This is a genomic window from Algoriphagus yeomjeoni (assembly GCF_049821175.1).
GTDB classification, from domain to species: domain Bacteria; phylum Bacteroidota; class Bacteroidia; order Cytophagales; family Cyclobacteriaceae; genus Algoriphagus; species Algoriphagus yeomjeoni_A.
The window spans coordinates 519,042-576,712 of the sequence record NZ_CP187512.1; the positions used below are offsets into that span (position 1 = coordinate 519,042).

The following is a 57,671-nucleotide window of genomic DNA, read 5'->3' on the forward strand; positions in this document are numbered from 1 at the left end:
GATTTGCCACTAAGCGGATCTCCCACGACGGCAATAGACCGACTTTGGCCTTTCTTCCAATAAGTAATAGTTTTTTCCAGTGCTTCTTCCTGGACTGTCCGTTTTACCAGAAATAGATCTCCGATAAAATTTTTATTCAAAAACAAAGAATGGTAATGGTCTGGTATTTCCTTTTCGGTTCTAGTTTCCAGGATTTCAAGGGCAATCTCTAATTTCTGATGCGGGCTTTTTTCTTTCACCTCTTTCACCTGTTTTCCTACATTTCTAAAAAGCTGGGCTAATCTGGCTGAGAAATGCCGGATATTTCCAGATTTGTTGGAAGACAGTAGGGAGAAATTGGTCTGCAAAGGAACCTTGAGGTACTCACTATCCGCGTAAATAGCTGTTACTTTGAATTTTTGAGCAAGTTCCTTTTCTATGTAGGTTACTGCTTCTTCACTTTGTAAAATCGTATTTTTTTGTTCATTGTTAATAGACTTTAGAGAAGATAATTCACCGTGAAAACTATTAATTCGCTGTGTTTTTTTAGCGACCTGTAGACTGGTTTTGATTTGTGAAGCGACATTGAGAAGGTGTGAAAAATTGGCTTCCTGACCATCCCATAAATCTGAGAGGTAAGGAAGAATCTCATAATCCAACCACTTTTCAGCTGATTTCTTGAAGTCAATCTTTTTTAAAATCAAATACCCATCGCTGGTACCTACTGGAACTGAAAGTGAAGAAAGCTTATCAACAGCAGCTTCCAAATCACGGATCGTGGTTTCTGGCCGAATATTTTGGCTTATTCCTGAAGCTATCAAATCATCAAATAATTTGATCGTATCATTGAGTTGCTCTACTTCGCTGATTTTTTCTAAACCTTGCAGACAAAGATCGACCTTAGATGCAATAAGCCCACTTGTCCTTTGCACATCAGTTCTCATTTGCAGTACCATTTCGCTAACTAGTTTGAATTGCGCTATGGATTGCTCCAGTTTAGCATGAGTTAGGTCAATATCTTTGAATTGCCCTAAGATGGTTTCAAACTGTGAATGATAGGTCCTCCACGGATTTGAGTAATGCTTTACTGCTTCGATTTTACGCTTGAGAACTTCCGGCTTTTCGAAAAGACTTTTTCGCTCCAACTTGAAATAGTTAAGCGTTTTTTCTGTTTCCGTATGGAGTAACGATTTAGACTCTTCAAAATGGTTGCTGACTTTTTCTGCGGATGCAAGGTTTTCCTGAGAGCGAAGTTTAGCTATGCTAAGCTGTAGAAAAATATCCCTTACCAGTAGAATGATCGTCTTGAAACGATCTGGGTAGGAGAAGTGGAACAGGTAATGGTCAGGATCATTTACCTCTACATTTTTTCCAGACTTGGCCAGGCAAATATCTCCTGCTTTGCAATAAGCTTCAAGTAAATGACTTGAATGAGCGAGAAGATAGGAGTAGAGTTCGTCCGCTGAGTTTTGGAGAGCTATGCCAGCATTGAATTCTTGAAATTCCTTCAGCACAGAGACCATCAATTCACCTTCGGTCACTTCGGATTCTTGGATAGAAGGGCTGTTTTCGTTCATAGATGAAGACAATGGAAGTCAAAGAAAAAGAAAATTGAGTTGAAAAACCCTGATTAATTTCTGTTTTCTGAGAAAGTTTCAGTTACCTGATTTGATTAGGTAGTTAAGCTTTTGGAAAACGATAAATTATAAAAAAAATGACAGATAGTCATTACATCTTGAGCATTCCGATGCTTTTAATATCAGAATTAATGGTCCATATTCTTATTCTTTGGATTGGTTTTTCAAAAACTCCCGAAACTCATCCGTATTAAAATTGCTCATTCCTTCTTGATAAAAAACAATCTTTCCTTCAGGGTTTACCACCAGCGTCGTTGGGATAGACTGGCTTTGCAAGCTTTGATTTAGACCGAAACTGGCATGTGCAGTCGGAAAGGCCCAGCTTTTCCCTTCTAAAAAGCCAGCGCTTTTCTTGATGTCCTGATCAATCCCAATCATCAGGAATTCCAGATTAGGTTCCTCTTGAACTGACTTATACAATTCTGAAATATGTGGCATTTCGGCGCGGCAGGGCCCACACCAGGAAGCCCAAAGATTGATGAAAAGTGTTTTACCTCGGTAGCTTTCCAGGTCGATTTGCTCTCCATCAAATGTCAAAAACTTTCCTCGATAATCGAATTGTTGATCCGTGAGGTCAGGGATTTCGAGCTTTGGTTTTATCAAACCAGTGGAAAGAATCACGGATTGTAGACCGCCTATTATTACGGGCAAAAGCCCGGTGAAGTATAAAAATGCAACTACGCTGAGCATGATTCCCCAGCTTTTGATTTCTTTTTTCCAATCTATACTCATTTTTGAATTACAATTTATGATTTGCGAAGTATTCGAGAACATTTGAGGTTTTATTAACCTCGAAGAATCTGGCTATTGTAAAAGATTTTGAAAGGAAATAGGAACAGAGTTACTCATCTGCTTTTGAAAGCTGCAAAACACAAAGTTTTGAACAGATTTCGATGGTGTTAGGTGATCGACTGTAAGACAAAATAATTTTTCAAGATATTTACCTATTACATCGCTTAGCCTATTTTCAGAATACTGTTGTACTTGAATTCCGCTGCATTTGTTCGGACCATTTTGAGAAAAAGTCCCTACGACGAGGTAGCCATTTGGGTTAAGGTTTGCTTGGACGTTACTAAGATAACTACCCACCTCTTCTGGGCTGAGAAAATGAAAAACGGCTCTATCATGCCAGAAATCATATTTTTCCTCTGGTTGAAATGCAGTCACATCTGCGACTACCCATTTTACTTTATTAGCTTGATCACCAAGCCGTTGTTTGGCTTTTGAAATAGCTTTTTCTGATATGTCTAGTATAGTAATTTCTCGGTAACCTAAGGATAGTAAGTTGTCTACAAAATAACTGTCACCTCCTCCACAATCAATGATCTTAGCATCTAGAGGGACTTTAAGTTTAGTAAGAAATGCTAAAGAAGTTTCAGGTTTTTCCTGAAACCAACTGACTTCTTTGAAATTTTTGGTTTGGTAGATTTTCTCCCAATGATCCTTTTTATTTAGCTTTTCCATTTTTGAATAGTAAGTTGGGTTTTGCGGAATTTTAACTCAAAATTAGTCTCACATTCCCAGACGCTTAGTGACAAGTCTCACATTTCATTCTTTTTGTCTCCAAAATGACCATTACCTTGCATCCTAAATTAAGCATTGAATTTTCTTATTAATATGAATTACGAAGTACAAATAGCCGCTGAACTCCAAGTAAAACCTTCTCAGGTAGATGCTACTGTGAAACTATTGGACGAAGGTGGCACAGTCCCTTTTATTTCCCGATATCGAAAAGAAGCCACAGGCGAGTTGGATGAGGTGCAGGTAGCGGCGATTCGTGATCGAGTTCTACAACTTCGTGAGCTGGCGAAGCGAAAAGAAGCAGTGCTTAAGTCAATCGATGAGCAAGGGAAATTGACTGCTGAATTGAAAAGCAAAGTAGAAGCTGCTGAGACGATGTCAAAGCTGGAAGATATCTATTTACCGTACAAACCTAAGAGAAGAACCAAGGCGACTATAGCTAAAGAAAAAGGACTTGAGCCACTCGCAGAGCAGATTTTTAAGCAGAACTCTATAGATCTAGGAGCTGAAGCTGAGAAGTTTGTAGATGCAGATAAGGAAGTGAATTCCACCGAAGAAGCCCTTCAAGGTGCTCGGGATATCATAGCCGAATGGATCAATGAAAAGGCTGAATTGAGAGAAAAGATGCGAAAGCTATTTCTTGATGAAGGTGTTTTTTCCTCGAAAGTTTTGCCGGGGAAGGAAGAAGAAGCTATCAAATACAAAGACTATTTCGAATGGTCCGAACCAATAAAAACCGCTCCTTCGCACCGTGTTCTGGCGATGAGAAGAGGGGAAAAAGAACTTTTTTTGATGCTGGATTCGGTGCCTGAAGAAGCTTCTGCAATCTATCAGATGGAGAAAATGATCTTAGCCGATGCTGCAAATACTTCTGTGGAGCAAGTGCGTTTGGCGATCAAAGATTGCTACAGAAGATTGCTTAAGCCAAGTATGGAAACGGAAGTTCGTCTGCTTACCAAGCGCAAAGCCGACGAGGAAGCTATTAAAGTTTTTACTGAAAATCTCCGTCAACTTCTGTTAGGAGCGCCTTTGGGAGAGAAGTCGGTGATGGCAATTGACCCGGGATTCCGTACGGGCTGTAAGTTAGTTTGCCTTGGACCTCAAGGTCAATTTTTACATTACGAAGCTATTTTTCCCCATGAAGCCAACCGCAGAAGTCAGGAAGCTGCGATGAATGTGAAAGGTTTGGCGGAGAAGTTTAAAATCGAAGCTATCGCAATTGGAAATGGAACTGCAGGTCGGGAAACAGAAGCTTTTGTGAAAGGGCTTGGCTTACCAAAATCCGTGATCATAACTATGGTCAATGAATCTGGAGCTTCTATTTATTCTGCTTCAGATGTAGCTCGGGAAGAGTTCCCTGATCTGGACTTGACCGTGAGAGGAGCCGTTTCTATTGGCCGTAGATTAATGGATCCCTTGGCTGAACTGGTGAAAATCGATCCCAAGTCCATAGGTGTGGGTCAATACCAGCATGATGTGGATCAGAATGCTTTGAAAAACGCACTTGATGATACCGTGATGTCCGCAGTAAACGGAGTAGGTGTGGAAGTGAATCTTGCTTCCAAGCAATTGCTGACTTATGTGTCTGGCTTAGGACCAACTTTGGCTCAAAACATCATAGAATTCAGAAATGAAAATGGACCATTCAAGAGTCGAGCACAACTGAAAAAAGTGCCAAGGTTAGGCGATAAAGCATTTGAGCAAGCAGCTGGTTTCTTGAGAATCAGCAAGGCAAAACATCCACTTGATTCCTCCGCTGTTCACCCCGAACGCTATGCGTTGGTGGAGCAGATGGCGAAGGATGTGAATGCATCGGTTTCTGATTTGATGAGTTCGGAGGATTTGAGAAATAGAATTTCATTGAAGAACTATGTGTCAGAAACGGTGGGTTTACCTACGCTTCAGGATATTTTGGAAGAACTTGCCAAGCCGGGACGTGATCCTCGTGAGAGTTTCGAAGTTTTTGCATTTGAAGAATCAGTGAATAGTATGTCTGATCTGAAAGTAGGGATGAAGCTTCCAGGTGTGGTGACGAATATCACGGCTTTTGGAGCATTTGTGGACGTTGGAGTTCATCAGGATGGTTTGGTGCATTTGAGTCATCTGGCTGACCGATTTGTAAAAGACCCAAATGAGATTGTCTCTGTCAATCAAAAGGTGCAGGTGACAGTGATGGAAATTGACATCCCTCGCAAGCGGGTTGGGCTGAGCATGAAGTCAGATCCTTTTGCGGAGCGAGGAAAAAAGATGGAGAAGAAACCTGCAGCTAAATCCCAACCAAAAGAACCAGAAGGCTCGATGGCTGATAAACTGGCTGCATTGAAAGGGAAGTTTGGAGGGTGAGGTTTTTTTAGCCGCAAAGCTCGCTGAGGTAGAGCAGAGAAGGAGCGGAGGGATTTTAGAGCACAAAACCCAGAGATTTAAGTCTTTGGGTTTTGTGCTTATATATGCTAACGATCTGTCGATAGGGATTTAACCTAAAACTTCAGCTGTAATCTCCAAGGATCTCAATCGTTTATTAGGATCGTATATATTCGTAGAAACCATCAGCTCATCTACTTCCACTTGCTTGAAGAAGCTTTCAAATTGAGGTTTCAAACTTTCATTTGTGCCAATAAAGGTACAGGCCATCATATTCTGGATAGCTGCAGCTTCTTGCTCTGACCAGATTCCTACCATACTTTTTACTGGCTTTTTCATTGGATATGATTTTCCGCGAATGATTCCCAAAGCAGTTTGGTAAAATGAGGTGGCTAAAAAATGGGCTTCCTCATCAGTATCCGCAGCGATTACATTCACACAGGAAATGAAGTAGGGAGTTTGCAAGTTTTCAGAAGGCTGGAAATTATCCCGATAGTATTTCGAAGCATTGATCAAATAGCCTGGAGCGAAGTGACTGGCAAATGCATAAGGTAATCCCTTTTGCGAAGCTAGCACTGCACTGCTCATACTCGAGCCCAGGAGATAAATAGGGACATCTAATCCTTCGGCAGGGAAAGCACGAACTTTCGAATCGATATTTTCCTCTGAGAAATAACGCTGCAAATCATCCAGGTCGCTTGGAAATTCCTGCACAGACTCATGTCTTCCTCTTCGCAGAGCTGTTGCTGTAGTCTGATCAGTACCAGGCGCTCTACCTAATCCCAGATCAATTCGATTTGGGTAAAGCGTCGCTAGCGTTCCAAATTGCTCCGCGATGATCAGTGGGCTGTGATTTGGAAGCATGATGCCTCCAGATCCTAAGCGGATTTTGGAAGTTCCGTTTGCTAAGTAGCCTATCAATATTTGAGGAGAAGAGCTGCCGACATTTGCCATGTTGTGATGCTCAGCAAGCCACATTCGGGTATATCCGAGCTCTTCTGCTTTTTGGGCTACCTGCAGACTTCTGCCGTAGGCATCTTTGGCATCGTAATCCTCACGGATAATCGCAAGGTCGAGTATAGAATAGGGTAGATTTGTTTTCAAAACAGGTGATTGTTTATTAATTAATAAGCAAATTGAAATTCACTCAGAATAGTTTCTGAGATCCCTTTTTATTAACTGAAATTCCATGTACCAGACTTCACCAAACTGAGAACATTATACCTCAACTAGGATTCTTGTTCAATGATTTTAAATCAAATATCTCCTTTAGAAGCCTATTTAGTCTGTTTTTGTATGGCAGGTTTTTTGAAAAGTAGTTGGTATAAAACCAAACTGATTTGTTTAAGATTATACCCTTAAAAAGTAAATTGAAGCTAGTCTTCTGACTTAAATAAATCATTTCTTCAACCAAATGAGAATTCTTATGAACTCAGAAACGATGGTAAAAAATAATTTTATCATGACATTTGAAAGTTGTATAGAAGCCTGTACTAGGTGTATAGCATCATGTAGAAATCACGCTGGAATGCAGGATTGTATCAAAATGTGTGAAAGATGTATTGATGCCTGCAAGGATTGTATTGCTTCGTCCAAGAGAAGTCCTTTAGATAGAGCAATTCATATGCAGCAATGCATAGATGCATGTTATCATTGTGCAAAGGAATGCGAAAATCATGATCATGTAGCCTGCATTAAATGTGCAGAGGCATGTAGAGCATGTATAGCTGAATGTCAAACTATGCTAGAATAAGCAGAAAAAATTAATGGCTGATGGGTTATCCACCAGCCATTCTGTTAATTGTTATAGAGTTCGTTGTAGTCGTCCATATCCGTTCCTTTGTTGAAATGACGGATATTATATGTGAAGGAAAGCATAAAGTAGCGTTGCATCACATTGTTTTGCCCATCTTCTACAAAGGCATCAGTGACGTTTCTATATACACTTCTATTTTGGCCAAGTAAATCGTAAACGCTCAATGAGATTTCTCCACGTTGATTTGCAAATACTTTTTTACCTAAACTCATATTCATCAATACTACATTAGCATCGAAGCCTTCAGAGAGTCCAGAGTTTAATTGATGATTTACATCCAGTCTGTAAACAAAACCCTCCCAAATAATCCAGCTTAGGTTCAACCTAGAGCGTTGGTTGTAAAAGTTATTGTTTAGGCTTTCATTTAGCGTGTTTTCCACATTATTAAATGAAAAACGAGTGGAAATATTAAAGTCAACCTGATCTGAAATATTACTACTCAAAGAAATCCCTGTACTGATTCGTTGAGAGTTATTAAAACTTATCTGGTTGTTTACCATTCCAGGTCTTTTTGTATTGCTAAAACCCCCGTTGATGTTAAAGTTTGATTTGACAAAGTCAAGTGGAATACCATAACTCACCCAAGATCTAAAGTCTTTATACCCGTCTAAATTTACTGGTCTGAATAGTTGAGAGCCTTTTTCCAAAATAATCCCACCTGGCAATTCTGTTGCTTCTTCAGCGGTAAAGGTACTGTTTGATACAGCGTTTTCTGTCAGGTTGTACTGAGCAAAAACAAACCAAGAACGGTCATTCTCCGGGTTGTTGCTACGAAATCTAAATCTGATTCTGTTGGAATAGGACTGATCTAAATTTGGGTTACCAGTTCTTAATTGCAGAGGATTTGAGTTATCTATTACGTTTTGCAGTTGGCCCACCGAAGGTGCATCCACATCAGTATCGTAATCTATCTCGAAGTTAGTCGTAGGCGATATCGTATAATCAAATCTGATAGTAGGCATAAAGCTTTCGAAGGTTCTATCTATTGTGCCTACCGCAGGGAAAAGCTGATCATTATTAAGGTTAGCGTTCTGATACTGCAATTCTGCTTGAAACTTCAATTTCTCCAATTGATACTGATACCCAAGCTCTACTTCATGTCTGAGGTATTTACTTTCAAATGAATTACTTAACGCTGTGTCAAGCTCTAAATTTGGATTACTGATATCATCATTCAAAATATCAAAAGTCAATTGATCAGAATCGTTAAATCTATTGCCAACTTCGTATTCCAACTCCATCTGACCGTTTTTACCTAAAGGTTCGGTGTAAGAAATTCCTGTTTCCCAATCGTACCCATTGCGATCACGGGTAATGTTCTGGTTGATGATTTCGGAACGCTCATTGGGTTGGAAATAAATGTTAGTTGCAGTCCGCAGAGCGTTATCGTTGTTTCCATGACTGCCTGTATTTGCGCTGAGAGTTATTGTTCTCCCTTCCTTACTGAACTTATGGCTATAAAACAATCTATGAAACATGTCATAGTCCTCGTTTTCGGCTGTACGAATATTTTCAGTTTGGTTAAGAGGCCCTTCAGCATTTACACTCTCCCCAAAGAATCCTGAGTTTTCATTTTCAAAGCTTGCAGAAAAACGAGGACGGTATAAGATTCTATTGTTTTCATTGATGTTATATTCCAGCCTCATGTCAAATCGATGATCTTGTCTAGTTCGCGTCTCGCGGCTGTCTTCAGTATAGATTTGGCCGGAATTGGCACTTGTTACATATTCTCGGATTAGACTTGATTCATTCGTGTTTTTTCTGTGATTATACTGGTAGCTTCCACTGATTTTTATTTTTTCACCCCAATTGTCCGAGTAGTTGATCCCAAGGATATTGGTGTTTACTATGCCGTTTTGAGGTCGGTTATTGCTTTGGATATTTGCATCACTGGAGTAGTCCAAAACATTGATGTTATTACTAAGTCCTGTGACTGTGATTCGCTGGTCTTCATTAAACGAATTAATACTTGCCCCTGCTAAATAGCGATCGTCAGTTCCAAATCCTGCCGTAGCTTTCCCAAATATTCCTTTTCTACGATTTGGCTTTGTAATGATGTTTATGGTCTTCATTCGCTCACCATCATCAAAGCCACTCAATAATGCCTTATCACTTTTCTGATCAAATATTTCTACTCCCTGAATTACTTCTGCAGGAAGATTTTGTAGTGCGGTTCTCACATCACCTCCAAAAAATGGCTTTCCATCCACCAACACTTGTGTGATTGCTTCGCCTTGTGCTTGCAATGAACCGTCCTGAGAGATCACCCCGGGTAGTTTTTCAATTAGCGTCTGAGCACTCGCGTCTTTCATGGTTTTGAAAGCGTCAGCGTTATATAGCGTCGTATCTCCTTTTTGTTCACCCTGAGATCTTCTGGCGCTGATTGTTACTTCGTCTAATGCGGTAGCTTCTTCTTTCAGACCTAAAACACCTATATCCATATCCTGAGTGACATTGATAGATCTGTATAAGTTCTCATATCCTAAATATTGAATTTTTAGGAGGTACTCGCCATTTTTGACGTTAGTAATCTCAAACTCACCATCCAAATCCGAAATCATACCATCTACCTGAATTGAATCAGGTAAATTTTGAAGTAAAATGGTTGCGTTCGGAATAGTGATTTCTGTACCAGCTTGTTTTACTCTACCTTTTACGGAATAAGTTTGGGCCGAAAGGTTGGGTACAGCAAATAGAAAAAACAGGAATAGGTAGAGGTAAGATTTCATTGGTTTAGGTTAGTTGGATGCTTTTGAAAAAGCTGTTCTCCCATTCATAGAGAGATTTTATTGGTGGTTTGTTAGTCAAAGACTTAAGACAAATGAACGAACAATTGTTCAAGATAGAGAGCGATAATTGGCTAAGCGGTCAAATGATCTACTGAGTAGTAAATAAGGTATTTCTATACCTGGCTTTTCAAAGAAAAGGCTGATACAATCCAAGTGAATTTTTCATTTTAGTCATCTTCACAAACATATTTGACAATTTCCGTCATATTAAAATGTTTATTTTGCTATCATTTATATGTTTATAAAAGCAACATTTCTATCTTAGCTGATGTTAAAAGAATCAGTTATGGAAAATCAAGAAAAGATCAGTATCACTACAAAGACTTTGGCATCAGGGAATTGCCAAGTGAAATTTTTTATTGAAGATGAGGCAAAACCACAGTATGGCTACCTCCTAGTAAATGGTCCTAAGCCAGTCGGAGAAATCATCGATGAAATCAAACAACGGATGGAGAGAAGGAAAAATGCAACCCTGAATATGAATCCATTTTTCCCGGTTCCTGCCGCACCTGAAGACCACAACTTTTACTTGTATTCAGCATGAAATATCTCTCCTCTAACCTGCGTTTTTTGCGGAAGCAAAAAGGCATCACACAAAATGATTTGGCAGATCAATTAGATGTGCAGCGTACCATGATTTCTGCCTATGAAGACGGTAGATCCGAACCAAAGCTTTTGACGCTTGGTAAACTCTGCGACGTATTGGATGTAGGAATGGAGGAGCTCTTGAACCATGATATTGAGGGTTTGGGGAGGAAAGCAATTCAAAAGAGAGGAATCAATATTTTGACTATAGCATGTGATGAAAATGATCAGGAGAATATTACGCTAGTAGGGCAGAAGGCTTCCGCTGGTTATTTGAATGGATTTGCTGATACAGAATACATGGAGAGCTTGCCTCAGTTTCAGATTCCTACGCTTTCCAAGCAAGCTACCTACCGTGCATTTGAGCTTGCAGGAGATTCTATGCTTCCCTTGACTTCGGGCACAATCGTGATCGGGGCCTATGTGGATCAGATCAATGACATCAAAAGTGGCAAAACCTATGTGCTAGTTACGGATACTGAGGGCGTGGTGTATAAGCGGGTTTTTAATTACCTAAGTGATAATGGTAAGCTCTTCCTCGTCTCTGATAATGAGCATTACAAGCCTTATGAAGTCAAAGGAGAATCTGTCAGGGAAGTATGGGAAGCTAAAGCATTTATCAGTACTGATTTCCCTAATCCTGGGGATAAGAAAAAGCCATTAAGTCTGGAAGATCTAGGAGAAATGATCTCTGATATCCGGGCAGATCTGAGAACGCTAAAAGGATAAGCGCTAAATAAATATTCTAAAGTTTTGAAAGAAAATCTTGAAGAAACTAGTGAATGGATAAGTTAATAGCACAATTGCCTACTTCTGTTGTATTCCAACTTACATAGTAATTTCCATTAGGAATAATATCCAAATTCCCAGAGCCATTCGCAGTGCATGTTCCTTGATTTGGACAGCCAATTATTCCAGTTATAGAATAGGGTTGAGTGCCTTGTTTTAATCCTGAAATCAAATATTCATTTCCCACAGGAGTGAATATTTTGCCTCCAATATTTATTTTCAAATCTAATGCACAACCATAATCATCTCCAGTATATATCACATTTATACTGGTTAGTGATTCCTCTGGTTCATCCAAAAATTCATCATCATAAACAGTTTTTGAACCATTAAGTCCATCTTGATATCCTTCTTGAAACTCCTCACTGCTGATCATTACAATCATCAGCACTACAAAAATACCAAGCACCCAGAGGTAATTTCTTCCCCACCAGCTTTTCTGTGGTTTTGGTGTTGGATTAGGATTATAAGGGTTAGGGCGGGTAGGCTTCTTCTTTCGTGGAATTAGTTTGGCCAACGCTTCAACTAACACACCCAAATCATATTTCCACCTTGTAATTGATATTTCGAAGTTTTGTAAGTCGGCTAGTTCCTTCAGATCTTCTGGAAGTTGATCAGCAGTGGGTCTGCTGGCACCTTTGAGTAGTAAAGGGATGACTCGTGTATCAGGTCTACTCAGTGCCGCGCTCACTTCCCTATGTACCCAGTCTTTTTCCTGAAAAAGTCGCGTAACTCCATTTTCGTCCGGATCACCAAACCAATCCGGACCTATAGCGACTAGAACAACTTTACTTTCCTTTAAGGCCTTATCGATTGCGTCGGCGAAGCGAATTCCAGGCTCAAGGTTTTCTATATCGAGGAAGACTGCATCTTCACCGAATTCCTGTTCTAGTGTTTCTCTGATTCGATGACAATCACTTTGGGTATCAGAGTGTCTGTGACTGAGAAAAATTTTATTCTTTTCCATAAAAAAACCTGATTCGATCTAGCTAAAGTTAATAGAATCAGGCTCTTAATTGCAAAGCGAAGGGTGATTTTATTCTTCAATCAAATTTTCAAATCCATCTTTTATCCTACCAACTGCATCGAAAGAAGTGTCAATGTTCACTACGCCTTTCCCAAGTTCGTGCCAGTATCCATCCCCACATTCTATGTAAGAACCACGTTTGGTGCTTGCAGTTTCCTTGGCAATTTCATAATTATAGTCTGGTGAAAATACCAATTTCAGCAGCTGTACGGCATATTCCCAGTTGATCGTTCTAGATTCATTTTTCACTGTAAAAACTGCCTCGCGATTCGAAAAATTCATCGTGATTGAACAGTCAATATTTTCTTCGTTTGTTACTTGTCGGTAATTGACCGTGAGGGGAGCTTCCTTCTTCGAGGTTTCATAGATCGCCTGAATCACATCCTGAGCAAGCATTTGCCAAGCTTCCTGCCCAACAGGAGCTTTTGATGGACCAGGTTTACCATTTTCTAATGCTGAAAGAACGATCCCGCCTTCTTCTAGATGCCTTCCGCTCCACTTAGTTTTTTCGAATTCTATTGAAACTACCTTTTTCCAAACATAATCAAGTTTGCCCTTGAAGCTGAAATCATCATTAGCAGTAAATCCTTCATCTAGAATCTCGTCTTCTGTCAAGTCCTCTCTGTCTGTATAGTGAAGTTCTAGCTCCGCTTTTAACTCAGCAGTACTCCAGTCTAGTGACAATCTATACACATGGCTGTATGGCGGTGGAATAATCCCTGAATCAAATTCAATTACAACTCCGCTGGTTTGATCGTTACTCTTTTTCATGTGTTTGTAATTTGATTTTTATAGAGCAGATGGAATCTCGCAAGATTGGTAGGTCTACCTGACTGCGATTTTCTTCATAATGCTCGATTTCATCGCTGCAAAAGTAGGTCTTTTAGCTTGAAAAAGATTTAGCGTAGATCAATTTCGAACCGGGTGGTTTTTCCGGCAGTAACTTTCTGACTGCATTTTTCAAAAGAAGGAACTCCAAAAAGTAGGCTTGGATTGTTTGAGAAACCAAAGTTATCCACTGGGTAGCCGATCTTGTTTTTTCTGATTTGCCCATTTTCATCGTGATCATGAAATACTATGATGGCATATTTACCTGCAGGAACTTCAGTGAAAGTTTTCTTCGAACTTCCATTTACTATAGAAAGAGAGACTATTTTCCAAGCATCATCGAGAGATTCTGGCCAACCCTTTTCTTGGTCAAAAATAAGTAGTTGAATGACCCCCTGGTCACTTGAAGTTTCAGAAATTACTAATTCAATCTTACCATATTCCTCCTGGATCGGGATTAAATTAAATAGCAATAAAAGGCTTAAAATGGCCAATTTCATAGGTTTTCTATGGTTTTGGGTCTATTAACTTTACCAGTTTCTGTCCTAGGGAACGTTGGAACTAAGTAAATGTTTTTTGGAACTTCATATCTGGGTAATACCTTTTGTAAAGTTTCAGTGAGAGTAGCCACATACTTTTGGTCTTGCTCTTTGGTCTCAATCGCTAAGCATAATTTCGACCCCAATTTCTCATCACTTTTTCCAAAAAAGAAAAATGATGAGTTCGGAAATTGGTCTAGAATAGCTTGCTCAGCTTTGGTCTCCAAGATCTCTGGATGAAGTTTCACACCGCCAGAATTGACCACAAAATCTGCTCTGCCTAGCCAACGGAAGGAATTTCCATTGACTAACTCAACCAAGTCATTTGTTTGCACTAGCTCATTATTACTTGACGCACATTTCACCCAAAGCGCATTTCGCTCATCTATACCAAAATCAACTCCTGGAAGTACTTTATATATCAAATCACTTTCCACAATCTTGGCAAGCGCTATATGGGATACCGTTTCTGTCATTCCGTAAGTCTGGTAGGCGAGGATACCATTTTTGATGAGCTCCTTTTTCAATCGGGAACTCAGAGGTGCTCCCCCGATAATGAGATGTTTGATTTTTTTCAACTTCTCAAGAGTTGTTTTATCCTGAATACAAGCTTCAACTTGAATCGGAACCATTGCTACAAAATCAGGAATGTCTGAAATCTCCAAAAGTGGGTTGGACTTAGCTTCCACGAGTTCTATTGGGCAATTCCACACCATCGCCCGAACAAGCATCATTTTGCCTGCTATGTAACTTGGGTCGAGACAGCAAAGAAGTTTGGTGTTTTCATCAGTTTGAAAAAATGCCTGAGTACCTCTCGCACTGGCGATCATCTGAGCTCTTGAAATCTCAATTTTCTTTGGAACCCCAGTAGAACCGGAAGTCTGCTGTATAAAGCTTTCTTTCTCAGATAACCAGTCATGGCAGAAGGCTAATGCAGCTTTTACAAATCCTGGAATAGTTGAGGTCTCCAGCTGAAAGTCTTCTTTTCGCTGAACAATATGATTGCCGAACTTGAGTTGAAACATCTATTGTGTGCTTATGGGTACTTTTTCCGAAGGTAAACATCCTGACTTCAAAATTCGGGGAAGGCTGTTATCTTGCAAAGGAATTAGATTTTTACCCAAATCGAAAGATATGAACTGGATCACAGCTAAAGATTACGAAGATATTACCTATAAAAAGTGCGATGGCGTCGCAAGAATTGCCTTCAATCGCCCAGAAATAAGAAATGCTTTTCGCCCGAAAACTACTGCTGAATTGTATGATGCATTTTATGATGCGCAGGAAGATACTTCCATCGGCGTTGTTTTGTTGAGTGGAGAAGGGCCTTCGGCAAAAGATGGAGGCTGGGCTTTTTGCTCCGGAGGAGATCAAAAGGCGAGAGGAAAGCAAGGATATGTGGGCGAAGATGGATATCACCGTTTGAATATTTTGGAAGTGCAGCGCTTGATTCGTTTTATGCCAAAGGTGGTGATTGCAGTAGTTCCTGGTTGGGCTGTGGGCGGAGGACATTCACTGCATGTAGTTTGTGATTTGACTTTGGCGAGTAAGGAGCATGCAATCTTCAAACAGACAGATGCGGATGTGACCAGTTTTGATGGAGGGTATGGCTCGGCCTATTTGGCTAAAATGGTAGGGCAAAAGAAAGCTCGTGAAATCTTCTTTTTAGGAAGAAACTATTCCGCTCAGGAAGCTTATGAAATGGGAATGGTGAATGCAGTCATTCCTCACGCTGACCTAGAGTCAACAGCTTACGAGTGGGCTCAGGAGATTTTGGCGAAGTCGCCAACTTCAATCAAGATGCTAAAATTTGCTATGAACCTGACAGATGATGGCATGGTAGGACAGCAGGTTTTTGCTGGAGAAGCTACTAGATTGGCTTATGGAACGGAGGAAGCTAAAGAAGGGAGAAACGCCTTTTTGGAGAAGAGGAAGCCAGATTTTGGAAAGAATAAGTGGATTCCGTAAGGAAGACGTTAGTAGCAAGACCTAAGTAGCTAGATACTAAATTGAGAGAATAGGAGGTTGTGTGCAAAAACATAAAGGATTGTGGTTTACGAGACAAATACTAAGAAAGTAATCACTCTTGTTCTGACAGCCAAAATCTATTTTCTAAGGTCTTATATCTAACTACTAACGTCTTAATTCTTTTTCTATTCAATCGCTTGGTAAACCATTTGTCGCATTTTTTGCTCATAGAATCCACTGAAAGGAGCTGTCTGAGTCATCATTATAGAAATGAGTTTTTCCTTTGGATCTATGAAGAAGTAGGTACAATATGCACCACTCCAATAGTAGGTTCCTTCTGATCCTAAAGCATTGGAATCCGCCAAGTCTGTCATCACGGCAAATCCGAATCCAAAGCCTTGTCCCGGTGCTTTATAAAGTCCATCGATCTGGTCCATCGTCATGATTTCTATGGTTTTGGGACTTAGAATTTGCTGACCATTCCATTTTCCGCCATTAAGTAGCATTTGTGCAAATTTGGCATAATCAGAAGCGGTACTAAACAAGGCATTTGCTCCAGCAAAAACAGTATTACCAGAAGTTTGGGTTTGTCTTGGAGCTTTGACCAGTTTTCCTTCTTGATTGTAAGTATGAAGTGTAGCCATTCGACTGGCTTGCTCCTCATTCAAATTGTATCCCGTATCTGTCATTCCAAGCGGATCAAAAAGTCTATTTTGTAAAAATTCGGCTGTAGTCATTCCAGAAAAGTATTCGATCAATAAGGATAATACATCTGGTGAAGCTGAATAATACCACTGCTCACCAGGCTGTCCAACTAATGGCATGGTAACCATTGTTTTTATTCTACTTTCAATGGTTTGATGGGTAGGACTGTAGATCGCATTTCTTATTTCTTCCTCCAGCTTTCCGGCAGCAATCCCATGAGATAATCCTGAGGTATGACTCAAAAGCATGGTGATGGTAATTTTCGATTCAGCAGGAACAGTTCCTCCAGCTATACCTGAACTAGGATCAACAGCCACTTTCAAATCCTTAAACCAGGGCAAATACTTCTCTACAGGATCATTAAGTAAAAAATGCCCTTCTTCGTAGAGCATCATGAATGCAGTTGTTATTATAGGTTTGGTCATGGATTGGATATAGAAAATCTGATCCATATTCATTATTGACTTTGATTCAAGGTCAGCGTATCCTATCGATTTCTCATGTGATTTTTCTCCATTTTTATAGATCAGTGTTACCGCTCCCGCCAGTCTTCCTTGTTCTACTTCATTTTGTAGATAAGTATCATATCTGCCTATTCTTTCCTGGGATATGGCTGAGGTGGCATGGTGCTTTTCTGCCATAGTTTGGGCAAAAGCAGCAGAATTGAGTAGAAAGAGGGAAATAAATAAAAATTTGAGGTAGGTATTAGTCATGGTATTTGGGTTATTGATTGATCCAATAATATCAATGAGCTTGAATTTTAATTCCTTTTGTTTCTTTTTCCTAATTTCATATGTTTATAATTTGTCTTTTAAAGGCCATATGGAATCTCGCAGGGTGGTAATCATTCCTCTGTGTGTCGCTTGCGGCATGCTCGATTTCATGTGACTAAGGAGAAAAAATTAAATTCATGAAACATCTAGAAACTGCCTACAAAACACATGATGGTATTGAGCTATACCTCCAAGCCTGGATGGTTGATACTCCTAAAGCATCGTTATTGCTAGTCCACGGTTTGGGAGAGCATAGTTCGCGGTATTTGCATCTGGTTGAAAAACTGAATGCTGCAGGTATTTCGGTTTTTACTTTTGATGGGCGAGGTCATGGCAAATCCGCTACAGGAAAACCAGACGCTTACTTTGAATCTTATGAGGATTATTTGAAGGATATTGAAGCCCTTTTCGGAAAAGTCAAATCCTTCGTGCCTGGTTTACCTGCTTTCCTTTATGGGCATAGTATGGGAGGTGGTTTAGTAGCGTCTTATGTTTTGGATTATAAACCTGAAGCTGCTGGAGTAATCTTGAGTTCGCCTGCAATAAAAGAAGCAGAAGGAACCTCCAAGTTGCTGATAGTACTAGGAGGAATTATGAGTAAATATTTTCCAAAGTTCAAAGCGTTAAAGTTGGATGCTCAAAAAATATCTAGAATTCCCAGTGAAGTTGAGAAATACCTGAATGATCCATTGATCTACACAGAAGCAGTTCCTGCACGAACAGGGAACGAGCTATTGAAGATGATGCGAAGCATTCAAGTAAAGGCAAATGATTTTAACCTTCCTTTATTGTTGATTCATGGCTCTGAAGATGGTCTGACAAATCCAAAAGGATCGGAGATGTTAATGCAAGCTGCCAAATCAAAGGACAAGACATTCCGAGTTTTCAAAGGAGGATATCATGAACTGATAAATGATTCCGATCAAGAAGAAGTAATGGATACGATGATGAGATGGCTCAAAGAGAGAATCAAAATCTCTTAAATCTGTGATTTAGATTTCTTTCATTAACCCATTAATATCCAATTGCCTTGTGTACATCATGACGCTTCCGTCCGAATTCATAGGCCACTTTTCTCTTGGGCGATCCCAGTACAATTCCACACCATTTTCGTCTGGATCATCCAAATACAAAGCTTCAGAAACTCCATGATCTGCAGCACCAGTGAGAGGGTACTTTGCATCAATCAATCTTTTAAGCAACACGGCTAAATCACGTCGCGTTGGAAGCAAAATAGCGGTATGAAAAAGTCCAGCCGTATTCTTCGGAGCCGGCTTTCCGCCTTTACTCTGCCAGGTGTTCAATCCAATATGATGGTGATATCCTCCTGCAGAAATAAATGCCGCGTCCTGTCCGTACATAGTTACCAACTCAAAGCCGAGTAGTCCTTGATAGAAGTCTAGGGATTTCTGGAGGTCCGAAACTTTGAGGTGTACATGGCCGATTCGTGTGGCAGCGGGGATGGTGTAGTCATTCATGATTTTGAAGTTTGAGATTTGAAATTAACCGAACTGCAGATCGTTTAGTGCCAAATTCCACGAAAATTTCAAATCTCAAATCAACAATCTCAAATTCTATATCCCCGGAGCATTAGGGAACTGAAGGCTTTTGTAATACTCCAAATCTCCTTCTGGCTGCTCTATATCTTCCGGGAAAGGACGTTTTGAGAATGTTTGGAAATAGAGCAAGCAGGCATTTCTCCACCACTCTGCTTCTTCTTCCTGTACTTCAAGAAGTTGACGAACATGGTCAAACTCTGCTGGATCAATTTCGGATTCCAAACTCGCCCAAGTTTCCTGCATTTTCCTCACTTCTTTTACGCCCCGATCATAACGATAGGCTATCCCTTCCCAAAGCGTATTGCCATCTTTTAGTTTGTAATCCCAAGGCAGATGATGAAACCAAAGCAGGTATTTCTCGGGAATCTGATTTGGATCTGACCAAGCCTTAGCAACTTCAGGAGCATATTGATCTAGCGCTCCGCTGCCTTCAGTTGTTCTATCAAAGCCAATTCCCAAGCTATCTGCATTATGATAATACGGAGCAGTCCAGTCAGCTCTTCCACCCATCACCCAAGGTCCAGGGCCATAATGATGACTTCGACCCATGATATGATGCAGACCGAGCGGAGTCATGAAATCCACAGCAGCTTCGTGCGATTCGAGCATGATTTCTTCAACTTTACTCAATACCTCAGGATTGGTTCCGAAAGTCAATTTTATCCATTCTTCTGCTATTTGCTCAGATTCTAAGCTTGGATCCCATGCCTGTCGCCCAAAGGCATACCAGTTTGACTGACCAAATAAATGTCCAGTCCAGTTTTGATCTGTTCCTATATTGGAGACTCCAGCGATTAGTGTCAGTTTTTGGCCTGTCCCTTCACCTTGCAGTAGTGATGCTACTGTAGATTCAGGCGTAGGTCGGTAGATTTTCGTTTTCAAAACCTCCTCCCACATAGGAGCCAGATAAACTAAGTTAGTTGCCTGACCGAGATACTCCTGAGTGATCTGGAACTCCATGCCCACGTTGGTCTTGTTGATAGCCCCATAAAGTGGGTGAACAGGTTCCCGGGGTTGGAAGTCTATCGCTCCATTTTTAACCTGTATAATTACGTTGTCTTTGAACTTGCCATCTAGAGGCTCGAATTCACGATTTGCCTGCATATGGCGATCTACGTCATCTTCATGTGAATATACAAAAGCTCTCCAGATCAAAACCCCTTTATGAGGAGCCAATGCATCAGCCAACATATTCGCTCCCTCGGCATGATTCCTTCCATATTCATGCGGGCCGGGCTGTCCTTCGGAATTCGCTTTTACTAGGAACCCACCAAAATCCGGAATGAATGAGTAGATCTCATCCGTCTTCTTTTTCCAGAAAGCAACCACTTCAGGATCCAATGGATCAGCCGTCTTCAAACCATCGAGTTGAATCGGTGCAGAGAACCGTGCAGTTAGAAAAACCTTAATTCCATAAGGCCTAAAAACATCCGCCAGAACCTTCACTTTCTTCATGAAATCCGTAGTCAAAATCAGGGCATTTGCATTCACATTTGTCAGAGAAACGGCATTGATTCCTATAGATGCATTTGCACGGGCATAGTCTATGTAGCGTGGATCTACATAACCAGGAAGCTTATGCCAATCCCAAATGGAGAAACCCGCATAGCCTCTTTCGACAGTACGATCTAGGTTGTCCCAATGGTTTAACATTCTCAGTTTAATCTTCGGACTGTCAGATGATTCATTAGAACTATCAAAAGTGTTACTTTGGATAGAATTCAACCAATTGTATACTCCATAAAGTACCCCAACTGGTTGGTTACCTACAATTGTGTAGAAAGATTTTCCATCCAGTTCCACCATTCCTCTCCAATACCCATCTGTCCCAAGGGCTTTGATTTGCGCTTGCTGTTCGAGTGAAAGCACCTGCGAAAGTTGCTCTCTGGTACCGATCCAAAGTTTTGTGTTTTGAAGCCTCTCTTTAGTGTAAACTGGAGCTTTGCCAAGCATACTTTTGGAAGCTAGATTTAGCTCATTTCGTATGGCTACGTATGTCGGGTTTTCCCCGAAAAAATAAACCCCAGAGAGCAAAGGTTCGACTTGAGATTTTAATTGTGAATCGCTGATCTGCTGATAATCCAGCCAAAGTTTGTAGCCATCATTTGCTAAAGATGATGCAATGAAGCACAGCCAAAGTAAGGCAGTGAGGTAAATAGGTTTGTTCATAGGTTTATTATTTATGCAGGGTAAAATATCGGAAAATTGATGCTAAAACCAAGACTTTTCTATTTCTTAAGGTAGAATGTGCAGGAGTTTTAATCTGACAGTTTTCGTCAAACCTGACTTTTCTTTGTCTTTATATTACTTCACTCCCGTATCTTAGTTCTCTTACTTTTTCTTTATGGAGCAGAAACCTTTCATTATTTACAAATCTTCCGCTGGCTCGGGCAAGACTTACACGCTGACGCTGGAGTATCTCAAACTTGCCCTGCAAAGTCCGCATGCTTTCAAGCAAATTCTCGCTGTCACTTTCACCAACAAAGCGACTCAGGAAATGAAGGAACGGATAATCGAAGAGTTGAAAAGACTACGGCATCAAGTGAAGCCGGATGAAAAGATGGATGGAGAATTGATGCGTTCTCTCCATGTGGATGAGTCTGGGCTTAAGCTTTTGGCTCAGCAGACGCTAACTGCGATTCTCCATGATTACGGTAGGTTTTCTGTGAGCACTATAGATAGTTTCTTCCAAAAAGTAGTTCGAGCGTTTGCCAGAGAGATTGATTTGAATGCAAAGTTCGATGTAGAATTGGATCAATTGGCTGTATTGGAGCGGGTAGTGGATCGTGTAGTTATGCTGGTCATGGAAGATGAATTCCTGCATAAATGGCTGGTGGATTATGCGTATGAGCAAATTCAAAATGGAAAATCTTGGGATATTCGCCGGAATATCCGAGGTCTTGGGCAACAGATTTTTCAGGAAGATTTTAAGAAATACTCTCCTGAAATTAAGGAGTTTCTGAAGGATAAGGAAAACATCACTTTACTACAGTCATTTGTTCGAGAGCGTAAGAGTGAGATTGTCAAAATTTCAAAGGAATTAGGAAGTCAAGCTGATTCAATTCGCATTTCAAATGGATTGGAATGGACAGACTTTAATAGAGGATTTATCAAAGTACTTGACAAGCTTGGAGATCGAACAAATCCACTTCCTGAGCTTACCCCAGCGACAATAGCCAAAATTGATAACCCCGAAAGCTGGCATACCAAAACAAGTAAGCAAACCGATGCTATTCTATCTGCTTACGATCAAGGCTTAAATCAGATCTTGAATCAGATTCTGGCATTGACAGGCAAGTGGAATACGCTGCAAGCCATTGCTAAAAACAGTTATGTTTATGGGGTTTTCAGGAATCTTCTAGACGAACTTACTCTAATCAAAGACGAGGAAAATATATTGCTTATTTCCGATGCGAATGAATTTCTAAAGGAAATCACCAAAGGAAATGATACACCTTTCATCTATGAAAAAGTAGGGAATCAATACAAGAATTACCTGATTGATGAGTTTCAAGACACCTCAGGGTTTCAATGGGACAGTTTCAAGCCTCTGCTAGAAAATTCCCTTGGTCAAGGCCAGACCAATTTATTGGTAGGAGATGTAAAGCAATCGATCTATCGCTGGCGAGGTGGTGAGATGAAATTATTGCTTTCACAGGTGGAGGATGAAATTGGAAAGGAAAGCATACAATTGGAGAATTTGGATACCAATTTCCGTAGCCTTCCGAATATCATCAATTTCAATAACGCTGTGTTTAGGGCTTTGCCAGCGACGATGGAGGGTGTGCTGAGCTCATCATATGGGGTAGAAAACCCTCAAATTCTTTCCGAAGCCTATGCCGACTCTTTTCAGAAGATTTCTCCAAAAAAGGAAAAGTCTGAGTTTAGAGGTAAGGTGAAACTGGAATTTATTGACCCGAAAGATGAGGAAGATGATGCAAAATTTGATGAAATCGCGCTAGACAAACTGCCGGTTTTGGTCATGGAACTTCAGGATCACGGGTATGACTTGGAGGATATCTCATTTCTGGTTCGGAGAAAATCGGAGGGGGAAGCGATTGCTGATTGCCTGATGAGTTACGCTGCGGCAAATCCGGATTTGCCTTACAGTTTCGATGTGCTCTCTGATGAATCCATGTATCTAAACAAAGCGGCCTCGGTAAAAGCTTTAGTCTCTGGCTTCCATTACCTGCACAATCCCGCCGATAAAGTTCAGTACAAAACCATGTGGTATTATCTGGCCGTGCTGATGGATGCACCGGTGGATCACGAGCTATTTGCCTTGGATAAGATGCCAGCCTTTCTGGAAGAGCAGGTTAAGCTATTTAAAGAAAAGGAGATTTTGATGCTTCAACTACCTCTGATGGAGGCTCTGGAGGAGTTGATCAAAGTTCTTGGACTGATGGAATTGGGCTTGGAAAAGGCTTATATCTCAGGATTCAAAGAAGCAGTATATGATTTCACAGCTAACAATCGGGCAGACCTGAGCGGCTTTTTGGAATGGTGGGAAATTAATCAGACGAAACGGACGGTGAAAATACCGGAAGGGCATAATGCTATGCGGATTCTGACTATTCACAAATCCAAAGGTCTGCAGTTTAAAGTGGTTGTAATGCCTTTTCTCAAATGGACGATCTTCGATACGAATAAAGGAAATGTGATTTGGTCGCCGTTTGAAGACCGGGAAAAGGGTCTTTCTGCTATTATTCCGTTGACATTAAGCGGGGATTTGGCCAATTCTGATTTCAGCGCTACTTATGCTGAGGAAGCGACTATGGCATATCTAGACAGCTTAAATATGCTTTATGTGGCGCTAACAAGAGCTGAGGATGTCTTTTTTGGTTTTATCCCCTACAAAGAAAAAATCGGGTCACAGAATACGATGGAAATTCAGCTTCAGCAATTGGTACAATCCCATACAGATCCAGAATCTAATTTGAGCTTGATTTCTCATTATGACTCAGAGTCAAAAGTGTTTGAGTTTGGAGATTGGCCTGAAAGTCAAGTAAAAACCCTACAAACTAAGAAAGCTCCAGAACTTCGCTGGGCTTATAAAAATTGGTCGGAAGTCCTCACACTCAAGAAATATGCGGTTGATTTTTCTCTTGAAGGCATGGAGCAGCGGAAGAAGCAGAAGTTTGGCTTGATAGTACATGAGATTTTGGAATTGTCAGCCGACAAAGCTTCTGCACAACAGAATCTGCAGTCATTTTATTTTGAGGGAAGGTTGAATGAGGAGGAAAAGCAACTCGTGGAAAGTCAGCTGGAAAAACTGTTTACAGATCCACTTTTTGCCTCTTGGTTTGGGAAATCAGGTATTCTATTGGCTGAACAAGGAATACTTCTTCCTGGAGGTAAGCAGAAAAGGCCAGATCGAATTATTTTGAATGAGGAGGAGGCGATGATTGTGGATTTTAAAACTGGTGAGGCTCAAAGCCGCTACGCAAATCAAGTGAGGGAATATATGGATTTGGTCTCAAAACTTTCTCAAAAGCCCACCAAGGGCTATTTATGTTATTTAGAAACTGGAGTAATTGAGGAAGTATATGCATAGTTTTTTAAGAAATACTGCAAAAGAGATCCTCGAAAGTGGAGTTGATCTGCAAAAGTTAACAGTGGTTTTGCCAAATAGGAGGGCAGGCTTGTTTTTTACCCAACATCTGGGAAGTCTGATTAGCGAACCTACTTGGATGCCAGAGGTGAAAACAATCGAAGAGATATTCTACGATCTCGCTGGAAATCGCCCTGCAGATGATCTGACCATGATATTTGAGTTGTATCGAGTTTATCAGGATCTTAATCCTGAGGCGGAGACTTTCGATCGCTTCTATTTCTGGGGAGAGATGATTTTGAAGGATTTCAATGACCTAGATCAGTTTATGGCAAATGCAGATAAACTGTATCATCATTTGTCAGAAATCAAAGAATTGGAATCTGATTTAAGTTTTCTGAACGAAAGTCAAGTTGAGTTAATTAGGCAATTCTGGTCTTCTTTTGTACGTCAGGATAGAGATCATCAGGAGAAATTTTTGAAATTCTGGCAGTTGCTTAGCCCACTTTATACCAGTTTCCAGGCTTCGCTTGCCGTATCTGGTTTGGCATATTCGGGCATGCTGTATAGAAAAGTAGCAGATTCTCTGGAGAGTATTCCGCGTCCCGAGAAAGTACATCATTTTATAGGTTTCAATGCTTTTACGGGAACTGAAGAAGCCCTGATCAAGCATTACATTACAGACTTTGGGGCGAAAATTTACTGGGATATTGACGCCTATTATCTGGAAGATAAAGCGCAGGAAGCTGGTTTGTTTTTCCGTGATTATCAAAAGGACAAGATCTTTGGGCCGACTTTTCCTGAGGAGATTCCAACTTACATAGAAGATAGAAAGGCAAGTATCAAGACCTACGCTACGCCTCTGAAAACCAATCAGGCGAATCTGGTGGGATCGATTTTGGAAAAGATTCCTGCAGGTGAAGCTTGGGAAGAAACAGTCGTGATTTTGCCAGATGAGCAGATGCTTTTTCCTGTGCTACACACTTTGCCTGAGCATGTGGATAAAGTGAACGTAACCATGGGTTACCCGGTGAAAAATGCGCCAGTTTATTCCTTTTTGGAAGCGGTGCTGGAGATGCAACGCTTCATCAAAGAAGAGGATGGGAAAATATTGTTTTATCACACAGCGGTCAAAAACCTCCTAAGCTCAATCTATCTAAAAAGTGTCAATCCAGGCTTTGCAGAAGAGTTGATGGCAGAAATGCAGCTTTTGAATCAGATTCATGTTTCGACAGAAAAGCTGCATAAAGGAGGCAAGCTATATCAATTGATCTTCCAGAAACTCGAGAATGATTCCCTTTTTCCTTACCTAGCCGAACTTATGGAAGCACTGGCTGAACGCTTGTTAGATGAGCCTTTGCAACGTTCTTATTTGTATCAGTGCTTCAAGCAGCTGACAAGATTACGGGAGATTTTTGCCGGACAGGATATTCTTACGATTAATAGGGAATTCTTCATCCGGCTTTTCCGTCAGGTCTTCCGAGAAGTGAAATTACCATTTGAAGGGGAGCCACTTCAAGGACTTCAAATCATGGGTGTGCTGGAATCCCGAAATCTTGATTTCAAACGAGTGATCATTTGCAATATGAACGAGGATAGTTTTCCGCCTTCCGCAGGTCTGAATTCCATGATCCCATTCAATATCCGCAAAGCTTTCGGCTTGCCCGTGCAGGAGCAAAATGACTCGATTTATGCCTACACGTTTTATCGATTGTTGCATAGCGCTGAGGAAGTTCACATGATTTATACCACGGCTTCTGATCAAGGAAAAGCTGGTGAAAAAAGCCGTTACCTACAGCAGATGGGAGTGGAGCTTGGCAGAGCGGTGGAAGAGGAAGTTGTATTTATTCCAATTGATCAGAAATCTCCCGAAGCGATTACTATCCAAAAGAATGATGAAGTGCTCCACTTGCTGGATAAGTATTTGATCGATGAAAATGGACAATCCATGACTTCATTTTCACCGTCTGCGCTAAGTGTTTTTCTGGATTGCAGGCTTAAGTTTTACCTACAGTATCTGGCTAATATTCAGGAAAAGCAGGAGGTCAGTGAGGAGATTGATGCCGCTGTTTTTGGAAATCTGGCTCACCTGAGCATGGAGATATTGTACCAGGATTTTGCGAAGCGCAAAGGTAGATCTGTTCTTGAAAAGGAAGATTTTGAGGAACTGCATAAGGCTTGGATTTTTCCTGCTATTGAAAAAGCTATCCGCCAGTTTTATCACTTGGAAGGAGAAGCTGACACCAAGTTGAATGGGCAAATGGCGATAGCTCGAGATGTACTTCAGAAGTACCTGCAGCAAATTTTGAAGATCGATGAGGAATCCGCTCCTTTCAAACTGATTTCTCTGGAAAAAGAGAAAAAGTACAAAGCTGCTTTGAAAATCAACACGGTATCGGGTGAGGAGTTGGTTTCCTTAAAAGGTATCATTGATCGTGTGGATGAGCATCATGGATCGGTAAGATTGATCGATTACAAATCTGGGCAGGACAATAAGACCTTTCCTGATGTCGCTTCACTTTTTGATAGAGAGAATAAATCTAGAAATAAGGCTGCGATGCAAACGATGTTTTATGGTTTGATCTACCAGGCGACTGTTCCTGAAAACATCCTTCCACTTAAGCCGGCGATTTTTAATCTGCGGGAGATGTTTAACGATGATTTCAATCCTTACCTACAAGAGAAATTGCCTAGGAAAAACGGAGTAGAGGTCAATGATTATCGCGAGTATGCCGATGAGTATAGTGCGGGTTTGACGGAACTATTGGAAGATATTTATAACCCAGAATCACCTTTCGACCAAACAGATGATTTGAAAAAATGCGGATATTGTCCTTATAAAGAGATCTGTGGGAGGTAGTTAAAACATCAACCCTGCACGGAATACAAAACTTCTATATAAATGTTCGGTTTCGTTTAAAGAGCTAAATCCAGGAGGAAGTTGGTCGGAAACGATAGTTTGGGCACCAGGTCCAGTCAAAAATCCTTGGAAAAATGAAATGTCCTGCCGCTTGTATGCCACGCTTAGCGAAAGTGCGGAATTGCCTTTGAGTGCAGGAAAGCTGAATCCTACCGAAGGGCTAAACATCAATCCCCCTCGATACCAGCTTTTGCTCCACTCATCTTCTTCTCTTTTTTCCAGCATAGCCGAACCAAAGCCCAGATCTATGCCGCCAAAAATCTTCGGTTTACCATCTTTTCCCAGAAACCCTCGATAGCCAAAGGCAAATGGAAGAATAGGAACACCATCGTATTGATCCAAACCTACGGAAAAACCTACTACATGACTTCGGCTGATTTTCATACCGTGAAACGTTAGGAGTGTTAAATCTGTACGCTCTTCATGATTTCCATCCCATTGTTCTGCACTTCGTCCATATAGAATTCCAATTTCAGTTTGCCCAAAATATTTCCCCTCCTGAGCCATACTTTCAAAACTCAGGAGTAGTAAACCAATAAATAAGAGGTAAGTTTTTCTTTTCATCTACCTGTTAATAAAACTTGGTAGGATTGGTAACTTGGATACAGCTAAGTTTTTTCAGTTTAGCAGGATTGCTGTAATCAAATTGGCAAACACCGTCCGGACCAATGACGATCAGTGATTTAGGTCCAGGAATCAAATCAACAGACCTTTGATCGGTCAAGAATTCAAGTTGATTTTGATCTATGTTCATGACGTCACTAGCATTGAAGCTTTTTAAACCGTGCGCTCCTTCCGCTATGTAAAGAAAGTTACCAGCCAAACCTAAACCATGTGGATTAAGCATTGGGTAAGATTTTTTTAGTGTGGGGTTGTACAAGTCATTTATATCGATGACGTGCAGTTCATCCACGCCATTGCATGCAGTTCCATTTCTGAGCGTCACAAAGGCAAAATCTTCGTTCACTACCACGGGATCACAAGCTCGTACATGCTCATATACCGCCATTCGTGTAGGGGAATTAGGTGTGCTCGCATCGTAAATGTGCATGCCTACATTTGACCCTATAAATAATTTATCTTGAAAAGGGAAAATAGTTTCTATTCCCCAACCCAAATCGATTGGTTTTACAAAAGTGGGATCGGCAGCTGTTTTCACATCAAATACCCGTAAGGTAGATTCGTCAACTGCATACAGATGACCGTTGGAGAGCGTAAATCTAGCCATGGATCCACCTGTGCCATAGCTTTGAGACGCTGCGGAGTAGTTAGCAGAAAAGCTCATGCTGGAATTCATTAGCCAGAACCCATCTCCTCGCCAGTTTGGATTTTCTGAAGTGAGTACTGTGTCTTTAAAGGTGATGATTTCCCCGGTTTGGTGGTAGTACATGTGCGTAAAAACATCTTCTATCCGTTTGATAAGCTGGATGTTAGAAATATTGCTGATATCAAAAGCTAACAGATCGACGTAATTATCAGCATAAAGGATATTTCCATTTACTGCCAAATCTACGTTACCTGCAATGGGAATAAAGCTTAAATTGACAGGGTTGGCAGGATTTTCATTGTTTAGAATGTGAATTCCCTTCGTCGGCTCATTGATAAAAAGATAATCTTCATAAATGTAGATTTTGCCAGGATTGTCCAAAGGCTTCGCGGGCTCGGTAGTGATGACTCTCGCCCTGATATCGCTCATTTCATAATACACTGGCATCATGGTGCGATACGTGTAGGTGGAGGTCATTTCATCTTGGCAGGAAGTGAAAACCAGCACTGACAATAGGAAAATCGCGGAAGAGTAGAGGGATTTCATAAAGCTCAAGTTTAGTGTAATAAAAGTATGTATTTGATAGACGAACCCAAACAATAAAGTGCTACAAGGTAGGTGGATAAAAGATGATAATTTTTTTAACATTTAATTTTTAGAACTAAATGTATACACCGAAGCTCGTCTTCAGTAATTCCTTGCTATTTCGATTAAGGGTAAAAATAGTGGGACAATAACAATTAATTAAACATTAAAGGACCTCTTAGGTTTTTCTGGTGTAAGAGAAGCTTTCCTGTCTCAATTATAAACCTTTAATCATAATCTTGGCGCGTGTTTTTCAGGTTTTTATACCTTCACGCTTAAATAATGCCTGAATAAGCCCTATGAGAAAATACCTGATTCTGTTTGCAGTGTGTAGTTTGAGTTTTTGGAGTTGTGATAAAAAGCAAGAAGATCCATTTGCAACCGTAAAACCTGATGAATCGAGGTTTACTAAAATCCCATTGGCCGGCAATTTCAATGAACCAATGGAAATTGAAGTGCTGGACAATGGTGATGTGCTGATCATAGAGCGTCATGGCTTGCTTAAATTTTATCAAGAAGAATCTGGAGAAACAACTATAGTAGGTGAGCTGGATGTATTCCCAGAGCGGGAAGATGGCTTGATGGGGATGGCAAAGGATCCGAATTTTGAGGAGAACAATTGGTTGTATCTCTATTATGCTCCCGCAAATGAAGCTGCACTAAATAGAATTTCTCGATTTGATTTTGTGGACAATAAGCTGGATTTGGCTTCAGAAGTGAAAATTCTGGATGTAGAAATTTTCAGAGGTTGCTGCCATTCTGGAGGAGGATTGGAATTTGATTCAGAAGGAAATCTTTACTTAGGCATAGGAGATGATTCTACGCCTTTTGAATCAAGTAATTTTAATCCAATCGATGAGCGTCAAGATAAACCAAAGAATGTTGATGCGCAGCGTAGTTCAGGAAATACCAATGATTTACGTGGTGCGATTCTTCGAATCAAACCTAATCCAGAAGGAGGATATTCTATTCCAGAGGGTAATTTATTTCCTGTGGGAACCCCAATAACACGTCCTGAAATCTATGTGAAAGGAAACAGGAATCCATTTAGATTTTCTATCGATTCTCGAAACGGCAATTTATTTTGGGGAGAAGTGGGGCCTGATGGTGCTGAGGATAAGGAAGGCCGGGGACCTAGAGGCTACGATGAAATTAATGTGGCCACAGGTCCTGGCTACTACGGCTGGCCGTATTTTGTAGGAAATAATTATGCCTATTGGAAGTATGATTTTGCTACTGGAGAAAGCTTGTACCAGTTTGATCCTAAAGCTCCAAAAAACACATCTCCCAATAATACCGGGATGGAAATCCTTCCAGAAGCACATCCAGCTCTGATTTACTACCCCTATGCCGAGTCCGAAGAATTCCCTATGCTTGGTCAGGGTGGAAGAAATGCAATGGCTGGTCAGGTTTACTACCGGGAGGATTACGAAGCTTCAGAAGTTAGATTTCCTGGATATTACAATGAAAAGCTTTTCATCTATGATTGGATGAGAAACTGGATTTTCACGGTCAGTCTGACGGAGAATTTCGAATACGATACCATGGAGCGCTTCATGCCGGAAACTCACTTTGAGAAGCCGATGGACATGCAGTTTGCAAAAGATGGTTCCTTATATGTGTTGGAATATGGTACTTTTTGGAGAGCTAACAACGATGATTCAGGTTTGTACAGAATTGTTTTTTCCGAAGGCAATAGAAAGCCAAGTGTGAAAATCTCCGCAGATCAGACTCAAGGCGCAACTCCTTTGGCAGTGAATTTTTCATCAGCTGGAACTCAAGATCCAGATACTGATGATAAGATCACCTATCAGTGGGAATTCGGGGAAAATGGGCCAACATCCACTGAAGAGAACCCATCATATACTTTCGAATCAGCTGGTGTTTATAAAGTGACTTTGACAGCGACTGATCAACAAGGGGAGGCTGCAACATCCTTTTTAGAGATAAAAGTTGGTAATGAAGCACCTGTAGTTTCCATTGATTGGAAAGGAAATCGGAGTTTCTATTTTGGAAAGGAAACAATCAATTATGAGGTAACTGCCACAGATAAGGAAGATGGGGATATTGAACCATCTAAAATAAATGTGTCCGTCGACTATTTGGAAAGCGGATACGATATCATTGAAATGGGGCATCAGGAAGAGGTGCTGAGCATCGGTGAAACTTACATCAATGAAGCGGGCTGCAAGGCTTGCCATGGCATCAGCAATGAATCTGTGGGACCTGATTATACTTCAGTTTCGGAGAAATATAAAAATGATCCAAATGCAAAAGCCTATCTGATCAAAAAGGTCAGAAATGGAGGCGCAGGCGTATGGGGTGATCAAGTTATGCCAGGACATTCCCATTTGGATGAGAATAAAGTGGCTCAAATGGTTGATTTCGTTTTAGGGATTGCCAATCCAAACGCAGTTTCAGGACTGCCAGCTTCTGGCACATATGAGATTGAAAATACGGAAGATCCAGAAGGCTTTTATTTGGTTCAGGCTTCATACGAAGATCAAGGTGCAAATGGAATACCTGCAATCAAGTCGACTAAGCAGCTGAAATTGAGGAATACATCTGTTTCTGCTTACAGCGCTGATGGTTTGGAAGGAGCGGCTAGGGCTAATCCTGAAGATGAGTACTACGTGCAATTCACTGAATCCGGATCTTGGTTGCTGTTTAGAGCTATTGATTTGAGCGAGATCAACAAAATCACACTTTCCATTATGCCCGGAAATACCGTTGGTAAAATTCAGGTTCGGGCGGGCTCACCTGAGGGTGAAATTTTGGCAGAATCCGATATTCTGACCAAAGATTCCCGGCCGAAGACAGGACCGAAAGTTGGGTGGTTTGAAGTTCCGTTTACTGTTCCAAGTACAGATTATTATGGGGATCTGTATTTAGTTTATGTGACGGAAAGTCCAATTACGATCTGGAGTACTTTCAATCTGAATACGATAAAGTTTCATAGATAAGAAATTATTACCGATTAGTTTGAAGTATTATATTTCAAACTAATCGGTTAAATTAGATTAAACTTTTTAGCGTATGGCAATCGAGAAAAAATACTGTTTGAACTGTAATGCGGTGATTCAAGGCAGAATCGATAAGAAATTCTGTGATGACCAGTGTAGAAATGCATATAACAATCAGCAAAATGCGCATACCACCAATTACATCCGAAGAGTCAACCACAGCCTTAAGAAAAACAGAAATATTTTGGAAGGAATCATTCCTGCAGGAGAGGAGATGGGCAAAACAACCCGCGCGCGACTGCTGAGTGATGGCTTTCAATTTAGGTATTTTACGCATCTATACGAAACCAAGAAAGGGAACGTCTATCATTATTGCTATGATTTTGGCTATTTGGAACTGGAAGGTGATTGGTTTTTGGTGGTGAAAGGAAAGGAAGTTTAGTGCCAAGCAAGGAATAGAATACTTAGCTCAGTAGAATTGGGTACTTTTGTGTGTGTCCGAAAAACAACAAAATTCCACCGCCCAATATCTCAAAAGCCTTTCGATTGATAGTCTCAACGAAATGCAAACCGAGTTTATCTCCAGAGCTGCCAAAAACCCTCACCTCGTACTTTTATCACCGACTGGCTCGGGTAAGACTGTCGCATTTTTGATTCCTCTTCTCAATTCTCTGAAAGAAAATGTAAGAGAAGTGCAGGCCTTGATAATTGTGCCTTCCCGGGAATTGGCAATTCAGATCGAACAGGTTTTCAAAGGAATGAAAACTCCTTTCCGTGTGAGTACCGTTTATGGCGGACATTCTTCCAAATTGGAATCCAACAGTTTAGGAGAATCACCAGACGTGATTATTGGTACTCCCGGAAGATTGGCTGACCATATAGAACGAGGTTCTTTCGATCCGAAAAATATCCAAACAGTAGTTTTAGATGAATTTGATAAATCACTGCAAATGGGCTTTCATGAGCAGTTGAAAGTGATATTCGGAGCATTGAATGGACAACAAAGACATTTGCTAACCTCTGCGACGATCCTGAAAAGATTACCTGATTTTCTTCCTTTTATAGATCATCGGACAGTGAATTTCCTGAAAGATGTGGTGGAGTCCAAACTTGAGCTGAAGATCGTACACAGTTCCAGCAAGGAAAAAGGAGAAACGCTAATGAGATTGGTGGCTGAATTTCAGGATGAGTCCTGCATTGTTTTTTGCAATCACCGGGATGCGGTGGATCGATTGAGCACTTTATTGAATGACTACAATTATTTCCACTCTGTTCTTCATGGTGGCTTGGAGCAGATTGATCGGGAGAAGAATTTGATCAGATTCCGAAGCAAAGTCACGAATCTGCTAATCGCGACGGATCTTGCTTCCAGAGGTCTTGATATCCCGGAGATCAAGCATGTGGTACATTACCAATTGCCACCGAAGGAAGATGCTTTTATCCATAGAAATGGTCGGACTGCCAGAATGCATGCGGATGGGTTGTCTTATCTGATCTTGGCAAATGATGAAGCTAGGCCGGATTACATAGAAGAATTTATCAAAGAATACAAAGTAGGAGAAAAGCTTGTTCCGCCGGTTCCACAAGAATGGACTTGTCTCTATGTAAGTGCTGGAAAAAAGGATAAGGTCAGCAAAGGAGATATAGTAGGAATGCTCACTAAAAAAGGGGGACTGAGCAGTTCTGAGATCGGTTTGATTACCATCATGGACTTTGCTTCCTATGTGGCTGTCAAAAGTAATTTGGTACAAAAACTGATGCCGAAGCTGAAGAATGAGCGAGTGAAAAAGGTGAAGGTGAAGATTGAAGAAGCGAATTAGACTACAGTGGTCAGTCGCAGTGATCAGTTTTCTGGATAAATACTTATACATATTTAATTTTGAGTGTCTGTTGATGCGACTCCCCGTTTCCTAAAGGGGGTAGGGGGATTTTAAATAGAAGTTGGGAGTGACTCATCGCCTTACTAAAGAGAGCTTTTTCCTTTTTGAAAATAAACTTAGAGCGTAAGTGGTTTCATTTTTTCCTTATCTTAATACCTCACAAAAATGATGTATTCGGATGAAAAAACGAGTAACAGGAATAGGCGGAATATTTTTCAAGGTTAAAGATCCGGCAAAAACCAAAGATTGGTACCAAACTCACCTGGGCCTCAATACCGATGCGTATGGAACCACATTTAAGTGGAGACAGTTTGAGAATTCGAATAAAAAAGGCTTTACGCAATGGTCACCAATGAAGGATGATACGCAGTATTTCAAGCCTTCGGAAAAGGAGTTTATGGTCAATTATCGAGTGGAAAACTTGGTAGACTTGGTTCAAGAGCTAAAAGCTGAGGGAGTGACTATTTTGGATGAAATCGATGATACAGAATACGGGAAGTTTGTACATATTCTTGACCCTGATGGACACAGTATTGAGCTATGGGAACCGATAGATGAGGTGTATGATGAAATGACTTCAGGCAACACAACAAGTTAAATTATGAGTGAAATAAAAATTGAACATGAACATGATGGAAGAAGAGGTTCTTTTTTCATTCAAGAAGGAGCGAAGCGCTTTGCAGAAATGGTCTACGTTATGGCCGGTGCGAAAAAGATGATCATCGAACATACCGAAGTAGATGATAGCTTACAAGGACAGGGAGTAGGTCTGAAACTTTTAAAGGATTTGGTGGATTATGTGCGGAAAGAAGATATCAAAGTCATTCCACTGTGTCCATTCGCAAAGGCGATGTTTAAGAAAAAGGAAGAGTTGCAAGATGTGCTTAACTGAGGCCCATTAGAAAAATACTGTCCAGAATATCCACAATAGCGTCAGTATCACCATAATCGCGAAAAAGTAGCCATTTTTGGAGCCAGATGAATATCGGCTCATTCTGTACTTGATGCTGTCATCTATGCTTTTCAAATCAGCTTTTTCCATGTTTTGTTCACGGTATATCCCATCGGCTCTTTCAGCTTTGGGTCGGATCTTCGCAAGATTTCTATTGTCTTTTGAAGATTTATTTGCTGAAGAAATAAAGCCTGCTCCTCTTGACATTGTTAACTAATTATATCTCAAAATAATGGTTTCTTTTGAAATAGAAAAGAACTTGTCTCTTGCGGAATTTATATATGTTCTGGATGAATCTGGCTTGGGCCTCAGAAGACCTATGCATGATCAGAATCATTTAGAACGCATGCTGGTCAATTCTAATTTGGTGATTGTGGCAAGAGAGGAGGGGCAAGTGGTAGGAGTTCTTCGTGCATTAACTGATTTTTCATACAGAACCTTTATTGCAGATTTGGCAGTTATTTCGACTCGGCAAAAGGAAGGAATAGGGAAAGGTATGCTGAAGTTTGCAAGGAACTTAGCGCCAGACGCCAGATTGATTCTTTTTTCTGCAGAAAATGCAACCAGTTTTTATAGAAAAATCGGTTTTCAGCTACATGAGCATTGCTATCAGTTGAAAGCAGAAGAGAATTTTAAATAGTTGGTTCTACCCTGAATTTAATGGAAAAGTAAGTTGGGTTTTAAACTAATTTCTTTAGTAGAGAGTATAGGCTCTGATTATCATTGCTACTTATTTCTTTCGGAGACTTAACATTTTTCTAACACATTCCCCCTTTCTCTATAGGTTTTCTTTGTCACTTTTTGGCGGCCAAAAAGTAACCAAAAAGCCCTGAGCCTCGGTCTTTTCTTTCCGCTGTGTGGTGTAGTGCTACTTTATACTGAGCAAACAGCGGAATTTTGTACTGCATTTCACACCTAAAAATGACTCCCTGCCCAAACCTGGCCCAAGTCTAAAAATGCCTAAGGGGCATTTTCTTTACGACTTGTCCTCTCGTACCTCGGGAGCTAAGTCATTTTCTTCACGGTGTTCAATTCAGTACAAAACCGAAAATCCCGAAAGGCTCACCCATCCGGATGCTAGCCTCCAGAAACCATCTTCACCAGCTAATCAGTTATCGATTCCATTAAATTCGTGGTAGTACCAAATAGTTTAAAGTCATTTTAAATCGCTTACTTTTGAACAGAATAGTTTGCTTTATTACTCACTGAATCTCTATGAGGATTAAACCTACCCTCTATTCTTTTATCTAATCTGTAATGATATCTAAATGAAGCTTTTTAAGAACCTGATTAAGAAAGTAGTGATAAAGAATTTTAGAGAAATAACTATCCTTGGCTATTTGATATTTTTGATTGCTTCCTGCGCCGAAGCTCAAAAACCATCGTCAAATACATCTAATCTTTATTTTCCTCCCAACGAATCCTCGATTTGGGATAAACAACCTGTAGCAGAATTAGACTGGGATGGAGTTAAGCTTGCGGAGTTTTTAGCTTGGTTACCAACACAGGATACTAGGGCTTTTATCATTCTAAAAGATGGAAAAATTGTGATTGAGGAATATTGGGGCGATAAACTTACTGGTGTTGGGAGAATGGATCAAAACTCCTATTGGTATTGGGCTTCAGCCGGAAAAACACTTACTGCTACCTTAGTAGGGATTGCAGAAAGTAAAAGATTACTAAAGACGAGTGACCGAACCCAGAAATATCTTGGTGAGGGCTGGACATCACTAACCAACAGTCAGGAGCGTGATATTCGACTGATTCACCAGCTTACGATGACGACAGGACTGGATGATGGTGTTGCCAATCAGGATAACACTAGTCCTTCCTCGCTGCTTTTTTTGGCAGAAGCCGGAGAAAGATGGGCCTATCATAATGCTCCATATACTTTATTAGAACAGGTAGTTGAAAATGCATCAGGTCAAAGCTTTCAAAATTTCTTCAATGAGAATTTAGGAGGAAAGATAGGTATGAAAGGATTTTGGCAAAAAACCGGTGAGAACAATGTGTTCTACAGCGATGCTAGAACTTTTGCGAGATTTGGGCTTTTATTACTTGCCAATGGAAATTGGAATGGAAATGAGATTTGGTCTGGGGACTTTTTCAGTGAACTTTCGCAATCCTCTCAAACCCTCAATCGAAGCTATGGTTACCTAACTTGGCTAAACGGCAAGAGCTCTTATATGATACCGCGATCGCAGACGATTTTTCCAGGGATGTTAGTTCCTACTGCACCTGCTGATATGTATCAGGCTATGGGTAAAAATGGCCAGTTTTTAATGGTAGTTCCTTCAGAAGGTTTGGTTATTGTAAGAATGGGGGGCTCTGGAGATAATGCCCTAGTTCCTTTTCTATTGATCAGAGATATCTGGGATAGGCTAAAGCCAGTCATTGACTAATTAGTAGTTATTCTTGCTCGTATTTTTCCATCTGAGTTTTGATTTTCTCAAGGGTCAAAGGTTTTTCTAAAAAACCAGAAACTATTTTGTAGCCTTGGGCCTTAAATCGGTCTTGATAATCGATAGAGCTAGATAGGATAACTATTTTATCGCATCTATTGGCGAATGTTTCTTGGTATTTATTAAGGAATTCCCATCCATTCAAAACGGGCATATTTATATCTAAAAAAATAAGCAGTGATTCGCTAGAGTCGATGTCATTGAGTTTGTTAAGGGCTTCCTCCCCCTCTAGAAATTCTATTATGTTCTCAGCGATACCAACTTTTCCGAGTAACCTTTTATTGATGAGGTTATTTATTGGGTCGTCATCCACTAGAAAAATGGTGTCAAATTGGATCATTTATAGAGTTAAGGAAGAAAAAGGGATTTTTGACTAAGCCAAAATACGATTAAAACTCATCCAAGAAAAAGGTTTAAGTGCCTTTTTTAATTTAATTCTATTTATCAACTGCTACTCAGGCAATAAAAAAGGAGGTTCTCAGGAACCTCCTTTTAAAGTATGGTGAAGCGTTGATTACATCATGCCGCCCATTCCTCCGCCGCCCATTGGAGGCATTGCAGGAGATTCTTCTTTCATATCTGCTACTACACACTCAGTAGTCAATAGAAGTGCTGCAATAGATGCTGCATTCTCAAGAGCTAGACGAGTAACTTTAGTAGGATCGATTACACCAGCTTTGAATAAGTCTTCGTAAACGTCAGTTCTAGCGTTGTAACCATAGTTACCTTTGTTTTCTCTGATCTTATTGATCACTACAGAAGGCTCACCACCAGCATTGGAAACGATAGTTCTCAATGGAGATTCGATTGCCTGTCTGATGATGTTGATACCTGTATCTTCATCTTCGTTAAGGCCTTTCAAGTTGTTCAGTGCTTCGGCAGCTCTTACAAGAGCTACACCACCACCTACAACAACACCTTCTTGAACAGCCGCTCTAGTTGCATGAAGTGCATCATCTACACGGTCTTTCTTCTCTTTCATTTCTACTTCAGTAGCAGCACCGATGTAAAGGATAGCTACGCCACCAGAAAGTTTAGCAAGTCTTTCCTGCAATTTCTCTCTGTCGTAGTCAGAAGTAGTTTTGTCAATCTGTGCTTTGATCTCAGCGATTCTGCCTTTGATAGCAGCTGCATCACCTGCACCATTCACAAGAGTAGTATTATCCTTGTCAATGTTGATTTTTTCCGCTCTACCAAGCATGTCGATAGTTGCGTTCTCAAGTTTGAAACCTCTTTCTTCAGAGATAACTGTTCCGCCAGTAAGGATAGCGATGTCTTCCAACATTGCTTTTCTTCTGTCACCGAAACCTGGAGCTTTAACAGCAGCCACTTTCAAAGCACCTCTGATTTTGTTCACTACAAGAGTAGCAAGTGCTTCTCCATCTACATCTTCAGAGATGATTACAAGGCCTTTACCTGACTGAGCTACTGGCTCAAGTACTGGAAGCAATTCTTTCATCGAAGAGATCTTCTTGTCGTAGATCAAGATGTAAGGCTGCTCCAATTCAACTTCCATTTTCTCCGTGTTAGTCACGAAGTAAGGAGAAAGGTAACCTCTGTCAAACTGCATACCTTCTACAGTCTTCACTTCAGTTTCAGTACCTTTTGCTTCTTCTACAGTGATTACACCGTCTTTACCTACTTTATCCATTGCGTTAGAAATCATTGTTCCGATTTCCTCGTCATTGTTAGCAGATACAGTCGCTACCTGAGCGATTTCTTTGGAAGTAGAGATTTGCTTAGAATCAGCTTGAAGTTGCTTAACAACAGCAGAAACTGCTTTGTCAATACCTCTTTTAAGATCCATTGGGTTAGCTCCGGCAGCTACGTTTTTGATACCTACGCCGAAAATAGATTGAGCTAGTACAGTCGCAGTAGTAGTACCATCACCTGCGTTGTCAGCAGTTTTAGAAGCTACTTCTTTTACCAACTGAGCACCCATGTTTTCGATTGGCTCAGCCAATTCGATTTCTTTAGCTACAGACACACCATCTTTGGTGATTGTAGGTGCACCGAATTTTTTGTCAATAATTACATTACGACCTTTTGGTCCCAATGTCACTTTTACTGCGTCTGCAAGTGCATCAACGCCTTTCTTCAGCTGATCTCTTGCACTTGTGTTGAAAAATAATTGCTTAGACATATTGTTACTATTTTGAGTTAACGATTAAGGATGATTTATTAAAGTATTGCAAAGATGTCAGACTCTCTCATGATAAGATAGTCACTGCCTTCTACGCTTAGCTCAGTACCGGAATATTTACCGTACAATACTGTGTCGCCAACTTTAACAGTTAAAGGCTCATCTTTTTTGCCATTTCCTACTGCTACTACAGTACCTTTTTGTGGTTTTTCCTTAGCGGTATCTGGGATGTAAAGACCAGAAGCTGTTTTCTCTTCAGCTGCAGCAGGTTGTACCAAAACTCTGTCTGCAAGAGGTTTGATGTTTACTTTTGACATAATATAAATTCGTTTAAGGTTAGATTAAAATGTACTTGCCTATTAGCACTTCCTGTGCCAAGCAAGTATTCTTGCTAAAGGCTGACAAATCGGCTGTAAATGCGCTTGAAAATATGGCAAGTGCCTGTTTTTTATGGCAGGTGTGACTGCCATTTTTGCTCTTATCGTTTCAAAATTGTCAGAAATTCGTAATTTATATCCAAACCTATTTCCTATGACATCACTACCTAAAAACTGGATTACAGAAGGCCTGATAGATTTTGAGTATAAAAAGTACCAATTGCTGGCCTATTTGCAGGAAACCAACAAGCATTTTAATGCCATGAAGCTTTATCCGGTTCTTGCAGAATTGATTGACCATTACCGTGATTTGAATGAATTGAAATCAGGTAAGAAAGAACTCACAAGCCTTTTTCCAAAGACTTTAGATTCTATCGACTTTCAAAATGGAAAGTTGAATTATCAATCAAAGGTCAACGAGGACGGAATCATGAAGGAACTATCGATGATCACTGAATTTGCTTTACCCAAGATCACTTCTAAGATAGAGGAAGGGAAAACTATCTATGATTTTGTAGAAGGCCAACTAGAGTTTGAGCCAGTAGGTATCGTTCCAATCTATAATCAGGAAGGATATATTTTAATGTCTCGAGACAAAAAGCAGGATATTCATGCCTTTCGGTATAAATCTAGTTTACTGCATTTTGCTGGTGAAAAATTCCGAAGTATCAGTATGTGGCTTGTGGGTGTTTTTCAGCGAAGTTTGGTAAATACGCTGGAAAAAATAAAAATGGAATTGGTGCGGGAAATTAAGGAGTTGCCAAATCCTGCTACTTGGAGAATTCACAGCCAAAAAGAATTTCCCATCGAAGAGACGTTGGTTCCTATCAGCAAGCGACTATTGCTGAAGTCTGTTACTGTATAGGCAATAAACAAGAAAAGTCTGCTCTTGGAGGAGCAGACTTTAATTTCTATAAACGTTCTTTCTTAGTTTCCTGAAGTAGTATCAGGTTCAGTAGTTGTCTCTTCAGTTGCTGCTGGAAGAAGGCTTTCGTCTTGTCCAAAAGAAGGAGCTACTACTTGCTGCTTCGCATTCTCAATGTTAGGAGAAGAGAACTGGTTGGACTGTGATCCTGTGTAAAATGCCGAGGAAGCCAAAGACAATACTAGGATAGATACAGCCAATACCCAGGTTGCCTTTTCAAGTACATTTCCGGTACGGGTTACACCCATGATTTGCGAAGCACTGCCACCGAATGCTGCACCTACTCCGCCTTTAGAATTCTGCCCTAGGATCACCAAAATTAGCAATACGGCCAAAATCAGAATAATTGTAATTAATAAAGTAAACATATAATATGGGTGTTAATCTTTCAGTTTTTCAATCAAGTCCGCAAAGTAAGCCCTTTTATCCGGAAACTTCAATACCAACTTCTCATAAATTTCCTTGGCCAATTGCTTCTTACCCTGATTTGCAAGAATCTTTGCATAAGATTCTGAAATCATATTGTCATTTATCTGAGTGCTAGCTGCAGCTAAGTTCTCTGTATTCTGATTCGCTTCTATCTCCTTTATAGTGGCGAGTTTGATAGATTTTTTGCTGAAAGCTTTGATCAGGTCAATTTGCTCCTTTTTCTTCTCATCGAGGATCTCCTTTTTATCCTTCTTCTTGATCATTTCGATCAAATCATCCTTAGGAGGTTTTCTTCTTCTTGGCTTTGGTTTTGGGGGCTCAGGCTTAGTCTCTAGCTCAGCTATTTCTGCTTTTTCTGGTTCTGTTTCTTCTTGTTTAACTCTAGGTATAGGAGGAGCTACTTTTGGAGTATTTTGCTTTTTTTCGGTCTTTTCTACTAACGTTTTTAGCCAAGTTCTATTTGGGCTAGTGATCGCTGCATACCCTATAGACAGAGATTTCTCTATCCCACTTTTTTCAAATTCATAACGGGCGGTAAGGACATGTGGAATCTGAAAGTAGGGGAAATTTTCCTGCACCTTTTGCAACTGAAGAATATCGCCGCGATCTAAGGAATCTGGTTTTTGGATTATTTCTAAAAATTGGGCTGCATTCACTTGAATAGTTCTTTTGGATTGAATATTGGGAAAATAAGCACTTGAGTCAGGCGATGTGAAGATATCTTGAATGATTGTAAAAATCTCATCTAACAACTTTTTTTCCATATCGAGAAAAGTAGTCGTAGTTGGATCATAATCCTTGAAAAACGTGAAGGCACTTATCAGCGTTTCTTCCTCGTTTGCCGCGTTGGTATATTCTACATCAATGACAATTGTTAACCGCATTGTTGCTGCACTAAGATTAAACTTAATCGCCGCACCGCCAAATGCTAAGTTTTGATTTTTCTCTCTAGCCTCGATCTCCTTGATCGATTCTAATTTAATTTCTTTTTTACTTATGCCTTTTATATGATCTAGTGATTTTCTGCCACGATCTGTTTTTGAGTTTAGATCCTCTACTTGATCTTTTTCACCTAAATCATTTTTCACTGGAGAGACTATGCCCTCTTTCTTCTCGATTAGATTTTTAAGCCAAATTCTATCTGGGCTGGTGATCGCTGCGTATCCTCGAGAAAGCGAATGTTCAGCACCATTAATCTTAAATTCATAGCGGGCAGTAAGTATATGTGGAATTTGAAAGTAAGGGAAGTTTTCCTTTACCTTTTCTAATTTCACCACCTCACTACTTTCTAACGAATCTTTTTTATGGATTATTTCTAAAAATTGGGCTGCGTTCAACTGGATATCTCTTATAGTCTGAATATAAGAAAATTACCAGTTTGCGACTGTCGCGGTAAAGATATCCTGAATGATGTTTGTAAATATTTCATCTACCAACTCATTTTCTACATCCAGGAAGGTAGTCGTCCGTGGATCATAATCTTGGAAAAAGGTGAAGCCTCTTTTTAGATTTTCCTCTTCATTTGTTGTATTAATATACTCTACTTCCACTACGATAGTCAACCGCATGGTACCCGCACGGTCAGGGCGATTGGGGTCATTACTTGATACAGCGGCCTGTGGAGTAGTAGTGTAGCGGGAAATTGCTCCCATAAACTGCAAGTTTCCATTTGATCTTACGAGTTCAAGCTGGGTGTTTCGCTGGTAATATTCCTTAAGAGCTTCGGTGAAACGCTGCTCAATATTCGCAGGTCCTCCTCCAGAATCGTTGAAGAAATTTTCGACAGTAAAAGTCTTTACTAGGTCATAATCTATATTCGTACCCGTGAAGCTATAGCTAACAGAGCAACTCTGGAATAGCAAAAGGGCTAATCCGCAGATTAGGACATTGAGTTTATTGATCGATTTCATACTGCTTGATCTTTCTGTAAAGTGTGCGCTCGGAGATTCCCAGATCGCTTGCTGCGTATTTTCTCTTATTATTGTGCTTGCGCAAAGCTCTTAGAATCATCTCTTTCTCCTTCTTCTCCAATGATAGAGAATTATCATCTTCCTCATGAATGATGTCTTCGATTGCGTCATCTTCATAATCTTCATTAGATGAAGAGTTGGATTTTTGTGAATCGATCACTAATGGAACATAGCTAGGATTGGATTCGGTGCTTTCAGGAGTGCCAAATCCGCTATCCATATCCTCGAAAAGACTTTGATGCTTTTGAATGATAGCTTGGTTTAATCCTCCGTTTTTATAAGAATCCAGCACTAATTTTTTCAACTCATTCATATCCTTTTTCATGTCAAAGAGTACCTTATACAACAAGTCTCTTTCAGAGAAATCTGAAGAATCATTGTTTTTTGACATGTTAGGAAGCGTCATTGGTAGACGAGAATTGTCAGACGGTAGATATCTTGCCAAGGTTTCGGCATCGACATCTCGTTCGCTTTCCAAAAGAGATATTTGCTCAGCAATATTTTTCAATTGACGGATATTTCCCGGAAATGAATAACGCATCAACGCAGCCTGGGCTTCATGATCCAATGAAATCGGGCGAACGTGGTATTTCTCGGAAAAATCCGAAGTGAATTTTCTGAAAAGCAACACCACATCTTCTCCACGCTCCCTCAATGGTGGGACAAAAATCGGAACCGTATTCAGCCTGTAGTAAAGATCCTCTCTGAATTTACCTTTTTCTACAGCATTGAGAAGTTTCACATTAGTGGCAGTGATTACTCGTACATTGGTTTTAAGAACTTTGGAAGAACCCACTTTTATGAATTCTCCATTTTCCAGCACGCGCAGCAATCTTGCTTGAGTTCCCAAAGGCATTTCACCAATCTCATCGAGGAAAATAGAGCCACCATCAGTCACTTCAAAATAACCTTTTCTGGCTTCGTGCGCACCAGTAAAAGAGCCTTTTTCATGACCAAAAAGTTCTGAATCAATTGTTCCTTCTGGAATAGCACCACAGTTGATGGCTATAAATTTGCCATGCTTACGAAGGCTTAGAGAGTGAATAATCTTCGAAAAACTTTCCTTACCACTGCCACTTTCACCGTTGATCAACACCGTCATGTCAGTAGGTGCTGCTTGCATGGCTACTTGGATGGCGTGATTTAACAGTGGGCTATTACCAATGATCCCGAAGCGTTGTTTGACGCTTTGTACTTCCGGATTTGTAATCATTTTAGTTTAGGGTTTATTTCAATTACCTCACCAAAAAGCGTTGCAGGTGTGCAATCGGTAATTTTCACGGTTAAGTAATCGCCCTTAGAATAATTTCCAGCTGGTACGATTACTACCTTATTTGCCGAGTTTCTTCCTTTGAATTCATCGGCTGATTTTTTAGATGCGCCTTCCACAAGGATGACTTGCTCCTTGCCCAAATCCAATTTATTTCGCTCAAAAGAAGATGCACTTTGTTTTTTGATGACTTCAGATAAACGTCTCTTTTTTACTTCCATTGGAATATCATCGACATATTTCTTTGCTGCCAAAGTGCCTGGTCTTTCCGAATAAAAGAACATATAAGAAAAGTCGAATTTCACGATATCCATCAAAGAAAGTGTGTCTTGATGTTCCTCTTCCGTCTCACTGCAAAATCCAGTGATCATATCGGATGAAATACCGCATTCTTCTCCCAAGATCTCTCTGATTTTGGAAACCCGCTCCAAATACCATTCACGATCATAGGTTCTATTCATCATTTCCAACACGCGTGAATTGCCACTTTGAGCCGGTAGATGGATATATTTGCAGATGTTGTCGTACTTCTTCATCGTGTACAAGACTTCATCTGTAATGTCTTTTGGATGCGAAGTCGAGAAGCGTATTCTCAGAGATGGATCTACCAATGCTACCATTTCCAGCAAATTGGCGAAATTGACTACTGCGCTTACTTCTTCCTCTTTTTTGTTCAGTCTAGCCTTATTGTTTTCCTCAGGCGACCACTTATAGCTATCTACATTTTGGCCGAGCAAGGTCACTTCCTTGTACCCTTTGGTGAAAAGATCTTTTGCCTCTGCGACAATGGAATGTGGATCACGACTTCTTTCTCTTCCACGGGTAAATGGTACTACACAAAAAGAGCACATATTATCACAGCCACGCATAATCGAAATGAATGCTGTTATGCCGTTTGAATTCAGTCGAACAGGGGAGATGTCAGCATAGGTTTCCTCACGGGAAAGAAAGGTGTTTACAGCTTTTTGTCCATCTTCTGCTGTGGAAAGTAGATTAGGCAGGTCGCGGTAGGCATCTGGGCCTACGACGATATCTACGATTTTTTCTTCTTCAAGTAGCTTTTCTTTGAGGCGTTCTGCCATGCAACCTAAAACTCCAATGGTCAGTGAAGGCTTCGCTTTTTTGGCTCTCTGGAAGTCTGTAAGGCGTTTTCTGACAGTTTGCTCAGCCTTTTCACGGATGGAGCAGGTGTTCAGGAAAATAGCATCTGCCTGATAAAAATCAGAAGTGGTATCGTATCCACCTTCTTTCATGATGGAAGCCACTACTTCTGAATCTGCGAAATTCATCGCGCAACCGTAGCTCTCAATGTATAGTTTTCGGGTTTTTCCTGTATTCTCATCTACAGTGGTCTTGAAGTCGCATGCTTGTGCTTCTTCCCCTGAGATGATATCAATGTCTGCAATCAAATTAGTCATGTACTTCTTCTTTCCTTCTTTCGGTTGGCAAAATTACGAAAATGCGGACAAAATGGCAGAAAGTCTGATTCTTTTATTTTGTTAAATCATGGATTGATAGTAGCTCGGCTATTTAGCTTGTTTGAAGGTCTAAACTGAATGTAAGCTTATACTTCAAAGGGAATCTTCAGCTGCTCCCCAAAATGCTGGTGTTCTTCGATGATGTTTAGATTGGAAATCCCTAGGCCGAGTAAGCGAATAGAATTAACGAAAGGCTCTTGAGCCAATAATTCTTGGGCTATTTCCCAAAGTTGGAAGTCATCAGGATATTGCTCTTGAGTCTTGCTTCGCGTTTGTTGTGTGAAATCAGAGTATTTTATTTTCAGCGTAACAGTTCTGCCTTTAATTCCGGATTTTTTGATTCGTCTGGCTAGCTCATCATAGATTTTCTTTAGCTCGCCTAGAAGCTCTTCGTTATTCAGAAGATCCTTGGCAAAGGTATTTTCAGCACTGAGGGATTTACGGATTCTATGTGGTTGTACTTCAGAAAGATGAATCCCTCTGACAATATTGAAATAGTGTATGCCCGATTTGCCAAACTTCTTAGTGAGGTACTGTAAGGAAAATTGTTTGAGATCTTTGCCATTATGGATTCCCAGTCTCCCCATTTTTTCAGCTGTTACTTTTCCTATTCCAAAGAATTTTTTGATAGGTAATTTTTCTAAAAAGGCCTCAGCTTCTTCAGGAAGAATGACTGCCTGACCATTTGGTTTGTTCAGGTCAGATGCGATTTTTGCAAGAAACTTATTATAGGAAACTCCCGCAGAAGCATTCAATCCTGTGCGCTCTTTGATCTTTTGCCTGATTTGTTTGGCTATCAAAATGGCCGATTTTAAGCCCTTCTTATTTTCTGTCACATCCATAAATGCTTCATCTAAAGAAAGAGGCTCAACTAGATCAGTGTATTCATAAAAAACCTCTCTGATCTGATTGGAAATCTCTCGGTATCGATCAAATCTCGCAGGTGCAAAAATAAGCTGTGGGCATTTTCGAGCGGCTAAAACCGAGGGCATAGCGGAATAGACACCATATTTCCGGGCTTCATAACTTGCCGCAGCGATTACACCTCTAGCTGCATTTCCTCCGACTACCAATGCTTTGCCTCTCCACTCTGGATGATCCAACTGTTCTACTGAAGCATAGAATGCATCCATGTCCACATGGATTATCTTCCTGATCGGATTCGGAAATATATCTTTTTCATTTTCCACTGAGTACTTCAAGTATTGCCTTTGCTTTTAGAATGCACTCATCATATTCCTGGGCTGCATCTGCGTCGAAAGTGATGGCACTTCCAACTCCAAAGTAGAGTTTTTTCAAATCCATATCTGCGATTATACTTCGAATGATTACAGAGAAATCAAAATCTCCGTTTTCTTCGATCACGCCAAAAGTCCCAGAAAACCATCCTCGTTTAAAACTTTCCAGCTCTTCGACTATTTCCATTGTCCGGATTTTGGGTGCGCCAGTCATACTTCCCATAGGAAACGATGCTTGGATGATATCTGAAAAAGTCACCTCATCCTTTAATTCAGAAGAAATGGTACTGATCATCTGAAAAACTTTGGGGAAAGGATATATGCCAAAAAGTTCTGTTACGTTCACAGAACCTGTTTTGGAGACCATGGAAAGATCATTTCTCATCAAGTCAGTGATCATCAAGTTCTCGGCTTGTTCCTTTTCGCTATTGGCTAGAGTTTCCTTATTAAGCAAATCCTCAGCTGCGGATTCACCTCTTTTGATGGTCCCTTTGATGGGTTGAGCTATGATTTTATTTCCTGTCCTTTTCAGGTATCGCTCTGGGGAAGCTGACACTAGCCAATTGGATTTTGCTTTGAATAAAGCCGAAAAAGGCATGGAAGAAAGCTCATTCAACTTGAAGTAAGCCGATACCGGGTCCCAAGTTTCAAAATCTCCTGAGTACGCTTGGCAAAAGTTGCTCTCATAGGTATTCCCTTCAATAATATGGTCCTTGATAGTCTTGACAGTGAAGAGATATTGCTCCCGAGTGATTTGAGGAACTACCGAACAGCTAGTAGTAGACTGAGTTGGTAGGGGTGTTTCTTTTATTGCCTTCCAGAATTCCTCAGTCAATTCAACAGCTGAAATTATTTTTTCTCCTAATAACTCCAATGAAAAGGAGGGCGTAAAAAAGCAAACTTCGGGAAGATCGAAAAAAGCTGGATTTTCACTTTCTAGCTTTTCTAATCTGTTTTTGAAGTCATACCCAATGATCCCGACTTTTTTAACACCTGTTTCACTCCAGATTTCTTTCTCGGTTAATTGCCTATTTCCAGCATAAAATTTGGTTGCAAAGGGATTTTCTGGATATATATGGTTATTTCCATTAGTATATGCAAAAAAGTCAAAATGAAAATCAGCCCATCGGCAAAGCTTTTCAATCCACAAAGGATTTGGAATAGGGTAAACGTAGGAGTTGTGTTTCATTGATAGCACAAAAAAAGAGGAATCCTGTTAGAATTCCTCTTTCAAATGAGTTTGTTGTAATTAATTGGCTTTCACGTCCAAAATTACTCCTACAGTATTGTAGATAAATTTGTCTTTTGCTTTGTCTGCTACGCTAGATTCGTCTTGGTAAGAAAGTCCCCATTCCGTTCTGTCGATATTGAAGCCAGCTTTTGCTGTTACTGTACCGTCATTTAAGTTTACTGTTGCAGGAAACTTGATGTTTTTAGTTGTTCCTCTCATCGTAAGGTTGCCACTGATCCAGTGAGTAGGTGTCTCTGTATTCAATTCTGTTGCAGCAACTGGGGTGTTTTCAGTTTCATATTGCTCTTCGTCAGCGACTACGTCATCAGCTGAGAATGGCTCAACAGATGTGATTTCGAAAGTTGCTGTTGGATGGTTTGCAGCATCAAAGAAGTCATCAGATTGTAAATGACCAGTCAGCTTTCCGTGCATTTCAGATCCTTCTTCCAAATCATGTACTTCTAAAGCAGTAATGTCGAATGTAATTTTTCCTCCAGTAATACTTCCTCCGTCGACTGCTACGGTACCATCCATTACAGGAATGATTCCTGTGTGTTGTCCAGTTGGCTTGTAGCCTTTCCAAGAAATTGCGGTAGCTGAATTGTCAATTGATAAGGTCTGGCCTTCAGTAGCTGCAACTTCTTTTGCGTCAGTGGTTTCTACAGTTTCTCCAGATTGCCCGCATGCAAATGTCAGCATTGCAGCTGCTAGAATAAAGCCTGTTTGTTTGATAGTTTTCATTGGTGTAAGTTTTTTCAAAATTATGTGTATATACATGCAAACTCAAAATTTGCTAAAAAGTTCATTACACAAAAGAAAAAGTGAAACTTTGCATTAGATTTTTTGAAATACGATAATCTGAAGTAGGTAAATATGGCATTACAATTAGAAGTAAATGGGAAAACTCCTTCTTTCGGAGACGGGTGTTGGTTAGCTCCAAACGCTACTGTAGTAGGAGATGTACAGATGGGAGCTAATTGTACAGTCTGGTTTAACGCAGTGATTAGGGGCGATGTCCATGAAATCCGAATAGGGAATGACACTAATATTCAAGATGGTGCTGTGATTCATTGTACTTATAAAAAGGCAGGAACTTACATTGGTAACCAAGTCTCTATTGCTCACAATGCAGTGGTTCATGGCTGTACGATTCATGACCGGGTATTGATTGGTATGGGGGCGATCGTGATGGATGGAGCAGTTGTTAATTCTGGAGCGGTAATCGCTGCCGGTGCAGTGGTATTAGCCAACACCATTGTGGAAGCAAATTCAATTTATGCAGGCATGCCTGCAAAAAAGGTAAAAGAAACTGGTCCTGAAATGGAGGATGTTATCTCACGGACAGCAAAAAACTATCCCATGTACGCAAGTTGGTTTAAAACCTAGAATGAGAATTCACCGAGGGAAATTGACTAAATGATTATTAATATTGCCTCAGAATCTTTTACTATGTATTTAAAATGTAATTTTTTTCTATGAAAGTGATTTTTAAAACGCTGGAAAAGTCCTCCATTTTGGCTTTTCTTTTTGCCTTATTTGTTTGTTTTAATATTTTGTTAAACCTGTACATGCCTCCAAAATTGGCATTGGACTTACGGTTTGCCTACTCTGCCAGTGAAGCATTTAGTGTTTTGCAGACCATGGGAGGAAGCATGAGAAAACAATACCTCTTGATAATCTGGGTATTGGATATGCCGTACATGATTTTTTATTTATTACTTCTCATCGGGCTTATCTGTAAAATCTGGAAGAAAAAATGTCTTATTATTTTACCTATCGTCACTGTGTTGTTAGATCTTTTTGAGAACCTTACGGTCTCTGTTCTAATTCTGAGATTTCCTTCCGAAAGCTTCACTCTAGGATATTTGGCCTCATTTTTTAGCACCACCAAATGGATCTTTGTAGGTGCCTGTCTTCTCTATATAATTGTTGGGTTGATCCGCAATCTTCTAAATAGGCGCAGAACCGACCTCGATTTGAATAGCTAGTAATTAATCTTTTTTCAATAAGCTGACACTACTTTCTTTTCTTTTTAGGATATTATGACTAGTATTTGAAAGTGAGAGAAATCCGCTGATTTTTCAGTGTTTGTTGAAATTTTATTTGTGTAATCGAACAGGTTGAAAACGGCACATAGATGTATGATGATACATCTTGCGAGATTCCAGGTGGCCAATAGAGATCAAATTTTAAGCACATGAAAGAAGAATATTTAAAGTGGTTTTCTCCCCATTTACAGCGGGATGTAGAAATGTTGGTTTTTGGTCATGCAGGATACCCTGTGGTTGTTTTTCCTACGTCCAAGGGTTCTTTTTACGAAAATCGAGATATGGGTTTGGTGAAATCTGCGCAATGGTACCTAGAGCAGGGGCTAATCAAGATTTACTGTCCTATCAGCAATGATGCCGATAGTTTTTACAATAAAGGCATTCATCCTCATCAGCGAATTCAGAATCATGTAGCTTATGACAAGATGATTTGCCATGAGATAGTGGAACGAATCCGGTTAAGCACGCCTGTAGCTAAGGTTGTGATGGCTGGCTGTAGTTTTGGTGGATATCACGCCGCTAATTTTGCCTTTAGGCATCCTGGCTATGTCAGTCATTTGTTTAGTATGTCGGGAGCATTTGATATTCGAAGCTTTATGGATGGATACCAGCATGATGATATCTTTTACAATAATCCATTAGAATATCTACCAGGACTTCATGATCAGGAATTATGGAAAATGGATATTGTTTTAGGAACGTCAAATTGGGATATATGCTATGACGCGAATATCAAATTACATGATACACTTAGAGCAAAAAACATCAATCATTGGTTTGATGTAAGGCAAAACCGTCAGCATGATTGGGATGTTTGGAAAGAAATGTTCCCGCATTACCTCAGTAGAATTAAGTTTAACTAGATCAGCTTATAAAAATATTTTGTATGAAATCGAGCATGACGAAGAACCTCACACACTGGAATGATTATACCCTTGCGAGATTCCATGTGGCCATTGAATAACTAATTATAAACACATGAAAAAAATAGGAATACTTTTCGGAATGGAGGACACTTTTCCTCAGGCTTTTATTGATAGAGTAAATCAGAAAGCTGAAAAAGGAATTATCGCTGAAGCAGTTCAGATTGACAAGGTGATTCAAAACCAGTTAACAGAATATGCTGTGATTATTGATAGGATATCGCAGGATGTCCCTTTCTACAGAGCCTATTTAAAAAATGCCGCTTTGACTGGCACAGCAGTGATTAATAACCCTTTTTGGTGGAGTGCTGATGATAAATTCTTCAACAATGCTCTTGCAGATCAATTGGGCGTACCGCTTCCTAAAACTGTGATTTTACCTTCGTCCAAACATCCGGATGACACTTCTTCCAAGTCGTTTAGAAATCTAGTTGCTCCTTTGGATTGGGAAGGCATATTTAATTATGTAGGTTTTCCTGCCTATATGAAGCCATATGCTGGTGGAGGTTGGAAAAATGTATATCGCCTGGAGGATAAAGATGAATTCTTTAGAACGCACCCGGAGACCGGTCAGCTGGTGATGATGCTTCAGGAGGAAATTGTTTTTGAAGAGTATTTCAGAGTGTATTGTCTTGGTGGAAAAGCAGTGAAAATCATGCCTTACGAACCACGTAATCCGCATCATCTTAGGTATGTGGTCGATGGGCCACCTTCTTCAAAGAAATTATTGGCAACCGTCAAAGATTACACTTTACGTCTTTGCAAGGGTCTAGGCTATGATTTCAATACGGTAGAATTTGCTGTGAAAGATGGGATTCCTTATGCAATTGATTTTGGGAACCCAGCTCCTGATGCAGATATAAATTCTGTAGGAGCAGAGAATTTTGAATGGGTAGTGGAAGAGGCAGCTAAGATGGCAATCAGCTATGCAAAAGCCCAAAAGCCAGGTAAAATGAACCTAACCTGGGGGACATTTATGAAGGATTCTGTAAGTACTGCCAAGAGGTTCTAAAAATTTTCAGCTTAACGATATAACATGGCTTCATCACTGAAAAAGCTTCCCAAATTTACATTGGGAGTAGAAGAAGAATATCAGATAATAGATCCTGAAACGAGAGATCTTCGCTCCCACATGTCTAAAATTGTGGAAGGAGGGAAGATTACTCTGAAAGAGCAGGTGAAAGCCGAAATGCACCAATCGGTGGTAGAAGTAGGCACCAATGTCTGCGAAAATGTAGCTCAAGCAAGAGCTGAAGTCTCTTCACTTCGAAATAAAATCTCTGAATTAGCTGCAAAGCAAGATTTAGTCGTAGGAGCAGCCAGTACCCATCCCTTTGCCAGATGGCAAGATCAGGAGATCACTGATGATCCAAGGTATCATGTAATTGTAGATGAATTAAAGGATATAGCCAGGTCAAATCTGATTTTTGGGCTTCATGTCCACGTGGGAATTGATAATCGGGAAATTGCAATTCAGCTGATGAATCAGGCTTGCTATTTTCTTCCGCACATTTATGCTTTGACTACAAATTCACCTTTTTGGGAAGGAAGAAATACAGGCTTTAAGGCATTTAGAGCTAAGATTTTTGCCAAATTCCCTAGAACTGGATTACCGGAATATTTTGATTCTGTGCAGTCTTATGATAATTACCTGGAGACTTTGGTCAAAACAAACTGTATAGATAACCCTAAGAAAATATGGTGGGATCTACGAATTCACCCATTTTTCAGTACGATTGAATTCCGCATTTGTGACATGTGCCTGACGGTAGATGAGACCACATGTATCGTGGCTTTAATTCAGGCTGTGGTCGCTAAATTGTACAGACTTCTTTTAAGTAATACTAGTTTTAATATCTATAGAATAGCGCTGATTCGTGAAAACAAATTCCGGGCGGCACGAAATGGAATTGAAGGTAAACTCATTGATTTTGGAAGGAAAATTGAAGTTCCTACATCCGAGCTGATCATGGAGCTTTTGGATTTTATAGACGATGTGGTCGATGAATTGGATAGTCGATCCGAAATCGATTATGTGCATCAGATCCTTAAGAACGGTACTGGGGCAGATCAGCAATTAGCGGTTTTTGATCAAACTCAAGATTTGAAAAAAGTAGTAGATATGATCACTTCAAAGTTTAACGAAGGGATTTAAGCGCTTTTATTACCTTTGCGGGCGCAATATTAAAATTAGGCAACGTGGGAAAGAAAAAATTGAACTTGGCGATCTTGGATATGTACGATGGCGAGCCAAATCAGGGGATGCGTTGTATCAAAGATATCGTGGCTAGATTCGATAGTCAGGTGACTTACAAAATATTTGACGTAAGAGGCAAAGCCGAAATACCTGAAATCCGTGATTACGATCTCTTTATTTCAACCGGTGGACCAGGAAATCCATTGGATGGAGATGGGAATTGGGATTTGAAATATTTTGATTTTTTGGATCAAATTTGGATCTGGAATCAAAATTATAATCACAAAAAATATATACTCTTCATTTGTCATTCTTTCCAGATGGCTTGTAGGCATTTTGGATTGGGAACACTTACCAAGAGAATATCCACTTCCTTCGGGGTGATGTCCGTTCATAAGACAGCTGATGGACACAAGGATTCCTTACTTCAAAACCTGGATAATCCTTTTTGGGCAGTAGATTCTAGAGATTATCAGGTGGTACAACCTGATTTGAAGAAATTCAAAGTACTTGGATCCAAGATTATTGCGCTTGAGAAAATTAGAGATCATGTGGAATATGAGCGTGCAATCATGGCTATTCGATTTTCACCCGAGATGGTTGGAACTCAATTTCATCCAGAAGCAGACCCAGTGAGTTTCCTGGCTCATTTGAAAAAGGCGGAAGTGAAAGAAAAAATCATTGCGCTTATGGGAAAGACAAAGTTCCGAAAAATGCTTGAGCACATGACAGACGAGGATAAGATCTATAAAACAAATGAGACGCTTATTCCAAATTTTCTTGAGCAATCTATCCAACAAATAAAAGCATCTAAAACTCTCACTTTAATTTAAACCACGATGATTGAATCCCGCAGAGCTCAATTTAATAGGGAATTTTCTGTAGAGAAATATCAGGATTTCCTTGCAGACATAGCCGCGGACTTCGATTATGCGCCTACTTTTAGAGTAGCGGAAACGCCTTTCTTTATCCCTAATGAGGTTAAAAAGCAGCTGGAAGAAGCTTGTCAGGAAGTTTGCGATTTTGTGAGTAAACCAGACTTCAAAGCAATTACTCAGCGGGCAATTGATCTTAATACAGCTGTTCCCAATGAAGATGCACATACCCAATTTATGGCTATCGATTTTGGGATTTGTGAGGAAAATGGAAAGATAGTACCGAAACTTATCGAAGTGCAGGGCTTTCCCTCCATCTTTAATTTTCAATTCAATCTTTATCAAAAGATTCAAAAGCAGTATCCATTTATTGCAGAACTGACTCCTTATATGTCAGGGATGGATTCGGATACTTATTTGGAAAAGCTGAAGGAAGTTTTGTTCAATGGGCACGATAAATCAGAAGTGGTTTTGTTGGAGATTGAGCCTGAAAAGCAGAATACCAAGATTGACTTTTACTATTGTCGCAGAGATTTGGGAATACCTGTTATTTGCGTCACTGATGTAATTAAAGAGGGAGACCAACTTTTTTATAGAGATGAATCCGGTGCAAAAATTCGTATCAAACGAATTTACAATCGAGTGATTTTTGATGAGCTGGACCTCAGACAGGATTTGAAATTGCAGTTTAGTTTTCAGGATAAGTTAGATGTGGAGTGGGCTGGACACCCGAACTGGTACACCAGGATTTCGAAGTTCATCTTGCCTTACCTGAGCGGTAAGTATTTTATAGAAACTACCCTATTGAGTGAGCTTGATCAGATACCGGAAGATTTGGAAAATTATGTCCTTAAGCCTTTGTTTTCTTTTTCGGGGTCCGGAGTGATTTTCAATGTAAAAAGAGAAGATATAGAGCAAGTGAAGGACAAGGATCTATACATCCTACAGAAAAAAGTAGCTTATGCTCCGGTAATCCAATCCCCAGATGGCAAAGTGAAAGTGGAAGTTAGGATTTTGGTGCTTTGGCCAGAAAAAGATGAAAAGCCAACTTTGGTAGGCAATCTATCAAGACTAAGCCGCGGAGAGATGATTGGGGTGAAATTCAACAAAGACAAAGACTGGGTAGGAGGATCTATTGGTCTTTTTGAGAAGTAGTGTACAGATTTTAGCCCAAAAAAATGGCAGTGAGAAATCACTGCCATTTTTTCTAACTGGAGTTTATTGTTTCCAACTCGCAGGATCTTTTCTCCACTCTGAAAGAGATTCTAATGTGTCGTTTGTGATGTATTTTCTTTCTACAGCTCTAGGCAGCATGGCTTCATAATGACTCAAGCATACAAGTTTAACCCCTGCTTTGTCGAAGTTTTGCTTTGCGACATCAAATCCGTAGCTGAAAATGGCAACCATCCCTAGTACCTCAAATCCTGCGTCTAGCAAGTCTTGTGTTGCTTTGAGAGAACTTCCCCCTGTAGAGACAAGATCTTCCACCACGACTACCTTTTGACCCGGAACGACCTTTCCTTCTATCATATTTTCCATTCCATGACCTTTTGCCTTAGATCGAACATAGATAAACGGTAAGTCAAGATCATTTGCAAGCAAAGCTCCTTGAGGTATCCCTGCAGTAGCAACTCCGGCTATTGCTTCAACGGTTGGAAAATAATGTTGAATACTTCTGACCAGTTGGTCTTTGATCATCTTTCTAACCTTTGGAAAAGAAAGAGAAAGTCTGTTGTCACAGTAAATTGGTGATTTCCAGCCAGAAGCCCAGGTAAAAGGCTTTTCGGGCTGAAGTCTAATCGCTTGAATTTCCAGTAATTTATCAGCTACTTCTGCAGCTACATTCTTGTCTAAAATTTCCATGTCTCAAAAATAAGAGATAAACTTAGCCTAAGGTTGTAGCAAGTGAAAAAAATATGCACTTTTGAATAATTCCAAACACCCCAAAACTTTTGATTCATCATGAGAATCTTCGTGAATGACAAACCCTTTGATCTGATAAGCTACGAAGAGCTGAATCCTTCAAAGTCTTTCGAAACGGTTTATTTTCAGATGGAGGAGCTTTCTGCCCATTTGCCTTGGAAAGACGATGTGCTTTTTCATGAGCCTTCCCATGACTTAATTATCAGGCTGCTTTACCTTCTTCGCACCAGAAAGTTAAAAGATCTTGATTCAATTACTTTGGTGACTAAGGATAAAGCAGCGTTGAAAAAGTTTGTTAAAAGTCGCTTTTCAATCATCAAAGCAGCGGGAGGGGTGGTTTCCAAAAAGGATAAAATGCTACTCATATACCGTCTTGGGAAGTGGGATTTTCCCAAGGGGAAATTTGAAAAAGGCGAAACACCAAAGCAATGTGCAGTTCGTGAAGTGGAGGAGGAGTGTGCTGTGAAAGTAAAGGCAGGTAATAAAATCTGTAATACTTGGCATACTTATACCCAAGACCGAAAAAGTATATTGAAGAAGACGTATTGGTTTGAGATGGATTGCCTCAGTGATGCTGATATGACTCCGCAAAAAGAAGAAGGAATAGATGATATCAGATGGTTTTTTGAGGCTGATGCAAAAATAGCCTTAATCAATTCCTATCCCTCGATGCGGTATCTATTTAAGCAGTTTATTAAGAGCCACCTGAAACCTCAGACGTTGTAGGGCAGGAATTCGGTGACGTCGCCTCCAAAGCGATGAACTTCACGAATTATAGTCGAGCTAATCGCAGCATATCGGGGAGATGTAATCAGAAACACAGTTTCTAGCTCTGCATTTAGATAGCGATTCATTTGGCTGATCGTATTTTCGTATTCAAAGTCGGTCGTATTTCTCAAGCCTCTGATTAGAAACTTCGCATCATGCTTTTTGGCTAAAGTAGAGGTTAGTTCGTTATAAACGATCACCTTTACTCCCGGAATGTTTTCGTATACACTTTCCACCTTTTCCACCATATCATCTATCTCGAAATACCTGGATTTTTTGGTGGAATTATAGCCAATTCCAATTATTACTTCGTCAAACAAGTTCAGGCTTCTCATCACAATGTCGTGATGACCGAGTGTATATGGATCAAAGGAACCAGGGAAAATGGCTATTTTTTTCATTGGGTATAGTTAATTATTC

51 protein-coding genes (1 of these 51 only partly in view) are annotated in these 57,671 nt (G+C 40.2%); 23 read left to right on the top strand and 28 right to left on the bottom strand.

All coding sequences use genetic code 11. From position 1 onward, the window contains the following. The 3 genes from ACPUEN_RS01980 to ACPUEN_RS01990 form a co-directional block, all read right to left on the bottom strand. Positions 1-1,556, bottom strand: the 5' portion of a protein-coding gene (locus ACPUEN_RS01980; protein ID WP_425638162.1) for an ATP-binding protein. 835 nt of this gene lie to the left of the window's left edge; the window shows 1,556 of its 2,391 coding nt (coding positions 1-1,556); the start codon lies at positions 1,554-1,556; the stop codon falls past the left edge of the window. Positions 1,557-1,760: 204 nt separating this feature from the next. Next, a complete protein-coding gene (locus ACPUEN_RS01985) occupies positions 1,761-2,342 on the bottom strand; it encodes a TlpA family protein disulfide reductase (RefSeq protein ID WP_425640232.1) in 582 nt (193 codons plus the stop codon). A gap of 78 nt (positions 2,343-2,420) precedes the next feature. Continuing rightward, on the bottom strand, positions 2,421-3,080 hold the full coding sequence (locus ACPUEN_RS01990; protein ID WP_425638163.1) for a class I SAM-dependent methyltransferase: 660 nt from the start codon (positions 3,078-3,080) through the stop codon (positions 2,421-2,423). Positions 3,081-3,233: 153 nt separating this feature from the next. Here ACPUEN_RS01990 and ACPUEN_RS01995 point away from each other — a divergent pair, with 153 nt between their 5' ends. Next, positions 3,234-5,480, top strand: coding sequence for a Tex family protein (locus tag ACPUEN_RS01995; protein ID WP_425638164.1), 2,247 nt, complete (start codon positions 3,234-3,236; stop codon positions 5,478-5,480). A 129-nt stretch (positions 5,481-5,609) separates the two neighbouring features. Here ACPUEN_RS01995 and ACPUEN_RS02000 read toward each other — a convergent pair whose 3' ends face one another. Beyond that, a complete protein-coding gene (locus tag ACPUEN_RS02000) occupies positions 5,610-6,602 on the bottom strand; it encodes an LLM class flavin-dependent oxidoreductase (RefSeq protein WP_425638165.1) in 993 nt (330 codons plus the stop codon). A 693-nt stretch (positions 6,603-7,295) separates the two neighbouring features. Further along, the gene (locus ACPUEN_RS02005) at positions 7,296-10,043 is read right to left on the bottom strand and encodes an outer membrane beta-barrel protein (RefSeq protein WP_425638166.1); all 2,748 of its coding nucleotides are present in this window, start codon (positions 10,041-10,043) and stop codon (positions 7,296-7,298) included. Positions 10,044-10,389: 346 nt separating this feature from the next. On the opposite strand from ACPUEN_RS02005, the gene ACPUEN_RS02010 reads away from it, so the two are divergent. Next, positions 10,390-10,647: a hypothetical protein gene (locus ACPUEN_RS02010; RefSeq protein WP_425638167.1), complete on the top strand. Its 258-nt coding sequence runs from the start codon at positions 10,390-10,392 to the stop codon at positions 10,645-10,647. Next, positions 10,644-11,417, top strand: coding sequence for an XRE family transcriptional regulator (locus ACPUEN_RS02015; protein ID WP_425638168.1), 774 nt, complete (start codon positions 10,644-10,646; stop codon positions 11,415-11,417). Before ACPUEN_RS02010 ends, ACPUEN_RS02015 begins: the two co-directional genes overlap by 4 nt. Positions 11,418-11,463: 46 nt before the next feature. On the opposite strand, the gene ACPUEN_RS02020 is transcribed toward ACPUEN_RS02015, so the two are convergent. From ACPUEN_RS02020 to ACPUEN_RS02035, 4 genes are all read right to left on the bottom strand, one after another. Beyond that, a complete protein-coding gene (locus ACPUEN_RS02020) occupies positions 11,464-12,444 on the bottom strand; it encodes a toll/interleukin-1 receptor domain-containing protein (RefSeq protein WP_425638169.1) in 981 nt (326 codons plus the stop codon). A gap of 69 nt (positions 12,445-12,513) precedes the next feature. Beyond that, on the bottom strand, positions 12,514-13,275 hold the full coding sequence (locus ACPUEN_RS02025; protein ID WP_425638170.1) for a hypothetical protein: 762 nt from the start codon (positions 13,273-13,275) through the stop codon (positions 12,514-12,516). Positions 13,276-13,403: 128 nt separating this feature from the next. Further along, positions 13,404-13,832 carry a DUF2141 domain-containing protein gene (locus tag ACPUEN_RS02030; RefSeq protein WP_425638171.1) on the bottom strand — a complete coding sequence of 143 codons (429 nt, stop codon included), beginning with the start codon at positions 13,830-13,832 and terminating at the stop codon, positions 13,404-13,406. Then, on the bottom strand, positions 13,829-14,896 hold the full coding sequence (locus ACPUEN_RS02035) for an AMP-binding protein (protein WP_425638172.1): 1,068 nt from the start codon (positions 14,894-14,896) through the stop codon (positions 13,829-13,831). Before ACPUEN_RS02035 ends, ACPUEN_RS02030 begins: the two co-directional genes overlap by 4 nt. A 109-nt stretch (positions 14,897-15,005) precedes the next feature. On the opposite strand from ACPUEN_RS02035, the gene ACPUEN_RS02040 reads away from it, so the two are divergent. Further along, positions 15,006-15,839, top strand: a complete 834-nt coding sequence (locus tag ACPUEN_RS02040) for a 1,4-dihydroxy-2-naphthoyl-CoA synthase (RefSeq protein WP_425638173.1) — start codon at positions 15,006-15,008, stop codon at positions 15,837-15,839. Between the two features lie 185 nt (positions 15,840-16,024). Here the strand turns inward: ACPUEN_RS02040 and ACPUEN_RS02045 are convergent, their stop codons facing one another. Further along, a complete protein-coding gene (locus ACPUEN_RS02045) occupies positions 16,025-17,257 on the bottom strand; it encodes a serine hydrolase domain-containing protein (protein WP_425638174.1) in 1,233 nt (410 codons plus the stop codon). A gap of 197 nt (positions 17,258-17,454) precedes the next feature. On the opposite strand from ACPUEN_RS02045, the gene ACPUEN_RS02050 reads away from it, so the two are divergent. Then, a complete protein-coding gene (locus tag ACPUEN_RS02050) occupies positions 17,455-18,300 on the top strand; it encodes a lysophospholipase (RefSeq protein ID WP_425638175.1) in 846 nt (281 codons plus the stop codon). A gap of 9 nt (positions 18,301-18,309) precedes the next feature. Here the strand turns inward: ACPUEN_RS02050 and ACPUEN_RS02055 are convergent, their stop codons facing one another. Both ACPUEN_RS02055 and ACPUEN_RS02060 read right to left on the bottom strand, forming a co-directional pair. Beyond that, positions 18,310-18,795 carry a VOC family protein gene (locus ACPUEN_RS02055; RefSeq protein WP_425638176.1) on the bottom strand — a complete coding sequence of 162 codons (486 nt, stop codon included), beginning with the start codon at positions 18,793-18,795 and terminating at the stop codon, positions 18,310-18,312. Between the two features lie 96 nt (positions 18,796-18,891). Then, positions 18,892-21,045: an alpha-glucuronidase family glycosyl hydrolase gene (locus ACPUEN_RS02060; RefSeq protein ID WP_425638177.1), complete on the bottom strand. Its 2,154-nt coding sequence runs from the start codon at positions 21,043-21,045 to the stop codon at positions 18,892-18,894. 175 nt (positions 21,046-21,220) lie between these two features. On the opposite strand from ACPUEN_RS02060, the gene ACPUEN_RS02065 reads away from it, so the two are divergent. Together ACPUEN_RS02065 and ACPUEN_RS02070 are read left to right on the top strand one after the other, a co-directional pair. Next, positions 21,221-24,430: a UvrD-helicase domain-containing protein gene (locus ACPUEN_RS02065; RefSeq protein ID WP_425638178.1), complete on the top strand. Its 3,210-nt coding sequence runs from the start codon at positions 21,221-21,223 to the stop codon at positions 24,428-24,430. Continuing rightward, positions 24,423-27,287, top strand: a complete 2,865-nt coding sequence (locus ACPUEN_RS02070; protein WP_425638179.1) for a PD-(D/E)XK nuclease family protein — start codon at positions 24,423-24,425, stop codon at positions 27,285-27,287. Before ACPUEN_RS02065 ends, ACPUEN_RS02070 begins: the two co-directional genes overlap by 8 nt. On the opposite strand, the gene ACPUEN_RS02075 is transcribed toward ACPUEN_RS02070, so the two are convergent. Both ACPUEN_RS02075 and ACPUEN_RS02080 read right to left on the bottom strand, forming a co-directional pair. Further along, a complete protein-coding gene (locus ACPUEN_RS02075; protein ID WP_425638180.1) occupies positions 27,288-27,911 on the bottom strand; it encodes a hypothetical protein in 624 nt (207 codons plus the stop codon). 7 nt (positions 27,912-27,918) lie between these two features. Next, a complete protein-coding gene (locus tag ACPUEN_RS02080; protein WP_425638181.1) occupies positions 27,919-29,160 on the bottom strand; it encodes an LVIVD repeat-containing protein in 1,242 nt (413 codons plus the stop codon). Positions 29,161-29,498: 338 nt separating this feature from the next. On the opposite strand from ACPUEN_RS02080, the gene ACPUEN_RS02085 reads away from it, so the two are divergent. From ACPUEN_RS02085 to ACPUEN_RS02105, 5 genes are all read left to right on the top strand, one after another. After that, positions 29,499-32,162: a PQQ-dependent sugar dehydrogenase gene (locus ACPUEN_RS02085; protein WP_425638182.1), complete on the top strand. Its 2,664-nt coding sequence runs from the start codon at positions 29,499-29,501 to the stop codon at positions 32,160-32,162. 73 nt (positions 32,163-32,235) lie between these two features. Then, positions 32,236-32,604: a hypothetical protein gene (locus ACPUEN_RS02090; protein WP_425638183.1), complete on the top strand. Its 369-nt coding sequence runs from the start codon at positions 32,236-32,238 to the stop codon at positions 32,602-32,604. A 121-nt stretch (positions 32,605-32,725) separates the two neighbouring features. Next, on the top strand, positions 32,726-33,982 hold the full coding sequence (locus ACPUEN_RS02095; protein WP_425638184.1) for a DEAD/DEAH box helicase: 1,257 nt from the start codon (positions 32,726-32,728) through the stop codon (positions 33,980-33,982). 238 nt (positions 33,983-34,220) lie between these two features. Next, positions 34,221-34,640, top strand: a complete 420-nt coding sequence (locus ACPUEN_RS02100) for a VOC family protein (RefSeq protein WP_425638185.1) — start codon at positions 34,221-34,223, stop codon at positions 34,638-34,640. Positions 34,641-34,643: 3 nt separating this feature from the next. Next, positions 34,644-34,934, top strand: a complete 291-nt coding sequence (locus ACPUEN_RS02105) for a GNAT family N-acetyltransferase (protein ID WP_425638186.1) — start codon at positions 34,644-34,646, stop codon at positions 34,932-34,934. Positions 34,935-34,940: 6 nt separating this feature from the next. Here ACPUEN_RS02105 and ACPUEN_RS02110 read toward each other — a convergent pair whose 3' ends face one another. Then, the gene (locus tag ACPUEN_RS02110; protein ID WP_425638187.1) at positions 34,941-35,201 is read right to left on the bottom strand and encodes a hypothetical protein; all 261 of its coding nucleotides are present in this window, start codon (positions 35,199-35,201) and stop codon (positions 34,941-34,943) included. Positions 35,202-35,226: 25 nt separating this feature from the next. Between ACPUEN_RS02110 and ACPUEN_RS02115 the strand changes: the two genes are divergently transcribed. Together ACPUEN_RS02115 and ACPUEN_RS02120 are read left to right on the top strand one after the other, a co-directional pair. Beyond that, entirely contained in the window at positions 35,227-35,634 is a 408-nt protein-coding gene (locus ACPUEN_RS02115; RefSeq protein ID WP_425638188.1) for a GNAT family N-acetyltransferase, read from the top strand. Between the two features lie 628 nt (positions 35,635-36,262). Continuing rightward, entirely contained in the window at positions 36,263-37,396 is a 1,134-nt protein-coding gene (locus tag ACPUEN_RS02120) for a serine hydrolase domain-containing protein (RefSeq protein WP_425638189.1), read from the top strand. Between the two features lie 7 nt (positions 37,397-37,403). Here ACPUEN_RS02120 and ACPUEN_RS02125 read toward each other — a convergent pair whose 3' ends face one another. The 3 genes from ACPUEN_RS02125 to ACPUEN_RS02135 form a co-directional block, all read right to left on the bottom strand. Further along, entirely contained in the window at positions 37,404-37,796 is a 393-nt protein-coding gene (locus tag ACPUEN_RS02125) for a response regulator (protein ID WP_425638190.1), read from the bottom strand. Between the two features lie 174 nt (positions 37,797-37,970). After that, positions 37,971-39,599 (bottom strand): chaperonin GroEL, encoded by a 1,629-nt coding sequence (groL, locus tag ACPUEN_RS02130; RefSeq protein ID WP_111613493.1) that lies wholly within the window; start codon positions 39,597-39,599, stop codon positions 37,971-37,973. A gap of 38 nt (positions 39,600-39,637) precedes the next feature. Further along, complete coding sequence (locus ACPUEN_RS02135) at positions 39,638-39,916, bottom strand: co-chaperone GroES (RefSeq protein WP_111613494.1); 279 nt, start codon at positions 39,914-39,916, stop codon at positions 39,638-39,640. Between the two features lie 214 nt (positions 39,917-40,130). On the opposite strand from ACPUEN_RS02135, the gene ACPUEN_RS02140 reads away from it, so the two are divergent. Then, a complete protein-coding gene (locus ACPUEN_RS02140; protein WP_425638191.1) occupies positions 40,131-40,841 on the top strand; it encodes a hypothetical protein in 711 nt (236 codons plus the stop codon). A 62-nt stretch (positions 40,842-40,903) separates the two neighbouring features. Here ACPUEN_RS02140 and secG read toward each other — a convergent pair whose 3' ends face one another. From secG to ACPUEN_RS02180, 8 genes are all read right to left on the bottom strand, one after another. Beyond that, positions 40,904-41,269 carry a preprotein translocase subunit SecG gene (gene secG / locus ACPUEN_RS02145; protein ID WP_111613495.1) on the bottom strand — a complete coding sequence of 122 codons (366 nt, stop codon included), beginning with the start codon at positions 41,267-41,269 and terminating at the stop codon, positions 40,904-40,906. Positions 41,270-41,281: 12 nt separating this feature from the next. Further along, positions 41,282-42,604, bottom strand: coding sequence for a hypothetical protein (locus tag ACPUEN_RS02150; RefSeq protein WP_425638192.1), 1,323 nt, complete (start codon positions 42,602-42,604; stop codon positions 41,282-41,284). A 96-nt stretch (positions 42,605-42,700) separates the two neighbouring features. Further along, the gene (gene lptE / locus ACPUEN_RS02155; RefSeq protein WP_111613496.1) at positions 42,701-43,240 is read right to left on the bottom strand and encodes an LPS assembly lipoprotein LptE; all 540 of its coding nucleotides are present in this window, start codon (positions 43,238-43,240) and stop codon (positions 42,701-42,703) included. Then, positions 43,224-44,513, bottom strand: coding sequence for a sigma-54 interaction domain-containing protein (locus tag ACPUEN_RS02160; protein ID WP_425638193.1), 1,290 nt, complete (start codon positions 44,511-44,513; stop codon positions 43,224-43,226). Before ACPUEN_RS02160 ends, lptE begins: the two co-directional genes overlap by 17 nt. Further along, complete coding sequence (miaB, locus tag ACPUEN_RS02165) at positions 44,510-45,988, bottom strand: tRNA (N6-isopentenyl adenosine(37)-C2)-methylthiotransferase MiaB (protein WP_425638194.1); 1,479 nt, start codon at positions 45,986-45,988, stop codon at positions 44,510-44,512. Before miaB ends, ACPUEN_RS02160 begins: the two co-directional genes overlap by 4 nt. A 146-nt stretch (positions 45,989-46,134) precedes the next feature. Further along, positions 46,135-47,250, bottom strand: coding sequence for a DNA polymerase IV (gene dinB, locus ACPUEN_RS02170; RefSeq protein ID WP_425638195.1), 1,116 nt, complete (start codon positions 47,248-47,250; stop codon positions 46,135-46,137). Next, positions 47,228-48,475, bottom strand: coding sequence for an anthranilate synthase component I family protein (locus tag ACPUEN_RS02175; RefSeq protein ID WP_425638196.1), 1,248 nt, complete (start codon positions 48,473-48,475; stop codon positions 47,228-47,230). The genes dinB and ACPUEN_RS02175 overlap by 23 nt, the downstream gene beginning before the upstream one ends. A gap of 60 nt (positions 48,476-48,535) precedes the next feature. After that, positions 48,536-49,258: a YceI family protein gene (locus tag ACPUEN_RS02180; protein WP_425638197.1), complete on the bottom strand. Its 723-nt coding sequence runs from the start codon at positions 49,256-49,258 to the stop codon at positions 48,536-48,538. A gap of 132 nt (positions 49,259-49,390) precedes the next feature. Between ACPUEN_RS02180 and ACPUEN_RS02185 the strand changes: the two genes are divergently transcribed. The 7 genes from ACPUEN_RS02185 to ACPUEN_RS02215 all read left to right on the top strand — a co-directional run bounded on the left by ACPUEN_RS02185 (position 49,391) and on the right by ACPUEN_RS02215 (position 55,715). Beyond that, entirely contained in the window at positions 49,391-49,903 is a 513-nt protein-coding gene (locus ACPUEN_RS02185; RefSeq protein WP_425638198.1) for a gamma carbonic anhydrase family protein, read from the top strand. Between the two features lie 89 nt (positions 49,904-49,992). Beyond that, on the top strand, positions 49,993-50,505 hold the full coding sequence (locus ACPUEN_RS02190; RefSeq protein ID WP_425638199.1) for a hypothetical protein: 513 nt from the start codon (positions 49,993-49,995) through the stop codon (positions 50,503-50,505). A gap of 209 nt (positions 50,506-50,714) precedes the next feature. Further along, a complete protein-coding gene (locus ACPUEN_RS02195; protein ID WP_425638200.1) occupies positions 50,715-51,428 on the top strand; it encodes an esterase family protein in 714 nt (237 codons plus the stop codon). 115 nt (positions 51,429-51,543) lie between these two features. Beyond that, positions 51,544-52,500, top strand: a complete 957-nt coding sequence (locus ACPUEN_RS02200; protein WP_425638201.1) for an ATP-grasp domain-containing protein — start codon at positions 51,544-51,546, stop codon at positions 52,498-52,500. A gap of 24 nt (positions 52,501-52,524) precedes the next feature. After that, positions 52,525-53,643: a carboxylate-amine ligase gene (locus ACPUEN_RS02205; RefSeq protein WP_425638202.1), complete on the top strand. Its 1,119-nt coding sequence runs from the start codon at positions 52,525-52,527 to the stop codon at positions 53,641-53,643. Positions 53,644-53,687: 44 nt separating this feature from the next. After that, positions 53,688-54,518: a type 1 glutamine amidotransferase gene (locus ACPUEN_RS02210; RefSeq protein ID WP_425638203.1), complete on the top strand. Its 831-nt coding sequence runs from the start codon at positions 53,688-53,690 to the stop codon at positions 54,516-54,518. Positions 54,519-54,524: 6 nt separating this feature from the next. Next, entirely contained in the window at positions 54,525-55,715 is a 1,191-nt protein-coding gene (locus ACPUEN_RS02215; RefSeq protein ID WP_425638204.1) for a hypothetical protein, read from the top strand. A 63-nt stretch (positions 55,716-55,778) separates the two neighbouring features. Here the strand turns inward: ACPUEN_RS02215 and pyrE are convergent, their stop codons facing one another. Beyond that, positions 55,779-56,423, bottom strand: coding sequence for an orotate phosphoribosyltransferase (gene pyrE / locus ACPUEN_RS02220; RefSeq protein ID WP_425638205.1), 645 nt, complete (start codon positions 56,421-56,423; stop codon positions 55,779-55,781). Positions 56,424-56,522: 99 nt separating this feature from the next. Here pyrE and ACPUEN_RS02225 point away from each other — a divergent pair, with 99 nt between their 5' ends. Beyond that, entirely contained in the window at positions 56,523-57,209 is a 687-nt protein-coding gene (locus ACPUEN_RS02225; RefSeq protein ID WP_425638206.1) for an NUDIX hydrolase, read from the top strand. Here ACPUEN_RS02225 and coaD read toward each other — a convergent pair. Beyond that, positions 57,197-57,652, bottom strand: coding sequence for a pantetheine-phosphate adenylyltransferase (gene coaD / locus ACPUEN_RS02230; protein ID WP_425638207.1), 456 nt, complete (start codon positions 57,650-57,652; stop codon positions 57,197-57,199). The two genes, ACPUEN_RS02225 and coaD, sit on opposite strands and share 13 nt — an antisense overlap. Positions 57,653-57,671: the final 19 nt, after the last annotated feature.

Excerpts from the sequence above, each read along its gene's own strand:
- ACPUEN_RS02060 (WP_425638177.1), bottom strand. The coding sequence starts at position 21,045 with ATGAACAAACCTATTTACCTCACTGCCTTACTTTGGCTGTGCTTCATT.
- ACPUEN_RS02125 (WP_425638190.1), bottom strand. The coding sequence starts at position 37,796 with ATGATCCAATTTGACACCATTTTTCTAGTGGATGACGACCCAATAAAT.
- pyrE (WP_425638205.1), bottom strand. The coding sequence starts at position 56,423 with ATGGAAATTTTAGACAAGAATGTAGCTGCAGAAGTAGCTGATAAATTA.
- ACPUEN_RS02205 (WP_425638202.1), top strand. The coding sequence starts at position 52,525 with ATGGCTTCATCACTGAAAAAGCTTCCCAAATTTACATTGGGAGTAGAA.
- ACPUEN_RS02005 (WP_425638166.1), bottom strand. The coding sequence starts at position 10,043 with ATGAAATCTTACCTCTACCTATTCCTGTTTTTTCTATTTGCTGTACCC.
- ACPUEN_RS02185 (WP_425638198.1), top strand. The coding sequence starts at position 49,391 with ATGGCATTACAATTAGAAGTAAATGGGAAAACTCCTTCTTTCGGAGAC.
- ACPUEN_RS02085 (WP_425638182.1), top strand. The coding sequence starts at position 29,499 with ATGAGAAAATACCTGATTCTGTTTGCAGTGTGTAGTTTGAGTTTTTGG.
- ACPUEN_RS02095 (WP_425638184.1), top strand. The coding sequence starts at position 32,726 with ATGCAAACCGAGTTTATCTCCAGAGCTGCCAAAAACCCTCACCTCGTA.
- ACPUEN_RS02020 (WP_425638169.1), bottom strand. The coding sequence starts at position 12,444 with ATGGAAAAGAATAAAATTTTTCTCAGTCACAGACACTCTGATACCCAA.
- groL (WP_111613493.1), bottom strand. The coding sequence starts at position 39,599 with ATGTCTAAGCAATTATTTTTCAACACAAGTGCAAGAGATCAGCTGAAG.
- ACPUEN_RS02175 (WP_425638196.1), bottom strand. The coding sequence starts at position 48,475 with ATGAAACACAACTCCTACGTTTACCCTATTCCAAATCCTTTGTGGATT.
- ACPUEN_RS02110 (WP_425638187.1), bottom strand. The coding sequence starts at position 35,201 with ATGTCAAGAGGAGCAGGCTTTATTTCTTCAGCAAATAAATCTTCAAAA.
- ACPUEN_RS02090 (WP_425638183.1), top strand. The coding sequence starts at position 32,236 with ATGGCAATCGAGAAAAAATACTGTTTGAACTGTAATGCGGTGATTCAA.
- ACPUEN_RS02045 (WP_425638174.1), bottom strand. The coding sequence starts at position 17,257 with ATGACTAATACCTACCTCAAATTTTTATTTATTTCCCTCTTTCTACTC.
- secG (WP_111613495.1), bottom strand. The coding sequence starts at position 41,269 with ATGTTTACTTTATTAATTACAATTATTCTGATTTTGGCCGTATTGCTA.
- ACPUEN_RS02180 (WP_425638197.1), bottom strand. The coding sequence starts at position 49,258 with ATGAAAACTATCAAACAAACAGGCTTTATTCTAGCAGCTGCAATGCTG.
- ACPUEN_RS02070 (WP_425638179.1), top strand. The coding sequence starts at position 24,423 with ATGCATAGTTTTTTAAGAAATACTGCAAAAGAGATCCTCGAAAGTGGA.
- ACPUEN_RS02120 (WP_425638189.1), top strand. The coding sequence starts at position 36,263 with ATGAAGCTTTTTAAGAACCTGATTAAGAAAGTAGTGATAAAGAATTTT.
- ACPUEN_RS02195 (WP_425638200.1), top strand. The coding sequence starts at position 50,715 with ATGAAAGAAGAATATTTAAAGTGGTTTTCTCCCCATTTACAGCGGGAT.
- ACPUEN_RS02115 (WP_425638188.1), top strand. The coding sequence starts at position 35,227 with ATGGTTTCTTTTGAAATAGAAAAGAACTTGTCTCTTGCGGAATTTATA.
- ACPUEN_RS02190 (WP_425638199.1), top strand. The coding sequence starts at position 49,993 with ATGAAAGTGATTTTTAAAACGCTGGAAAAGTCCTCCATTTTGGCTTTT.
- ACPUEN_RS02200 (WP_425638201.1), top strand. The coding sequence starts at position 51,544 with ATGAAAAAAATAGGAATACTTTTCGGAATGGAGGACACTTTTCCTCAG.
- ACPUEN_RS02025 (WP_425638170.1), bottom strand. The coding sequence starts at position 13,275 with ATGAAAAAGAGTAACGATCAAACCAGCGGAGTTGTAATTGAATTTGAT.
- ACPUEN_RS02225 (WP_425638206.1), top strand. The coding sequence starts at position 56,523 with ATGAGAATCTTCGTGAATGACAAACCCTTTGATCTGATAAGCTACGAA.
- ACPUEN_RS02065 (WP_425638178.1), top strand. The coding sequence starts at position 21,221 with ATGGAGCAGAAACCTTTCATTATTTACAAATCTTCCGCTGGCTCGGGC.
- ACPUEN_RS02100 (WP_425638185.1), top strand. The coding sequence starts at position 34,221 with ATGAAAAAACGAGTAACAGGAATAGGCGGAATATTTTTCAAGGTTAAA.
- ACPUEN_RS02160 (WP_425638193.1), bottom strand. The coding sequence starts at position 44,513 with ATGATTACAAATCCGGAAGTACAAAGCGTCAAACAACGCTTCGGGATC.
- miaB (WP_425638194.1), bottom strand. The coding sequence starts at position 45,988 with ATGACTAATTTGATTGCAGACATTGATATCATCTCAGGGGAAGAAGCA.
- ACPUEN_RS02215 (WP_425638204.1), top strand. The coding sequence starts at position 54,525 with ATGATTGAATCCCGCAGAGCTCAATTTAATAGGGAATTTTCTGTAGAG.
- ACPUEN_RS02010 (WP_425638167.1), top strand. The coding sequence starts at position 10,390 with ATGGAAAATCAAGAAAAGATCAGTATCACTACAAAGACTTTGGCATCA.
- ACPUEN_RS02035 (WP_425638172.1), bottom strand. The coding sequence starts at position 14,896 with ATGTTTCAACTCAAGTTCGGCAATCATATTGTTCAGCGAAAAGAAGAC.
- ACPUEN_RS01995 (WP_425638164.1), top strand. The coding sequence starts at position 3,234 with ATGAATTACGAAGTACAAATAGCCGCTGAACTCCAAGTAAAACCTTCT.
- ACPUEN_RS02080 (WP_425638181.1), bottom strand. The coding sequence starts at position 29,160 with ATGAAATCCCTCTACTCTTCCGCGATTTTCCTATTGTCAGTGCTGGTT.
- ACPUEN_RS02075 (WP_425638180.1), bottom strand. The coding sequence starts at position 27,911 with ATGAAAAGAAAAACTTACCTCTTATTTATTGGTTTACTACTCCTGAGT.
- ACPUEN_RS02030 (WP_425638171.1), bottom strand. The coding sequence starts at position 13,832 with ATGAAATTGGCCATTTTAAGCCTTTTATTGCTATTTAATTTAATCCCG.
- ACPUEN_RS01990 (WP_425638163.1), bottom strand. The coding sequence starts at position 3,080 with ATGGAAAAGCTAAATAAAAAGGATCATTGGGAGAAAATCTACCAAACC.
- ACPUEN_RS02140 (WP_425638191.1), top strand. The coding sequence starts at position 40,131 with ATGACATCACTACCTAAAAACTGGATTACAGAAGGCCTGATAGATTTT.
- lptE (WP_111613496.1), bottom strand. The coding sequence starts at position 43,240 with ATGAAATCGATCAATAAACTCAATGTCCTAATCTGCGGATTAGCCCTT.
- ACPUEN_RS02015 (WP_425638168.1), top strand. The coding sequence starts at position 10,644 with ATGAAATATCTCTCCTCTAACCTGCGTTTTTTGCGGAAGCAAAAAGGC.
- ACPUEN_RS02055 (WP_425638176.1), bottom strand. The coding sequence starts at position 18,795 with ATGAATGACTACACCATCCCCGCTGCCACACGAATCGGCCATGTACAC.
- ACPUEN_RS02135 (WP_111613494.1), bottom strand. The coding sequence starts at position 39,916 with ATGTCAAAAGTAAACATCAAACCTCTTGCAGACAGAGTTTTGGTACAA.
- ACPUEN_RS02050 (WP_425638175.1), top strand. The coding sequence starts at position 17,455 with ATGAAACATCTAGAAACTGCCTACAAAACACATGATGGTATTGAGCTA.
- ACPUEN_RS02040 (WP_425638173.1), top strand. The coding sequence starts at position 15,006 with ATGAACTGGATCACAGCTAAAGATTACGAAGATATTACCTATAAAAAG.
- ACPUEN_RS02105 (WP_425638186.1), top strand. The coding sequence starts at position 34,644 with ATGAGTGAAATAAAAATTGAACATGAACATGATGGAAGAAGAGGTTCT.
- coaD (WP_425638207.1), bottom strand. The coding sequence starts at position 57,652 with ATGAAAAAAATAGCCATTTTCCCTGGTTCCTTTGATCCATATACACTC.